General features: G+C 71.4%; 53 protein-coding genes and 2 pseudogenes (2 of these 55 running past the window's edge). 24 read left to right on the forward strand and 31 right to left on the reverse strand.

Annotation, left to right across the window (positions count from 1 at the left end):
• The 13 genes from M8J73_RS16270 to M8J73_RS16330 form a co-directional block, all read right to left on the reverse strand.
• Positions 1-495, reverse strand: the start of a protein-coding gene (locus M8J73_RS16270) for a thymidine phosphorylase (RefSeq protein ID WP_055538114.1). It extends 789 nt beyond the left edge of the window; only the first 495 of its 1,284 coding nucleotides appear in the window; the start codon lies at positions 493-495; the stop codon falls past the left edge of the window.
• Between the two features lie 101 nt (positions 496-596).
• Positions 597-989 carry a cytidine deaminase gene (locus M8J73_RS16275; RefSeq protein WP_055538112.1) on the reverse strand — a complete coding sequence of 131 codons (393 nt, stop codon included), beginning with the start codon at positions 987-989 and terminating at the stop codon, positions 597-599.
• Positions 986-2,260 (reverse strand): ABC transporter permease, encoded by a 1,275-nt coding sequence (locus M8J73_RS16280; protein WP_055538111.1) that lies wholly within the window; start codon positions 2,258-2,260, stop codon positions 986-988. The genes M8J73_RS16275 and M8J73_RS16280 overlap by 4 nt, the downstream gene beginning before the upstream one ends.
• The gene (locus M8J73_RS16285) at positions 2,257-3,381 is read right to left on the reverse strand and encodes an ABC transporter permease (RefSeq protein ID WP_055538110.1); all 1,125 of its coding nucleotides are present in this window, start codon (positions 3,379-3,381) and stop codon (positions 2,257-2,259) included. Before M8J73_RS16285 ends, M8J73_RS16280 begins: the two co-directional genes overlap by 4 nt.
• Positions 3,381-4,997: an ABC transporter ATP-binding protein gene (locus M8J73_RS16290; RefSeq protein WP_055538109.1), complete on the reverse strand. Its 1,617-nt coding sequence runs from the start codon at positions 4,995-4,997 to the stop codon at positions 3,381-3,383. Before M8J73_RS16290 ends, M8J73_RS16285 begins: the two co-directional genes overlap by 1 nt.
• Before the next feature lie 227 nt (positions 4,998-5,224).
• Complete coding sequence (locus M8J73_RS16295; protein ID WP_249828752.1) at positions 5,225-6,280, reverse strand: BMP family lipoprotein; 1,056 nt, start codon at positions 6,278-6,280, stop codon at positions 5,225-5,227.
• Positions 6,281-7,556: 1,276 nt separating this feature from the next.
• The gene (locus M8J73_RS16300; RefSeq protein ID WP_157873102.1) at positions 7,557-8,615 is read right to left on the reverse strand and encodes a BMP family lipoprotein; all 1,059 of its coding nucleotides are present in this window, start codon (positions 8,613-8,615) and stop codon (positions 7,557-7,559) included.
• Positions 8,616-8,984: 369 nt separating this feature from the next.
• On the reverse strand, positions 8,985-10,238 hold the full coding sequence (locus M8J73_RS16305; RefSeq protein ID WP_055538106.1) for an amidohydrolase: 1,254 nt from the start codon (positions 10,236-10,238) through the stop codon (positions 8,985-8,987).
• A gap of 775 nt (positions 10,239-11,013) precedes the next feature.
• A complete protein-coding gene (locus tag M8J73_RS16310) occupies positions 11,014-12,213 on the reverse strand; it encodes a low temperature requirement protein A (protein ID WP_055539805.1) in 1,200 nt (399 codons plus the stop codon).
• Positions 12,214-12,354: 141 nt separating this feature from the next.
• On the reverse strand, positions 12,355-13,518 hold the full coding sequence (locus tag M8J73_RS16315; RefSeq protein ID WP_055539806.1) for a hypothetical protein: 1,164 nt from the start codon (positions 13,516-13,518) through the stop codon (positions 12,355-12,357).
• Positions 13,519-13,658: 140 nt separating this feature from the next.
• Entirely contained in the window at positions 13,659-14,603 is a 945-nt protein-coding gene (locus M8J73_RS16320) for an N-acetylneuraminate synthase family protein (protein WP_055539807.1), read from the reverse strand.
• Positions 14,604-14,616: 13 nt separating this feature from the next.
• On the reverse strand, positions 14,617-16,044 hold the full coding sequence (locus M8J73_RS16325) for an N-acylneuraminate cytidylyltransferase (RefSeq protein ID WP_055539808.1): 1,428 nt from the start codon (positions 16,042-16,044) through the stop codon (positions 14,617-14,619).
• 35 nt (positions 16,045-16,079) lie between these two features.
• Positions 16,080-17,429, reverse strand: a complete 1,350-nt coding sequence (locus M8J73_RS16330; protein WP_055539809.1) for a DUF6716 putative glycosyltransferase — start codon at positions 17,427-17,429, stop codon at positions 16,080-16,082.
• 198 nt (positions 17,430-17,627) lie between these two features.
• Here M8J73_RS16330 and M8J73_RS16335 point away from each other — a divergent pair, with 198 nt between their 5' ends.
• From M8J73_RS16335 to M8J73_RS16350, 4 genes are all read left to right on the forward strand, one after another.
• Complete coding sequence (locus M8J73_RS16335) at positions 17,628-18,605, forward strand: glycosyltransferase family 2 protein (RefSeq protein ID WP_055539810.1); 978 nt, start codon at positions 17,628-17,630, stop codon at positions 18,603-18,605.
• A complete protein-coding gene (locus M8J73_RS16340; protein ID WP_055539811.1) occupies positions 18,602-19,936 on the forward strand; it encodes an alpha-2,8-polysialyltransferase family protein in 1,335 nt (444 codons plus the stop codon). Before M8J73_RS16335 ends, M8J73_RS16340 begins: the two co-directional genes overlap by 4 nt.
• A 7-nt stretch (positions 19,937-19,943) precedes the next feature.
• Positions 19,944-21,137 (forward strand): acyltransferase family protein, encoded by a 1,194-nt coding sequence (locus M8J73_RS16345; protein WP_055539812.1) that lies wholly within the window; start codon positions 19,944-19,946, stop codon positions 21,135-21,137.
• 166 nt (positions 21,138-21,303) lie between these two features.
• Positions 21,304-22,251: a class I SAM-dependent methyltransferase gene (locus tag M8J73_RS16350; protein ID WP_249828753.1), complete on the forward strand. Its 948-nt coding sequence runs from the start codon at positions 21,304-21,306 to the stop codon at positions 22,249-22,251.
• A 132-nt stretch (positions 22,252-22,383) separates the two neighbouring features.
• Here M8J73_RS16350 and M8J73_RS16355 read toward each other — a convergent pair whose 3' ends face one another.
• On the reverse strand, positions 22,384-23,079 hold the full coding sequence (locus M8J73_RS16355; protein ID WP_055540558.1) for a TetR/AcrR family transcriptional regulator C-terminal domain-containing protein: 696 nt from the start codon (positions 23,077-23,079) through the stop codon (positions 22,384-22,386).
• A gap of 71 nt (positions 23,080-23,150) precedes the next feature.
• Between M8J73_RS16355 and M8J73_RS16360 the strand changes: the two genes are divergently transcribed.
• The gene (locus M8J73_RS16360) at positions 23,151-24,656 is read left to right on the forward strand and encodes an FAD-dependent oxidoreductase (RefSeq protein ID WP_055540559.1); all 1,506 of its coding nucleotides are present in this window, start codon (positions 23,151-23,153) and stop codon (positions 24,654-24,656) included.
• 55 nt (positions 24,657-24,711) lie between these two features.
• Here the strand turns inward: M8J73_RS16360 and leuE are convergent, their stop codons facing one another.
• Together leuE and M8J73_RS16370 are read right to left on the reverse strand one after the other, a co-directional pair.
• The gene (gene leuE / locus M8J73_RS16365) at positions 24,712-25,365 is read right to left on the reverse strand and encodes a leucine efflux protein LeuE (protein WP_055540560.1); all 654 of its coding nucleotides are present in this window, start codon (positions 25,363-25,365) and stop codon (positions 24,712-24,714) included.
• 63 nt (positions 25,366-25,428) lie between these two features.
• Positions 25,429-27,009: an acyl-CoA mutase large subunit family protein gene (locus M8J73_RS16370; protein ID WP_055540561.1), complete on the reverse strand. Its 1,581-nt coding sequence runs from the start codon at positions 27,007-27,009 to the stop codon at positions 25,429-25,431.
• Positions 27,010-27,249: 240 nt separating this feature from the next.
• On the opposite strand from M8J73_RS16370, the gene M8J73_RS16375 reads away from it, so the two are divergent.
• Positions 27,250-28,146 carry a L,D-transpeptidase family protein gene (locus tag M8J73_RS16375; RefSeq protein WP_055540562.1) on the forward strand — a complete coding sequence of 299 codons (897 nt, stop codon included), beginning with the start codon at positions 27,250-27,252 and terminating at the stop codon, positions 28,144-28,146.
• A gap of 284 nt (positions 28,147-28,430) precedes the next feature.
• On the opposite strand, the gene M8J73_RS16380 is transcribed toward M8J73_RS16375, so the two are convergent.
• The 4 genes from M8J73_RS16380 to M8J73_RS16395 form a co-directional block, all read right to left on the reverse strand.
• Positions 28,431-29,666 (reverse strand): hypothetical protein, encoded by a 1,236-nt coding sequence (locus M8J73_RS16380; protein ID WP_055543016.1) that lies wholly within the window; start codon positions 29,664-29,666, stop codon positions 28,431-28,433.
• A complete protein-coding gene (locus tag M8J73_RS16385) occupies positions 29,666-30,352 on the reverse strand; it encodes an RNA polymerase sigma factor (RefSeq protein ID WP_055543015.1) in 687 nt (228 codons plus the stop codon). Before M8J73_RS16385 ends, M8J73_RS16380 begins: the two co-directional genes overlap by 1 nt.
• A gap of 374 nt (positions 30,353-30,726) precedes the next feature.
• The gene (locus M8J73_RS44815; protein ID WP_274757563.1) at positions 30,727-32,055 is read right to left on the reverse strand and encodes a putative sodium/potassium/calcium exchanger; all 1,329 of its coding nucleotides are present in this window, start codon (positions 32,053-32,055) and stop codon (positions 30,727-30,729) included.
• A complete protein-coding gene (locus tag M8J73_RS16395; RefSeq protein WP_107424122.1) occupies positions 32,052-32,669 on the reverse strand; it encodes an RNA polymerase sigma factor in 618 nt (205 codons plus the stop codon). The genes M8J73_RS44815 and M8J73_RS16395 overlap by 4 nt, the downstream gene beginning before the upstream one ends.
• A gap of 318 nt (positions 32,670-32,987) precedes the next feature.
• Here M8J73_RS16395 and M8J73_RS16400 point away from each other — a divergent pair, with 318 nt between their 5' ends.
• Positions 32,988-35,513, forward strand: a complete 2,526-nt coding sequence (locus M8J73_RS16400) for an FG-GAP-like repeat-containing protein (RefSeq protein ID WP_063799305.1) — start codon at positions 32,988-32,990, stop codon at positions 35,511-35,513.
• Between the two features lie 242 nt (positions 35,514-35,755).
• Here the strand turns inward: M8J73_RS16400 and M8J73_RS16405 are convergent, their stop codons facing one another.
• From M8J73_RS16405 to M8J73_RS16425, 5 genes are all read right to left on the reverse strand, one after another.
• Positions 35,756-36,193, reverse strand: coding sequence for a hypothetical protein (locus M8J73_RS16405; protein WP_249828754.1), 438 nt, complete (start codon positions 36,191-36,193; stop codon positions 35,756-35,758).
• Between the two features lie 177 nt (positions 36,194-36,370).
• On the reverse strand, positions 36,371-36,943 hold the full coding sequence (locus M8J73_RS16410; protein ID WP_249828755.1) for a hypothetical protein: 573 nt from the start codon (positions 36,941-36,943) through the stop codon (positions 36,371-36,373).
• A 127-nt stretch (positions 36,944-37,070) separates the two neighbouring features.
• A complete protein-coding gene (locus M8J73_RS16415; protein WP_249828756.1) occupies positions 37,071-37,616 on the reverse strand; it encodes a hypothetical protein in 546 nt (181 codons plus the stop codon).
• An 84-nt stretch (positions 37,617-37,700) separates the two neighbouring features.
• A complete protein-coding gene (locus M8J73_RS16420; RefSeq protein WP_079055316.1) occupies positions 37,701-38,534 on the reverse strand; it encodes a DUF4328 domain-containing protein in 834 nt (277 codons plus the stop codon).
• 215 nt (positions 38,535-38,749) lie between these two features.
• Complete coding sequence (locus M8J73_RS16425) at positions 38,750-40,351, reverse strand: beta-N-acetylhexosaminidase (protein WP_055538318.1); 1,602 nt, start codon at positions 40,349-40,351, stop codon at positions 38,750-38,752.
• A gap of 225 nt (positions 40,352-40,576) precedes the next feature.
• On the opposite strand from M8J73_RS16425, the gene M8J73_RS16430 reads away from it, so the two are divergent.
• From M8J73_RS16430 to M8J73_RS16450, 5 genes are all read left to right on the forward strand, one after another.
• Positions 40,577-41,191: a 2-oxo-4-hydroxy-4-carboxy-5-ureidoimidazoline decarboxylase gene (locus M8J73_RS16430; protein ID WP_055538319.1), complete on the forward strand. Its 615-nt coding sequence runs from the start codon at positions 40,577-40,579 to the stop codon at positions 41,189-41,191.
• Positions 41,192-41,453: 262 nt separating this feature from the next.
• Complete coding sequence (sdhC, locus tag M8J73_RS16435; protein WP_079049496.1) at positions 41,454-41,834, forward strand: succinate dehydrogenase, cytochrome b556 subunit; 381 nt, start codon at positions 41,454-41,456, stop codon at positions 41,832-41,834.
• Between the two features lie 5 nt (positions 41,835-41,839).
• Positions 41,840-42,331: a succinate dehydrogenase hydrophobic membrane anchor subunit gene (locus M8J73_RS16440; protein WP_055538321.1), complete on the forward strand. Its 492-nt coding sequence runs from the start codon at positions 41,840-41,842 to the stop codon at positions 42,329-42,331.
• A 23-nt stretch (positions 42,332-42,354) separates the two neighbouring features.
• Positions 42,355-44,109, forward strand: a complete 1,755-nt coding sequence (sdhA, locus tag M8J73_RS16445) for a succinate dehydrogenase flavoprotein subunit (RefSeq protein WP_055538322.1) — start codon at positions 42,355-42,357, stop codon at positions 44,107-44,109.
• The gene (locus M8J73_RS16450) at positions 44,109-44,870 is read left to right on the forward strand and encodes a succinate dehydrogenase iron-sulfur subunit (protein WP_055538323.1); all 762 of its coding nucleotides are present in this window, start codon (positions 44,109-44,111) and stop codon (positions 44,868-44,870) included. Before sdhA ends, M8J73_RS16450 begins: the two co-directional genes overlap by 1 nt.
• A 113-nt stretch (positions 44,871-44,983) precedes the next feature.
• On the opposite strand, the gene M8J73_RS16455 is transcribed toward M8J73_RS16450, so the two are convergent.
• From M8J73_RS16455 to M8J73_RS16470, 4 genes are all read right to left on the reverse strand, one after another.
• Positions 44,984-45,247 carry a TM2 domain-containing protein gene (locus M8J73_RS16455; protein WP_055538324.1) on the reverse strand — a complete coding sequence of 88 codons (264 nt, stop codon included), beginning with the start codon at positions 45,245-45,247 and terminating at the stop codon, positions 44,984-44,986.
• Positions 45,248-45,581: 334 nt separating this feature from the next.
• Positions 45,582-45,980, reverse strand: coding sequence for a DUF2752 domain-containing protein (locus M8J73_RS16460; protein ID WP_055538325.1), 399 nt, complete (start codon positions 45,978-45,980; stop codon positions 45,582-45,584).
• Positions 45,973-46,464 (reverse strand): TM2 domain-containing protein, encoded by a 492-nt coding sequence (locus tag M8J73_RS16465; RefSeq protein WP_055517341.1) that lies wholly within the window; start codon positions 46,462-46,464, stop codon positions 45,973-45,975. Before M8J73_RS16465 ends, M8J73_RS16460 begins: the two co-directional genes overlap by 8 nt.
• Before the next feature lie 100 nt (positions 46,465-46,564).
• On the reverse strand, positions 46,565-46,738 hold the full coding sequence (locus tag M8J73_RS16470) for a hypothetical protein (RefSeq protein WP_157873118.1): 174 nt from the start codon (positions 46,736-46,738) through the stop codon (positions 46,565-46,567).
• A gap of 191 nt (positions 46,739-46,929) precedes the next feature.
• On the opposite strand from M8J73_RS16470, the gene M8J73_RS16475 reads away from it, so the two are divergent.
• The 5 genes from M8J73_RS16475 to M8J73_RS16495 all read left to right on the forward strand — a co-directional run bounded on the left by M8J73_RS16475 (position 46,930) and on the right by M8J73_RS16495 (position 50,088).
• A complete protein-coding gene (locus tag M8J73_RS16475) occupies positions 46,930-47,316 on the forward strand; it encodes a type II toxin-antitoxin system RelE/ParE family toxin (protein ID WP_372503955.1) in 387 nt (128 codons plus the stop codon).
• Positions 47,313-47,630: a helix-turn-helix domain-containing protein gene (locus tag M8J73_RS16480; RefSeq protein ID WP_055538327.1), complete on the forward strand. Its 318-nt coding sequence runs from the start codon at positions 47,313-47,315 to the stop codon at positions 47,628-47,630. The genes M8J73_RS16475 and M8J73_RS16480 overlap by 4 nt, the downstream gene beginning before the upstream one ends.
• A gap of 206 nt (positions 47,631-47,836) precedes the next feature.
• Positions 47,837-48,022, forward strand: coding sequence for a hypothetical protein (locus M8J73_RS16485; RefSeq protein WP_240501192.1), 186 nt, complete (start codon positions 47,837-47,839; stop codon positions 48,020-48,022).
• A 55-nt stretch (positions 48,023-48,077) separates the two neighbouring features.
• The gene (locus M8J73_RS45265) at positions 48,078-49,211 is read left to right on the forward strand and encodes an FG-GAP and VCBS repeat-containing protein (protein WP_240501194.1); all 1,134 of its coding nucleotides are present in this window, start codon (positions 48,078-48,080) and stop codon (positions 49,209-49,211) included.
• A gap of 85 nt (positions 49,212-49,296) precedes the next feature.
• Positions 49,297-50,088 carry a LamG-like jellyroll fold domain-containing protein gene (locus tag M8J73_RS16495; protein WP_055538328.1) on the forward strand — a complete coding sequence of 264 codons (792 nt, stop codon included), beginning with the start codon at positions 49,297-49,299 and terminating at the stop codon, positions 50,086-50,088.
• Positions 50,089-50,139: 51 nt separating this feature from the next.
• Here the strand turns inward: M8J73_RS16495 and M8J73_RS45750 are convergent.
• Positions 50,140-50,265: pseudogene (locus M8J73_RS45750) on the reverse strand (Imm32 family immunity protein); the annotation flags it as partial.
• A gap of 23 nt (positions 50,266-50,288) precedes the next feature.
• Between M8J73_RS45750 and M8J73_RS16500 the strand changes: the two are divergent.
• The 6 genes and pseudogenes from M8J73_RS16500 to M8J73_RS16525 form a co-directional block, all read left to right on the forward strand.
• Positions 50,289-50,750, forward strand: a pseudogene (locus M8J73_RS16500) (DNRLRE domain-containing protein); the annotation flags it as partial.
• Between the two features lie 160 nt (positions 50,751-50,910).
• Entirely contained in the window at positions 50,911-51,321 is a 411-nt protein-coding gene (locus tag M8J73_RS16505) for a VOC family protein (protein WP_055538330.1), read from the forward strand.
• Positions 51,322-51,486: 165 nt separating this feature from the next.
• Positions 51,487-51,912, forward strand: coding sequence for a hypothetical protein (locus M8J73_RS16510; RefSeq protein WP_055543275.1), 426 nt, complete (start codon positions 51,487-51,489; stop codon positions 51,910-51,912).
• 5 nt (positions 51,913-51,917) lie between these two features.
• Positions 51,918-52,529, forward strand: coding sequence for a thiol-disulfide oxidoreductase DCC family protein (locus tag M8J73_RS16515; RefSeq protein ID WP_249828757.1), 612 nt, complete (start codon positions 51,918-51,920; stop codon positions 52,527-52,529).
• Positions 52,530-52,589: 60 nt separating this feature from the next.
• Complete coding sequence (locus M8J73_RS16520; protein WP_055539547.1) at positions 52,590-53,348, forward strand: TetR family transcriptional regulator; 759 nt, start codon at positions 52,590-52,592, stop codon at positions 53,346-53,348.
• A gap of 90 nt (positions 53,349-53,438) precedes the next feature.
• Positions 53,439-54,047 (forward strand): Uma2 family endonuclease, encoded by a 609-nt coding sequence (locus M8J73_RS16525; protein ID WP_055539546.1) that lies wholly within the window; start codon positions 53,439-53,441, stop codon positions 54,045-54,047.
• Here the strand turns inward: M8J73_RS16525 and M8J73_RS16530 are convergent.
• Positions 54,040-56,487 (reverse strand): MMPL family transporter, encoded by a 2,448-nt coding sequence (locus M8J73_RS16530; RefSeq protein WP_055539548.1) that lies wholly within the window; start codon positions 56,485-56,487, stop codon positions 54,040-54,042. The genes M8J73_RS16525 and M8J73_RS16530 overlap by 8 nt on opposite strands.
• 239 nt (positions 56,488-56,726) lie before the next feature.
• Here M8J73_RS16530 and M8J73_RS16535 point away from each other — a divergent pair, with 239 nt between their 5' ends.
• Positions 56,727-56,866, forward strand: the beginning of a protein-coding gene (locus M8J73_RS16535) for a response regulator transcription factor (protein ID WP_206187869.1). 529 nt of this gene lie beyond the right edge of the window; 140 of the gene's 669 nt are visible here — the first part of the coding sequence; it begins with the start codon at positions 56,727-56,729; the stop codon falls past the right edge of the window.

A 56,866-nucleotide genomic window follows, 5' to 3' on the forward strand; every position in this document is an offset into this window, starting at 1 on the left:
CTTCTTGTCGGCGGGGGCCAGGCCGTCGCCCGCCGCGCAGATCACCGCGCCCACGCCGTCCAGCACGGACAGCATCTCCTCGTTGGAGAGGAGGGCGCGCCAGCCGGGGATGGACTCCAGCTTGTCGAGGGTGCCGCCGGTGTGGCCGAGGCCGCGGCCGGAGAGCTGGGGGACGGCCGCGCCGCAGGCCGCGACCAGGGGCGCCAGCGGGAGGGTGATCTTGTCGCCGACGCCGCCGGTGGAGTGCTTGTCGGCGGTCGGCAGGGACAGTGACGAGAAGTCCATGCGCTCACCGGAGGCGATCATCGCGGCCGTCCAGCGGGCGATCTCGCGGCGGTTCATGCCGTTGAGCAGGATCGCCATGTTCAGGGCGGCCATCTGGTAGTCGGCGACCTCCCCGCGGGTGTACGCGTCGATGACCCAGTCGATCTGCTCGTCGCTCAGCTCACCGCGGTCCCGCTTGGTGCGGATCACGGAGATGGCGTCCATCGACAACACAGTCATGGCTTTCCTTTCGAAGGTTCCGAAAGCGACCCGGTGCGGATCGGAAAGGGAGCGGCCCCTCCGACCGGTCGTCAGGAGGGGCCGCACGGGAGTTACTTGGTGAGATGGTCCGGGCCGAAGGCCTGGGGCAGCATCTCCGAGAGGGGGAGGATCCCGCCGGGAGTCTCCAGCAGCAGATCCGGGCCGCCGAACTCGTACAGCAGTTGTCGGCAGCGGCCGCACGGGACGAGGACGTCGCCCTTGCCGTCCACGCAGGTGAAGTGCGTGAGGCGGCCGCCGCCGCTGTTCTGCAGCTCCGAGACGAGCCCGCACTCCGCGCACAGGCCGAGCCCGTAGGAGGCGTTCTCGACGTTGCAGCCCGAGACGATCCGGCCGTCGTCGACGAGGGCGGCCACACCGACCGGGTAGCCGGAGTACGGGGCGTACGCCCGGGACATTGCGTCCTGGGCCACCGTACGCAGCTTCTCCCAGTCGACGGCGGTCACTTGCCCTGTCCCTTCCGGTACGGCAGGCCGTCCGCCTTCGGCATCCGCAGCCGCTGTGCGGAGAGCGCGAGGACGATCAGGGTGATGACGTACGGGGTGGCGGCGACGACCTGGTTCGGGACCTCGTTGGTGGTGGCGTACCAGGCGTACACCAGGCCGCCGATGACGGCGGTGATCAGAGCCGGGACGTACTTCTTGCGGACCGCCAGCCAGATCGCTCCGATGAACAGCAGCAGCGCGCCGAGCAGCAGCAGGGCGTGGACGTTCTCCGAGCCGCCGCGCAGGTTGAGGCTGTCGGTGTAGCCGAACAGGCCGGCGCCGAGGGCGAGGCCGCCCGGCATCCAGTTGCCGAAGATCATCGCGGCGAGGCCGATGAAGCCGCGGCCGCTGGTCTGGCCCTCCAGGTAGAAGGGGTTGGCGACGATGGAGAGGAAGGCTCCGCCGAGGCCGGCCAGACCGCCGGAGATGATCACGGCGATGTACTTGTACTTGTAGACGTTGACGCCGAGGGACTCGGCGGCGATCGGGTTCTCACCGCAGGAGCGCAGCCGCAGACCGAAGGCGGTGCGCCACAGGATCCACCAGGTGGCGGGGATCAGCGCGACGGCGACGAGGGTCAGCCACGAGACGTTGGTGACCAGACCGCCGAGCAGGCCGGCGAGGTCCGAGATGAAGAACCAGCCCTTGGAGTTGAGTTCCGTCAGCGCGTCCGACAGTCCGGGGATGGTGAAGTCGCCGATGGACTCGACCGGCGGGGACTGCTTGGCGGAACCGCCCTGGTGGCCCTCGAAGGCCAGCGGGGCGAGGTAGCGGGTGGCGCCGAGGGCCAGGATGTTGATGGCCACACCGGAGACGATGTGGTTGACGTTGAAGGTGACGGTGACGAAGGCGTGCAGCAGACCGCCGATCGCTCCGCCGGCGATGCCGACCAGAACGCCGGTCCACGGGCCGTACTGGAAGCCGGCCCAGGCACCGAACCAGGTGCCGAGGATCATCATGCCCTCGAGGCCGATGTTGACCACGCCCGAGCGCTCGGCCCACAGACCGCCGAGACCGGCCAGGCCGATCGGGACGGCCAGCTCCAGCGCGGTGGACATCTGGCTGACGTTGGTGATGCCGTCCGCGCCGGTGATGATGCGGACGAGCGAGGTGAGTGCCAGGACGCCGGCGATGACCAGCAGCAGCACGGGCAGCGACATCTTCCGCCCGGTCCGGGCGGTGGGCTCCAGCGAGGGCTGGTTGAGGTCGGTCGCGGTGGTGCTCGTGGTCATCGGCCAGCCACCTCCTTCTTGACGTTGTTGTCCGCGCCGAGGACGTTCCCGGCGGCGAGCTCGGCGCCGACGCGGCGCTGCTGGCGGCGCAGGCCCCACTCACGGACGGTCTCGTAGGAGACGACGACCGAGAGCACGATCAGGCCCTGCATGATGACCGCGATCTCCTTGTCGTAGCCGTGGAAGTCCAGCTCCGGCGACGCCTTGTCGAGCCAGGCCCACAGCAGGGACGCGAAGGCGATGCCGACGGGGCTGTTGCGGCCCAGCAGGGCGATGCCGATGCCGAGGAAGCCGATGCCGGTGGGGAAGTTGAGGCTGTAGGTGTGGGTGTCGCCGAGCAGGATCGGCAGACCCGCGAGGCCGGCGACACCGCCGGAGATCAGCATCGCGGTGAGGATCATCCGCTTGGGGTCGACACCGCTGGCCGCGGCGGCCGTCTCCGAGGCGCCGGAGGCGCGCAGGTCGAAGCCGAAGCGGGTGCGGTTGATGACGATCCAGTAGCCGACGCCGAGGGCGACGGCGAGGAGGACCAGGCCGTAGATCTCGCCGGCGGCGCCCATGTCGATGCCGGGGACCCAGCCGGACTCGGCCATCTCGCCGGTGGTGTTGTTGTTGCCGACCTTGACGCCGAAGACGTTCGGCAGCCAGAGGTAGCCGATGATCGAGGTCGCGATCGCGTTCAGCATGATCGACGCGACGACCTCGCTGACCCCGCGGGTGACCTTGAGGACACCGACGATGCCGGCCCAGAAGGCACCGGTGCAGATCGCCGTGAGCATCAGCAGCGGGACCTGGAGGAACGCGGGCAGGTCCATGTGGGCGCCGACGATCGCGGCCATCATGGCGCCGAGCAGGTACTGGCCGTCGACACCGATGTTGAACAGGTTCATGCGGAAGCCGATGGCCACCGCGAGGGCCGCGATGTAGTACAGCGACGCCTGGTTGATGATCCGGACCTGGATGTCCGAGAACGACGCCTGCTCGAACATGATCGTGAACGGCTCGACCGGGTTCTTGCCGGACGCGAGCAGCACGATCGCGGTCAGCACGAAGGCGACGGCGAGCGCGAGGACCGGCCCGGCGACCGCGAGGAGCACCCGCTCCTTGTCGAACTTCTTCATCAGCGGGCCTCGCCTTCCGGAGACGCGGGGCCCTTGCCCGGTGTCTCGGGGGTCTCTTCGTGTTCGAGGTGGCCGGTGGCGGCACCGGTCATGGCGGAGCCGAGCTCCTCCGGGGTGATGGTGGCCGGGTCGGCGTCCGCGACCAGCTTGCCGTTGTAGATCACCCGGAGGGTGTCGGACAGGCCGATCAGCTCGTCGAGGTCGGCGGAGATCAGCAGCACGGCCAGACCCTCGCGGCGGGCCTCCCGGATCTGGTCCCAGATCTGGGCCTGCGCGCCGACGTCCACACCGCGGGTGGGGTGGGCGGCGATCAGGAAGCGCGGCTTGTGGCTCATCTCGCGTCCGACGATCAGCTTCTGCTGGTTGCCGCCGGACAGGGAGGCGGCGGTGACGTCGATGCCGGGGGTGCGGACGTCGTACTCGGCGACGATCCGGCGCGTGTCCTCCTGGGCGGCCTTCGGATCGAGCCAGACGCCCTTGGCGTTGGGCCGCTCGGTCACATGGCCGAGGATACGGTTCTCCCAGAGGGGGGCCTCCAGGAGCAGACCGTGCCGGTGGCGGTCCTCGGGGATGTAGCCGACGCCCTGCTCACGGCGCTTGCGGGTGGGCCACGCGGTGATCTCGTCGTCGGCCAGTGTGATGGTGCCGGAGTCGGCGGCCTTCAGGCCGATGAGCGCGTCGATCAGCTCGGTCTGGCCGTTTCCCTCGACGCCGGCGAGGCCGAGGACCTCGCCCGCGTGGATGGTGAAGCTGATGTCGTCCAGGAGGGCCTTGCCGCCGGGCGCCGCGAGACGCAGCTTGTCGACGCTCAGGACGGCGCGGTCGGTGACCGTGGACTCGGCGGTCTCCGGGGTGGGCAGCTCGCTGCCGACCATCAGCTCGGCGAGCTGGCGCGGGGTGGTCTCGGCGGGGACGGCCGTACCGACGGTCGTGCCGCGCCGGATGACGGTGATCTCGTCGGCGACGGACAGCACCTCACCCAGCTTGTGCGAGATGAAGATGACCGACAGGCCCTGCGCCTTGAGCTCGCGCAGGTTGGCGAAGAGCGCCTCGACCTCCTGCGGCACCAGCACGGCGGTGGGCTCGTCGAGGATCAGGGTGCGGGCGCCGCGGTAGAGGACCTTGAGGATCTCCACACGCTGACGCTCGGCGACGCCGAGTTCCTCCACGAGGACGTCGGGGCGGACCCCGAAGCCGTACCGGTCGGAGATCTCCTTGATCGTGCGGCGGGCCTTGGCGCCGATGCCGTAGAGCTTCTCGCTGCCGAGGACCACGTTCTCCAGAACGGTGAGGTTGTCGGCCAGCATGAAGTGCTGGTGCACCATGCCGATGCCGCGCGTGATGGCGTCGGCGGGGGACGAGAAGCTCACCTGGTCGCCGTCGACCGCGATGGTGCCCTCGTCCGGCTTCTGCATGCCGTAGAGGATCTTCATCAGGGTCGACTTGCCGGCGCCGTTCTCACCGACGAGGGCGTGGACGGTGCCCTTGCGGACGGTGAGGTGGATGTCGTGGTTGGCCACCACGCCGGGGAATCGCTTGGTGATCCCGGCGAGTTCGACGGCGGTCGCCTGACCGTTGACCGCCGCGTCGGCCGGAGGGCTGCTGGACGCGTTGATGGCGCACTCTCCTGGGAAAGGGGGTCGTCTACGCGCGTAGCGCCCCTACGGCATCGAAAGGGGCGACGCCCGAGACAACGGGGTACAGGGAGCCAGACTCCCCGTACCCCGTTGAGCGGACGTAACCCCGCGGTTACCAGCGACTCCGGGGAGGTGCGGGCCGGATGTACGGCTCCCGCCCTGCCGCACTCCCCCGGGGTCGCGTGTCTGCTCGAGGTTCTGCTGGCTCAGCTGGTCTTGACCTTGATCTCGCCGCTGATGATCTTCTCCTTGGCCGTGGCGATGGCCTCCTGGAGCTCGGTGTCGCTCTTGAACTTCGGGTTGGAGTCGGCGAGGCCGACCTCGCCGGTCTTCAGATCGCCCCTGACGATACCGGTCGCGGGCTTGCCGTCCTCGACCGACTTCGCCAGGTTGTACACCGCCTTGGCGACGTCCTTCGTCGCCGAGGTCAGGATGAAGTCCTTGTACTTCGCGAGGGCTTCCTGCTTGTACTGGTCGGAGTCGACGCCGATCGCCCAGATCTGGTCGACCTCGGCGGCCTCGATCACGCCCTGGCCGGACAGACCCGCCGCCGCGTAGATGACATCGGCCTTCTTCTCGATCTGGCCCTCGGCGGCCGTCTTGCCCTTGTCGGGGCTGGAGAAGCCGCCCTCCTCGGCCGTCTGGGTGAGGTACTGGGTGAGCACCTTGGCCTTGGGGTTGGTGTCCTTGACGCCCTGCTCGAAGCCGGCCTGGAACTTGTGGATCAGCGGGATGTCCACGCCGCCCACGAAGCCGACCACGTTCGTCTTGGTGCTCTTGGCGGCCGCGACGCCCGCGAGGTACGAGGCCTGCTCCTCGGAGAAGACCAGGTCGGCCACGTTCTTCAGCTGGACGGTGGAGTCGTCCACGATGCCGAAGGTGGTGTCCGGGTACTGCTCGGCGGCCTCCTTCACGGCGGTCGCGTACGCGTAGCCGACGCCGATGACCGGGTTGTAGCCCTGCTTGGCCAGGGAGACCAGGCGCTGCTCCTTGTCGGCGTCCGTCTCGCCCTCGGTGGGCTCGATGTCCTGGGTCTGGTACCCGAACTCCTTCTTCGCCTGCTCCAGGCCCGCGAACGCGGCGTCGTTGAAGGACTGGTCGCCCTTGCCGCCGACGTCGTACGCGATCGCGAGACCCTTGTCGCCGCCCTTCGAGTCGGAGGAGGACGAGGCCTCCGTCGAGGTGCCGCCACAGGCGGAGAGGGCGAGGGCGAGGGAGGCGGTCGCTGCGCCTGCGACCGCGATGCGGGAAACCCGGCGCATGTTCTGGTGCTCCTAGTCGTACAAGCGCCGGAGGGTACTGCTCAGTGGTGCTTCACAGCGTCGGCGCTGGCTTTCGCCGAGGGTAACGCGCGTAGACCCTGGCGGGAAAGCCCCGGTTGCCCTGTTGTTATGGGGCCGTGTCGCAAGGGGTGGTGGGGGTTGGCGGCGGGCGGTGGGGGGTGGTTTCGGGTGAGGGTGCGGGGGTGGGTTCGTTGTGGCTGGTGGGGCGGGTCCGTGCGGGTCGGAGGGGGCCGACGCGGGCGGTGGGGGGTGGCTTCGGTGGGGCGCGGGTGCGGGTTCGATGTGGCTGGTCGCGCAGTTCCCCGCGCCCCTGGCGGGGGTGCCCTGGCGGTGAGGGGAAGTGGGGCTTGCCTGGGTGTCGAGTGAGTGGCGGGGTGTGGTGCATTTTTCGCCGCCGGGGGGGGCTGACGGGAGGTCTGTCGCGACTCACCGCGCGGGGCCGTGCCGCAAAGGGGTGGGGGTTGGCGCGGGCGGTGGAGGGGGTTTCCGGTGGGGCGCGAGTGCGGGTTCGATGTGGCTGGTCGCGCAGTTCCCCGCGCCCCTGGCGGGGGTGCCCTGGGGCGGTGAGGGGAAGTGGGGCTTGCCTGGGTGTCGAGTGGGTGGATTCGGGGGTGTGGTGCATTTCTGGCCACCGGGGGGTGGGGGCCCGTCGCGGCTCACCGCGTGGGGCCGTGAACACCCGCGTTGAGGGCGCCGGGCGCAACATCTCTCCGGCCGCCAGGCGTCCCAGCGGGGCGCGGCGCGCGACGCCCGCCGGGCGTCCCGACAAGGGCGCGGCGCGCGACCGTCGGCGGGCCGGCGCGCGGTCGGGGCGAGCCCGGCCGCATCTCGCTGCGCCTCGCCGCACTACCGGTGGGCATCCCCGTGACGAGGCCCGTGGGCGTACCTGTGACGGGACCCGTGAGCATCCCCGCGACGAGACCCGTCAGCATCCCGTGACGGGACCCGCGGCCATCCCCGCGACGAGACCCGTCAACATCCCCGCAACGGGACCCGTGAGCATCCCGTGACGGGCCCCGCGGCCATCCCCGTGCCGGGACCCGTCAGCATCCCGTGACGGGCCCCGCAGCCATCCCCGCAACGAGACCCGTCAACATCCCGTGACGGGCCCCGCAGCCATCCCCGCGACGAGACCCGTCAGCATCCCGTGACGGGGCGCCGTGGGCTTTCTGTCCTGTGAAAACGAAGCGGGCGGGAGCCGTGTCGGCTCCCGCCCGGTTCTGGTTGCTCCGGTCCCCGAGGGCCGGAGTGGGGACTACTCGGTCTTGACCTTGATCTTGCCGCTGATGATCTCTTCCTTCGCCTTGGCGACGGCGGCGGAGAGGCCGGCGATCTTCGCGAACTCCGGGTTCGACTCGGCCAGGCCGACGCCGTTGACCTTCAGGTCGAACGTCTGGACGCCGGTGAGCGGCTTGCCGTCCTTGACGGACTTGGCGAGCGTGTAGACCGCGCCGCCGACGTCCTTGAGGGCCGAGGTGAGGATGGAGCCCTTGTAGGAGGCGAGGGCCTCCTGCTTGTACTGGTCGGAGTCGACACCGATCGCCCAGACCTTCGCCTTGGCGGCGGCCTCGATGACACCCTGGCCGGAGAGACCGGCGGCGGCGTAGAGGACGTCCGCGCCCTTCTCGATCTGGCCCTCGGCGGCGGCCTTGCCCTTGTCGGGGCTGGAGAAGCCACCCTCCTCGGCCGTCTGGGTCAGGTACTGCGAGATGACCTTGACCTTGCCACCGCTGGTGTCCTGGACACCCTGCTTGTAGCCGGCCTCGAACTTGTGGATGAGCGGGATGTCCACGCCGCCCACGAAGCCCACGGTGTTCGACTTGGTGGCCTTGGCGGCCGCGACACCGGCGAGGTAGGAGGCCTGCTCCTCGGCGAAGACGAGGGACGCCACGTTGTCGCCCTCGACGACCGAGTCGACGATGCCGAACGTGGTCTTCGGGAACTTCTTGGACGCGGCCTCCATGGCCGGGCCGTAGGCGAAGCCGACACCGACGACCGGGTTGTAGCCCTGCTTGGCGAGGGACTCCAGACGCTGCTGCTTGTCGGCGTCCGTCTCGCCCTCGGTGGGCTCGATGTCGGCTGTCTTGTAGCCGAACTCCTTCTCGGCCTTCTGCAGGCCCGCGTACGCCGCGTCGTTGAAGGACTGGTCGCCCTTGCCGCCGATGTCGTACGCGATCGCGAGGCCCTTGGTGCCCTTGCTCTCGCCGTCGCCGCCGTTGCCGCTCTCGCTGCTGGTCCCGCCACAGGCCGTGGCGGCGAGCGCCAGCGACGCGACCCCCACCGCGACGCGGGTCAGTTTGGAAATCCGACGCATCTTGAAGTTCCCCATCTTCTCCAAAGCCCCGCAGCCGGGTGCTCAGTTCGGCGCACATTAACGCGCGTAGACACTCCTGGGAACGGGGTTTCGACTGGCCGTTATCCATTCGTGCCGATGGCCGGTTACGTCCTCGTGAACCATGGGATCGAAAGGGACGCTTGGGGACAGAGCCCTTCGCACGTCTCTCGCGTTCCGTGTCTGCCGGGTGACTCAAGCGTGACGGTGCGCGCGCCGTACGGGGGCGTACGACACGCGCACCAGGCTGCCGTGAGGGCGGGGGCGCCGCAACCGGAGAGGGTGCGGATCGGGTACCGAGTCCGTGGAGGCCGTGCGCCGGGGTGCGGCGTGGGACGACCGCTCCGCCCCCTAGGAGGTCGCGGCGGTGTCGAGGACCTGCATCCGGGCGTCCAGGAGGGCGGCGGCGGTGAACAGCTCGACGCCCACGGTGATGGCCTGCTCGTCCGCGTCGAAGTCGCCCTGGTGGAGGTCGCGAACCGTGAGGTCGCCCGCGCGGCGGACACCCAGGCGGGCCATGGCGCCGGGGACGTGCTCCAGGTACCAGGAGAAGTCCTCGCCGCCGAGGCTCTGCTCGGTGTCCTCGACGGCCGTGGCACCGCGGCGGGCGACCATGGCGTCGTGGACCAGCTCGGTGACGACGGGGTCGTTGACGACCGGCGGGACACCCCGGACGTAGTTGATCTCGGACTTGGCGCGGTGCAGGGTCGCGACCTCGGCGATCGCCTCGTGCACCAGGTCGGGCGCCTGCCGCCAGGCGTTGATGTCGAGGCAGCGCACGGTGCCGGACAGCTCGGCGTGCTGCGGGATCACGTTCGGGGCATGGCCCGACTCGACGCGGCCCCAGGTCACGGACAGTCCGCTGCGGGCGTCGACCCGGCGGGCGACCAGCGCGGGCACGTCGGTGACGACGCGGGCGGCGGCCGTCACGAGGTCGGTGGTCAGATGGGGGCGCGCGGTGTGGCCGCCGGGGCCGTCGAGGGAGATCTCCAGGCGGTCGCAGGCCGACGTGATGGGGCCGTGGCGCAGACCGATGCGGCCGGCGTCGACCCTCGGGTCGCAGTGCACGGCGATGATCCGTCCGACGCCTTCGAGGCCGCCGCTCTTGATCACGTCGCCGGCGCCGCCGGGGAGGACCTCCTCGGCGGGCTGGAAGATCAGCCGGACGGGGCGCGGCAGCTGCCCCTTGCGGTGCAGGTCGGCGAGGACGAGCCCGGCGCCGAGCACGACGGTGGTGTGCACGTCGTGGCCGCAGGCGTGGGCGCGGTCCGGGACGGTGGAGCGGTACTCGCAGTCCACCTTGGTGTCCGGGATGGGCAGCGCGTCGATGTCGGCGCGCATCGCGAGGCGGGGCCGGCCGCCGTCCCAGTCGCCGATGTCACAGATGAGTCCGGTTCCGCTGTCGAGCACGCGCGGTCGGAGCCCTGCCTTCTCCAGGCGGGCCTTGATCGCGGCGGTCGTGCGGAACTCCTGGTTTCCGAGCTCGGGATGCCGGTGCAAGTCGCGGCGGAACGCGACGAGTTCGGCACGCAGGGCTTCGGGCAGGGTGCCGGGGAGGGCGGCTTCGGCTTCCCCGGGCAGATCGGCCTCGGACTCTCGGGACATCAGTTGGTTCACCCTCTGAAGGGTAGGGCGATCGAGCGACCTTCTAACCCTCGATCAACAAAAAATCAGCCCGTAAGGGGAAGATTTCTGGCCGCACGACGCATACGTATGGGCAGGGATGGGTATACCCGTCAGCCTTTCGTGGCGGGCAGACCTCATGGACGGGACGCGATCGACGCGGCGCCGACGGCGCGACCCACCGGGATGACCGGGGCGTCCCTCCGGGAACGCCGGGGGTTGCCCGCGAATCCCATCGTCCAAACGTCCGGGGGTATCCGAACGATTCCCACGTTCCACGGATACCACGTTCCGGGCACCGTGATGTGCCGAAACTGGCGCCGTCGGGTGACTGTACGACTACCGCGGGCGAGACTCACCAGGTGCGGGGTGGGGCTGTGAGGTGAGGATTCAGGTGCCGATGGTGACCAGGGTCACCAAGGGGCGCGGGGGCGGACGGGGGTGGTGCGGTGACGCTGCGGGGCGGGTGGACACCCGACTGTGAGGGTCGGCCACGCCCCTTGCGTCGCGGCTGAGGCCGACTGGAGTCGCACGGGAGGTGGAGGGAGGTGGAGGGAGACGGACGGTCGGCTGGGGGCCGGGTTGTCCGATAGTCGCCCATGGACGGGTCCCTGGAGGGCGGGGCGGGCCGGCGCAGAGCGACGTACTTACGTGCTCCCAGGTAGATCCGGAACGCCGCGTGGACGGCGAAGCCGGGGGTGGTCACGCCACCGGGGCCTCCGGCCCGGCACCCCCCGCCCGAGGAGGGCCTCGACGACTACGGCCTCGCCTCCCTCGCCCCCGTCGTCCTTCCGTGGAGCAGGAGCAGGCCCGTGAGGGTGGCCGCCAGCACCGCCAGGGCGGCCAGGGCCGGGATCAGGGTCACCGCCGGGCCCACCGCCAGGCAGACCGTGCCGCCGATGAGGAGGGACGGGGAGTGGCGGCCCGTCGTGCGGAGCAGGATCGCGGCCGAGCCGAGGAGGAAGAGGCCCGCCCCGCCGGCGAGGGCCCACGCCGGCATGCCGTGCAACGGCTCGGTCAGGCCGTAGTGGCCGGTGTCGGCGACCTGGTGGAGGGTCGTCTTCATGCCGAGGGCGGTGATCACCACGCCCGCCACCAGGGGCAGGTGGAGGAAGGTGTAGACGTCGCGGGCCAGGAGCGTGCGGGCGTCGCCGGTCAGTTCGGCGAGGCGGTGTTCCGGGGGCTCGCTCACCCCGTGGAAGTACAGGTGCCACAACGCGGCCGCGACCAGGAGGCCGAGGGAGGCCGCGACGAGCACGGGGACCGTCACGTCGTAGCCGGTCACGCCCACGCCGATCGCGACGATCGACTCGCCGAGCGCGATGATGACGATCAGGCCGTGGCGTTCGGAGAAGTGCGCCGGGGAGGCCACTCTCCAGCCCGACTTGCCCGTGATGAAGATGCCCGCGTAGTCGATCGCGACGGCGGACAGCCAGACCAGGATCCGCGGCACGCCCTCGAAGGCCGCGCCCAGCAGCAGCAGCGCGAACGGCGGCAGGACCGACAGCAGGGCCGTACGGCGCAGGGTGGCGCGCAGGGCCTTGTCGTCCGGGTCGGAGAGCCAGTACGTCGTCAGGTGCAGGACGCGGACCGCGCCGTAGCAGAGCACGAAGAGCAGGGGGGCGGGGAGGCCGCCCGGGTCGTCGCGGTAGACCTCGGGGACCGTCAGGGAGACGATCAGGACGACGGCCATCACCGCCACCAGGACCGCGAACAGGCCGCCGGAGTCGGCCCGTACGACGTTGCCGAGCCAGGCGAAGCAGCACCAGCACCACCACAGGAGGGCGAGGACGACCATGCCGCCCAGCAGGCGCAGGGCGGTGGGGTGGTCCGCCATCAGGGCGGTGACCTGGGTGATCGCGTAGACGAAGACCAGGTCGAAGAAGAGTTCGGCGGGGGTGACCTTGTGGTCGTCCGCCGTCGGTGTCAGCCGGGCGCGTTCGCCGTGTGTCGTCACTGGTTCCCCACTCCCCCATGGGGGGCGGCACTTCGCCCGCGCCCCGTCCACGCGGCACGATAACCGGGGAAGCCCGCGCTCCGGATGTTGCTGCGCCCGCGCGGTGCGGCGGCTGCTCGCGGCGGGGTCGCGGGGCCGCGTCTAGGCCGGCGCCACGGACGACAAGCGGTGGACGTCTCTCGCCGTGCCCGTGACTCCGGAGAGGAAGCCCTGGGCGCGGGGGGAGGCGGTCTCGGTCAGCCAGCTGGGGTCGATGTCGCAGACGGCGACGCGTACGTCCGTGCCCGCCAGTGCCAGCGGCAGGGTGTGGACCACGGTCGACGGGAAGCTGAGGATGGTGCGGCCGATGGGGCCGCGGCGGGCGATCAGTTCGAGCGGGAGGTCGGGGCGGACGATCTCCAGGCCCGTCTCGGCCGCGAGGGCGTGGAGCTTGTCGGAGCTTTCGCGGCGGTGGGCGAAGTAGCGGGTCGCGCCGTGGGCCTTGGCGAGGGAACGGACGGCTTCGAGGTAGCGGTCGCCGTCCACCACGCCGGTCTCCACCAGGGACGTGCCGACGAGGTCCGCGCCCTTGGTGATGCGGGGCGGGCCGAAGCGGGCCCGGGTCCAGGCGAAGACGTTGGCGGTGACGGTGACACCGTCGGGGGTCTCGTCGATCGGCATGGAGGAGAAGACCTCGACGCTCCGGCCGGCGGTCGGGGTCAGCCGTCTGCGGGCCTTCGCGGAGACCGGGGCGAAGACCAGGTCACGGGGGCCGGGACGGCCGCCCTTGCGGTGCCAGCGGACCAGGCGTTCGCCGCGGGCCAGCTGGGAGACGAACTCCATGGTGGCGGTGCCGTCGTCGACCACGACGACGTCCGGTGCCCTGGTGATCGTCAGGAGGAGCTGGACGTAGCGGGAGAAGGGGTCGCCCAGGACGACGCGGCGCGCGGCGCGCAGCAGCGGGGCGAGCCCGGCGACGGTGCGGAACGGGGCCGCCGTGCCGCCGCGGGCCTCCTCCCAGCGCACCTCGTGGCCCTCGTCCCGCGCCAGCTCCGCCATGCGGCGCAGCTGGCCCCGGGTCATGGGGTCGTTGGGCGACAGGACGACCAGGCTGAGTCCCGTGCCGGACGCCCCGGGCGACGGTCGCACGCCGTAGGAGGCGGCGAGGCCGGAGGGTGCCCCCGGCCCGGAGGCCGGCCCCGCGCCGGGGGCCTGTCGCGTGCCGAGGGCGTGGGCGTGGGCCCACTCCAGCACGTTCAGGAGCTGTACCGGGCTCTCGACGAAGGCGAGAGTGTGGGGGCCGGCGGTTCCGGCGCGGGGGCTCATCGACGTACGACCGTCGCTTCCGTGAGTACGGATCTTCCGGAGGGCAGGGGTGGGTTTCACTCACCCGCGTGTGCGGGGTGCCGCTGCGCCCACCCGTGCCGCCCCAGCGGCACGACTGCCCGCAGCCACGGCAGGCGGGCTCAGACGCCGACCGGCTCGCCCGCCGCCGCCGCGATCTCCGCCTCGGCGACGACGCCGGAGACACGGCGCAGCTTCTTCATGGGGCCGAGCTCGGAGTCGTAGACCTTCTTGACGCCGTCGCCGAGGGAGGCCTCGATGGTGCGGATGTCGCGGACCAGGCGGGTGAGGCCCTGGGGCTCGACGGAGGCGGCCTGGTCGGAGCCCCACATCGCGCGGTCGAGGGTGATGTGGCGCTCGACGAAGGTGGCGCCGAGGGCGACCGCGGCGAGCGTGGTCTGCAGGCCCGTCTCGTGGCCGGAGTAGCCGATCGGGACGTTCGGGTACTCGGCCTGGAGGGTGTTGATGACGCGGAGGTTCAGCTCCTCGGCCTTCGCCGGGTACGTCGAGGTGGCGTGGCAGAGCAGGATGTTGTCCGAGCCGAGGACCTCGACCGCGTGGCGGATCTGCTTCGGGGTGGACATACCGGTGGAGAGGATGACCGTGCGGCCGGTGGCGCGGAGCGCGCGCAGCAGCTCGTCGTCGGTCAGGGAGGCGGAGGCCACCTTGTGGGCGGGGACGTCGAACTTCTCCAGGAAGGCGACGGCCTCGGTGTCCCACGGGGAGGCGAACCAGGCGATGCCCTTCTCCTTGCAGTACGCGTCGATCTGGCGGTACTCGTCCTCACCGAACTCCACACGGTGGCGGTAGTCGATGTAGGTCATGCGGCCCCAGGGGGTGTCGCGCTCGATGTCCCACTGGTCGCGGGGGGTGCAGATCTCGGGGGTGCGCTTCTGGAACTTGACGGCGTCACAGCCGGCCTCGGCGGCGACGTCGATCAGCTTGAACGCGTTCTCCAGCTCGCCGTTGTGGTTGATGCCGATCTCGCCGCAGATGTAGACGGGCTGGCCGGGGCCGGCGATGCGCTCGGTACCGAAGGTGCGGAGGCGGGAGTTGGTCGCAGACATGGTGGAACGTTCCTTACTTGTCGAGGGAGTCGAGAGAGTCGAGAGAGGGACCGAGGATCCAGCCGGCGATCTCTCGGATCGCGCCTTCACCACCGGGGACGGTGGTGACCGCGCGTGCGGCGCCGCGCACGACGTCGTGGGCGCTGCCGACCGCCACGGGCCAGCCCACGAGGGCGAAGCACGGGAGGTCGTTGACGTCGTTGCCGACGTAGAGCACGCGCTCGGGCGCGATGCCCTGTTCCTCGCACCACTGCTTCAGGGCGAGGTCCTTCCGGTCGATGCCGTGGAGCACCGGGATCTGCAGCTTCCGGGCCCGGGCGGCCACGACCGGGTTCTGTTCCGTGGACAGGATCAGCATCTTCAGGCCGCTCCTGCGGAGGGCCGCGATGCCGAGTCCGTCGCCGCGGTGCACGGAGACGAACTCCCGTCCGTCGGAGTCGATCAGCACCCGGTCATCGGTCTGGGTGCCGTCGAAGTCGAGGACTACGGCGTCGATGTCGTCGTAGGTGGGGAGGGCGCCGGGCCGGTTCGCGTCGAAGAGGGGCGCGAGGGCCTGGGCGCGGGCGAGATCGTGCGGGTCGTCGATCTCCAGGACCCGGGCGGGGTCGGTGCGGACGAGTTCCGTACGGCCGAAGAAGCGGTGCTGGTGCTTGCGGAGTCCGGCGGCGTCCATGGCGTACGCGGCACCGGTCTCCAGCAGGTCCTGGGGGCGGTCCTGGCGGCGGGGGCGGAACGACTTGTCGTGGTTGACGCCGTAGCCTCCGGCGGTCGGGCCGGGGTCGGCGGGGCCGTCGCCCGCCGGGGCCCCGCCGAGCCCGGTGGCGGCGTGGGCGGCGTCGGCTCCGTTCCGCGTGGCGCCGGCGAGCGTCGTGGGCGCGCCGTGCGCCATCGCGCCGCGCACCACCGCGCCGCCGCCCGCCGCGGCGCCCACGCGGTTCGCCTCGTCGCCGTCGGCGAACTCGTCCGCCGTGTCCCGCCAGATGAACCCGTGGAACGGGGCCACGGTGAGGGCCGTGTCGGCACCGTGTTCCACCACGGCGCGGGCCACGCCGTCGATGTCCTCGCGGAGGATGAACGGGCTGGTGCACTGGACGAGGAGGACCACGTCGACGGCGGCGCCGTGGAGCGCCTCGTGGGCGTCGAGGGCGTGCAGGACGGCGGCCTCGGAGGTGGCGGTGTCGCCGGCGATGGCGGCGGGCCGCAGGACGACCTCGGCGCCGGACTCGCGGGCGGCGGCGGCGATGGCGTGGTCGTCGGTGGAGACGACGACGTCGGTCACCAGCCGGGCGGCCTTGCACTCGCGCACCGCGCGGGCCACCAGCGGCACACCGCCGACGGGGGCGAGGTTCTTCGCGGGGACGCCCTTGGAGCCGCCGCGGGCGGGGATGACGGCGAGGACGCGGCGGACGGAGGCCGCTCGGTCCGCTTCCGGGTGGGACATCAGTGGAGCTCCTTGCGAGGGCGACGGGTTGCGGCTCACAGCTCCCCCATCCGCCGGATGACGGGTGCCACGCGCTGCACCCCGTGCCGGTAGGCGCCGCGCGCCGCCCGGCGCACGATCTGCCGTACGGGCCCTGCCTGCCGGTCGGCGGCGGGCGCCCCCGGCAGCGGGCTGCCGTCGGGGCCGAGGTGGTGGCGGGCGAGGATGCCGGGCAGATAGCCGGGCGCGGTGACGGGGGTGTAGTACGGCGTGAGGGGCGGGAGTTCGGCGGCGATCAGCTTGGCGAGGCGGTCGCGGGCGGCGTCGAAGGCGGTGGCGTAGGAGCCTGTCCCGGTGACGGTGCCCGCGGCGGCGACGCCCTGCCGGGCCACCCACTCGGGGTCGGGCGCCGGCTCGTGCCCGGCGTCCAGCTGGTCCCAGGAGGCCAGGCATCCGGAGCCCACGAAGTGGTGGTTGCCGAGCGCCTCCCGGATCCCGAGGTCGGTGAGGACCACGGTGGGGATCCGGCGGTGCAGCGACTCCAGGGCGGCCGTGGAGCTGACGGTGACGAGCAGGTCGGTGGTGTCGAGGACCTCGCCCATGTGCCCGTAGACCAGGCGGAAGTTGGACGGCAGATCGGTCTTCTGCGCCAGCTTCTGGTAGGGCAGCTCCTCAATGTGCGTGGTGTGCTCGCCCGGCTTGGAGCGCAGCTTCAGCAGGACCTGGCGGTCCGGGTGCAGCCGGGCGTGCTGGATGAGCCGGTTCAGCAGGTACGTACGGTCCTTGCGGTTGTCCGGGACGGACGGCTGGACGGCGAAGACGACCGTGTAGGGCCGGCCCTCCTGCTCTTCGGCGCCCTTGTACGGGGTGCCGCCGAGGAAGGGCAGCGCGACCTCGGTGACCGAGCCGGCGTCGGCGCCGACCCCCTCGTACACGGCGCGAAAACGCTCCGCGTCCTGGCGGGAGTTGGCGAGGACGAGGTCCGCGCCGTGTCGCAGCAGCAGACCGTCGGCGAGCTTCTCGTAGACGACGCCGACATAGCCGGTGACGACCACGGGCCGTCTGCTCCGGGCGCCCCAGGCGTGCCGCAGTCCGTGCAGCATCGCCTGGACGCCGCCGCCCACGAGGGCGAGCACGAGGACGTCGTACGACTCGGCCGCCTCCGGCGTGCCCAGGGCGCGCAGGAACTCGACGCCCGTCACCTCGCGCAGGGAGTCGGGGCGGACCCCGACCTCCTGGAGCTGGCGGGCGGTGGGGGTGGCACGGCCGCGCAGGAGGAAACCGTCCAGGCGGATGTCCGCGCCCTCGGGGGCGAGGCGGCTCGCGGTGAGCGCACCCCATTTCCACCGGGTGTCGGAATCGGCGAGAACGGCGACTCGCAGGCTGTTCGTAGCACTTGCTGGCACGTCGAAGACGCTAGGAAGGGATTCCGTTGATCGGCCCAACCCGAATGCAACAAAGGGTTAACAGCGCGTCGACGAATGGCGAATCGGGCCGTGGAACACCGGGAAATGCGCCTGGTTCACGGTACCGCCACGCGTCGTTCACCTGACATCAAGCGGGTGGTCAAGACGAATGCCGGAGGGCCGCCTAACGTCACAGGGGTGGTCAAGCTCTCCGTCATCGTGCCGTTCTTCAACGTGCAGCAATACGCGCCCGACACCCTGAAGAGCCTCAGAGCCAACGCGCGTGAGGACTTCGAATTCATTCTCGTCGACGACTGCTCGCGCGACGAGACACCGGACATCCTCGCGCGCGCGGAGCGCGAGCTGCCGGGCGCCGTGTATGTCAGACACGAGCAGAACGGAGGACTGGCGACCGCGCGCAACACGGGCATCGACAAGGCCCGTGGCGAGTACCTGACGTTCCTCGACGGGGACGACTGGCTCGCCCCCGGCTACTACCCGCAACTCGTCTCCGCGATCGAGGAGTTGGGGTGCGACTTCGTCCGCACGGACCATGTCCAGTGCACCGCGCGGGCCCGTTCGGTCCACCGGGTGCCCAACGGGCGGCGGGGCGTGGTGATGAACCCGCGTGACGCGATCCTGCCGGCGGACCGCTCCACCTCCGTCGACTACGCGTACGCGTGGGCCGGCGTCTACCACCGCCGACTGGTCGAGCGGGGGCTGCTGCACTTCACCCACGGGCTGCGTACGGCGGAGGACCGGCCCTGGATCTGGAAGCTGCACCGGGAGGCGGAATCCTTTGCGACGGTGGGGCTGCTGGGCGTGTTCTACCGGCGCGGAGTCGCCTCCTCGCTGACCCAGATCGGTGACGTACGCCAGCTCGATTTCATTCGCGCATTCGACCAGGTCATCGCGGAAACAGCGCAGGACCGGGACGCGGACAAACTCCTCCCCAAGGCCGTGCGCACATATTGCGCGATTATCTCCCACCATTTGGGATCCATCGAAAGGTTCGAGCCGGCGGTGGCACGGAAACTCAAGTCGATGAGCGCGGTCGCGTTGCGCCGAATGCCGCAGGACGTGCTGGACGAGGCGCTCGACTCCATGGACATCCAGCGCGCCTCGCGGCTGCGCCGACTGCGCCGCCGTCCCGCCGCGACGGGGGTCGCCGCGTGACCACGCAGATCTTCATGGCGTCCACGCTGTACGGCACGGCCACCCTGGCCGCCGCCCTGGACACCGAGTGCTTCCGCCCGGCCGACCGGCGCATCCTGCTGATCTCCAACAACGCGGCGACGCCGGAGACGGCCCCCGCCCTGGACGAGATGCCCGGCTTCGAACGGCTGCGCACCCGCTTCGACGACGTCATCTCCTGGAACGAGACCATCTCCCCGTTCCACCCGGGCGGCTGGTCCCCCCGCATGGACGACGTGCCCCTGTGGGAACGGCATCTGCGGCTGCTGTGGGGCCTCGGCGACGACGACGTCGAGCTGGCGGTGGAGTCCATCCAGGTCCATCCGGCGCTCGGCTTCACCCAGATCTTCACCGGCGCGCCCGTCACCGTGTACGCCGACGGCCTGATGAGCTACGGCCCCACCCGCAACAAGATCGACCCGCTGGTCGGCACCCGGATCGACCGGCTCCTCCACCTGGACCTGGTGCCGGGTCTGGAGCCGCTGCTGCTCACCGAGTTCGGCGTCCCGGCGGAGATCGTGCCGACGGACGCCTTCGTGAAGGTCCTCGCCGAACTGGTCGACACCGGGGACACACTGCCCACCGTCGAGGAACCGGCGCTGCTGCTCGGCCAGTACCTCTCCGCGCTCGGCATCCTCACCGCCGAGGAGGAGGAGGACCTCCATGTACGGATGCTGAAGGGCGCGGTGGCGCTCGGGCACACGCGGGTGGTGTTCAAGCCGCACCCCAGCGCCCCGGCGCGCTGGTCGCGCGGGCTGGAGAAGGAGGCCGAGCGGCTCGGCGCCGATCTCACGGTGCTCGACACGCCGGTCCTCGCCGAGGTGCTCTACCAGCGGATGCGTCCGGCGCTGGTGGTCGGCTGCTTCTCCACCGCCCTGCTCACCGCCTCCGCGCTGTACGAGCTGCCCGTGGCCCGCGTGGGCACCGGGACCCTGCTGGAGCGGCTCGCGCCGTACGAGAACAGCAACCGGGTGCCGGTCACCGTCGTGGACGCGCTGCTGCCGGACCTGGGCGACCGGGCGGCGGTGGAGGCGCGGAAGCCGGGGATGAGCGTGGCCGACCTCAACCGGCTGGTGCGCGCGGTGGGGTACGCCATGCAGTCCAAGATCTACCCGTCGCTGCGCACGGAGGCCGAGTCGTATCTGGCGAGGCATCTGAGCACGCACACCCTGCGGTACTTCAAGCGCCGCCGGCTCACCTCGCTGGGACTGCCCGGCGGTATCCCGGTCCAGCTCGCGTTCATCCCGCGCAACGCGACCGTGCGAAGAGTCGCGCGCCGGGCCAGGTCCCTCAAGCGAGCGACCCTGGGGTGAGCGCGGCGTGACCGCGAAGAGCACGACGCTTCCGACGCTCTCACCGGAAGCGGGCACCACCCCGAGCACCACCCCGAGCGCGACCCCACGCACCACCCCCGCCGCGGCCCCGGGGTCCTCCGCCGCACGTGGCGGGGCCCGCCCCTCACCCCGGCTGTACGCCCTCGACGGGCTGCGGCTCCTCGCCGCCCTCTCGGTCGCGGCCTACCACTACGGAGGCCGCGACGGGGAGATCGGGAAGGCGTGGGGGGCCTCGCCCGCCGTGCAGTTCCCGACCGCGCACAGCTGGTTCGCGTACGGCTGGGCGGGCGTCCAGGCCTTCTTCGTGATCAGCGGGTTCGTCATCTGCGCGAGCGGCTGGGGCCGTTCGGTGCAGTCGTTCCTCGCGTCCCGCGCGGCCCGGCTGCTGCCGGCGTACTGGGCGGCGGTCGTTCTCGTCACGGCCGTCCTGGCCCTGCCGGGAATCGCGTTCGCACGGGTGTCGGCCAGCGAGTTCCTGGTCAATCTGACCATGCTCCAGATGCCGCTGGGCGCGGACCGCGTCCTCGGGGTGTGCTGGACGCTGTGGGCGGAGGTCCGCTTCTACGTCCTGTTCGCGCTGTGCGTCGTCCTGCCCGGGGTCACCCGCAGGCGCGTCATCTGGTTCTGCGGCGGCTGGACGCTGGCCGCGACCCTGGCCGAGGCATCTGGGGAACCGTTCCTGCAACTGGTGCTGATGCCGGAGTACGCGTCGCTGTTCATCGGCGGTATCGGCCTCTATCTGGTGCACCGGGACCGCCGGGACACCGCCGCCTGGCTGATCGTGGGGTTCAGTCTGCTGCTGAGCCAGTACCACACGGTCCGGGACATGTGGCACGCGCCGAACGACGCGTTCTTCTCCTACCGGCCCCAGCCGGCCATCGTCCTCGCCGTCGTCGTGGGCTTCGTGGCCGTCGGCGCGGTCGCGCTGGGCTTCCTCGACCGGGTGAACTGGCGCTGGCTGACCACGGCCGGCGCGCTGACATACCCCTTCTATCTGGTCCACGAGCACCTCGGCTGGCCGGTGGTGCGGGCACTGCACCAGGGTCTGGGGTTGCCGTCCTCCCTGACGCTGGCGCTGACCGTGGCGCTGATGCTGCTGCTCGCGTGGCTGCTGCACCACGGGGTCGAACGGCCGCTGCAACCGCGGCTGCGCGCGTCACTTCAGGGACGCCGTCGTTGAACCCGAAATTGTCCCAGTGTTCACCCAGGTCAGAGGTTCGAAACGGGCTCCGCGGAGAGGCTCCGCAGCATCCTTGACCGGGTCGGGGGCTTCTCGTAGGTTCCTGGCCCGTTCGCCTGTTCGCCTCGTCGACGCAAGAGAGTCTTCCGTCCTCATGACCTCTGACATGACCACTGAACAAGGCACGATCCGGCCACCCCGTGAACTCGACGACGTACCCGGCTGGTTCCCGGTGCTCGACCAGCTCCTCTTCAACTGGTTCCTCGACCGGCAGGAGGCCGCCGGTGAGCGGGGCGACCTCCTTGAGGTCGGCGTCTACATGGGCAAGAGCGCCATCTTCCTCGGCCGGCACCTCCAGGAGGGCGAGTCCTACACGGTCTGCGACCTCTTCGAGAGCGACGCCCCCGACGACGCCAACGCTGCGGAGGCCACCAAGTCGTACCGCAACACCCTGACCCGGCGGGCCTTCGAGGCGAACTACCTCGCCTTCCACGACGAACTGCCCCGCGTCCTGCAAGGCCCCAGCTCGATCATCCCCGGTGAGGTGAAGCCACGCTCGTGCCGTTTCGTGCACATCGACGCGTCCCACCTCTACGAGCACGTCCAGGGCGACATCACCGCCGCCCGCGACATCCTGCTCCCCGGTGGCGTCGTCGTGCTCGACGACTTCCGCTCCGAGCACACGCCCGGTGTGTCGATCGCCGCGTGGGAGGCCGTGCTCAACCGGGGCCTCAACCCCGTGTGTCTGAGCACCCAGAAGCTCTACGGCACCTGGGGCGATCCCGAGCCGCTCCAGGAGGCCCTGCTGGAGATGGTCGCCGGGCGCGACGACTGCCATCTCAGCAATCAGCGGGCCGCCGGGCACCGGGTGATCCGCCTCAAGTCGAAGGGCATGAAGGCGCCGGACTTTCCCAAGTCCCGGCACTGGGTGGAGCCGGGGCCGACGCCGACCGGGTCGACCGGCTCGGCCGGGTCGCCGGTGGCCGCCGTGCGGTCGCGGCCTCGGTCCCGGCCGCCGCTGAGCGGAGCCCGTCGGCTGGCCGTTGACCTGCTGCCGCCGGTGGTGACCAGGGCGATCCGGAAGGCGCGGGCGGGGAGGAGGCCGGGGAGGTAGGGGCGGTTCTTCCACGGGCGCCCTCTCCGGTGGGTGGATCTTCTGTGGGGGGCGGTTGCGTGCGTGGGTGAACTGCGGGTCGAGTGTGGCTGGTGGCGCAGTTCCCCGCACCCCTTTGGGGGCTGCGCCCCCTCAGGGCCGGCCTGGCCCGGCCTGCCGCTCCCCCCGTGTCCTCATCGTCGCCCCGATGCCTGTCAGGACCGCCTCCAGGCCCTCCTCGAAGCCTTGTTCGTGGTCCCGGAAGATCTCCCAGCCCGCCTCCGCCGCCAGAGGGAACGCCTCCAGGCGCTCGGCGCGGGCCGTGAGGTCGTAGCCCTCCGTGCCGACGGCCGGATCCGGGCCCATGGCCTGTTCCTCGATCACGTAGCCGATCGTGTAGCTGTACGCCGTCAGCCAGGCCCGCGCGGCTCCCGCCGGGGTGAAGCCCGCCGCCGTGAGCATCCGCAGGTGCGCCTCCATGGGCTCCGCGTACGACAGGTCGGTGAAGCGGGTCCCGCTGTACACCTTCGCGCCGTCGCGGTAGCGCAGCAGATGCTCCCTCATCCCCCGCATCCGCGCCCGTAGCCCCTCCTGCCAGTCGGCGCCCTCTGCCCCGGCCGGCGGCAGTCGCGCCCAGTCCGCCGCCATCCGGCGGACCATCTCGGTCGCCATCTCGTCGAGCAGGTCCTGCTTGTTCTTGAAGTGCCAGTACAGCGCGGGTGCCTGGACGTCGAGTTCCTTGGCGATCACCCGGAGGCTCAGCCCTTCCAGACCGACCTCGTTCAGCAACCGCAGGGCCGTCTCGGCGACCTGCTTCTTGTCCAGCTTCGGGGATTTCCTGGAAACCACGTTGACAGCTTAACGGCGTTAAGCGCATGCTGTCGCCCGTCGGGACTTAACAGCGTTAAGGAGATCCTCGGATGAGCACGGACACGCACTCCACGGACGTCCTGATCGTCGGCGCGGGCCCCACCGGTCTCGCCCTTGCCGTCGACCTCACCCGGCGCGGCGTCCGCGCCCTGCTCGTGGAGCGAGCCGGTGCCCTGTTCCCCGGGTCGCGCGGCAAGGGCATGCAGCCGCGCACGCTGGAGGTCATGGACGACCTCGGCGTGCTGGACGCGATCCACGCCGCCGGCGGCCCCGCGCCCGTCGGCATGATCTGGAGCCTCGGGCGCCGGCAGGGCGAGCACCGGATGTTCGACGAGGTGGAGGCGACCGAGACCGAGCCCTATGCGGGACCCTGGCTGATCCCGCAGTGGCGTACCCAGGAGGTCCTGCTGGCCCGGCTGCGGGAACTGGGCGGTGACGTGGTGTTCGACCGTGAGCTGGTGGGGCTGGTCCAGGACACCGACGGCGTCACGGCGTCCTTCGCCCGGGGCCCGGGGGTCCGCGCCCGCTATGCCGTCGCCGCCGACGGGGGACGGTCCACCGTCCGCCGCCTCCTCGGCATCGGTATGACCGGCGAGACCGTCGACCCGGGCCCGACCCTGGTGGCGGACGTGCGCATCCCGGCCCTGGACCGCGACCACTGGCATGTGTTCCCGCCTGCGGCCGAACCGGAGGACGCTCCCGGCACGGTGCCTGCCGGGGCGGCGCGACCCGCCCGGTCCGACTCCCTGACCGGCGGCTTCCTGGCGATCTGCCCGCTCCCCGGCACCGACGACTTCCAACTGGTCGCCAACTTCCCCGACGCCGAGACCGCGGTGGACCTCTCCGCCGACGGCATCCGCAAGGTGGTCGCCGCCCGCTCGCACCTCGCGCCCGGGGAGGTGACCGAGGTGCGCTGGGCGTCGGACTTCCGGCCCCGGGCCGCGCTCGCCGACCGCTTCCGCGCGGGCCGCGTGTTCCTCGCCGGGGACGCGGCGCACGTCCACTCGCCCGCCGGGGGTCAGGGCCTCAACACCAGCGTGCAGGACGCCTACAACCTGGGATGGAAGCTGGGCGCGGTGCTGCGCGACGGCGCGGACGTGACGCTGCTGGACACCTACGAGGAGGAGCGGCGCCCGGTGGCGGAGGGCGTGCTGGGTCTGTCCACGCGGGTCCACCGGGGCGAGGAGCGCCGGGGCCGCGCCACCCGCCAGCTCGACCTCGGCTACCGGGGCTCCTCCCTCAGCGTCGACACCCGCGAGAACCTGCCGCCGGACGGCCTCCGCGCCGGGGACCGCGCGCCCGACGGATGGCGCGGCGGCGTACGTCTCTTCGACGCCTTCCGCGGGCCGCACTGGACGCTGCTCACGGTCGACACCGAGGCCCCGGACCTCCCGGAGCCGCGGGATGTGCGCCAGGTCCGCATACCTGCCCACGAGGCGTACGGCACCGGCGTCTTCCTGGTCCGCCCCGACGGCTACGTCGGCTGGGCGGGCGGGACGGCGAGCGACCTGCGCCGCTACGCGACCCGCGTGGGCCTCGCCCAGAGCGCGCCGTGACCTGCCGGACGTCGGACGCCGTGACCTGCAAGGCGCCGCTCGAAGTGCTGACCTGCTAGGCGCCGCTCGCCAGCGACAGCTTGACGGCGAAGCCGAGGAACAGCGCGCCCGCCGCCGAGGTCGCCCCGGCCGACAGCCGCTTGCGGCGGCGGAACGCGGCGGCCAGCCTGGTCCCGCCGAATATCAGCGCGGTCAGATACAGCACGCTCGCGAGCTGGGCGAAGGCGCCGAGCACCACGAAGGAGAGGGCGGGGTAGGCGTACGCCGGGTCCACGAACTGCACGAAGAAGGCGACGAAGAAGAGGATCGCCTTGGGGTTGAGCAGGCTGATGACCAGCGCCCGCCGGAACGGCCGCTCTCCTTCCACGGCCTCCCCGCCCGCCGTCTCGGCCACCGTCTGCCGGCGGCTGCGCCACATGCCCCACGCGGCCCGCAGCATGCCGACCGCGAGCCACGTCAGATAGCCGGCGCCCGCGTACTTCACGATCCCGAACAGCACGGCGTTGGCCTGGAGCAGCGAGGCCACTCCCGCCGCCGACAGGGTCATGAGCACGGCGTCCCCGCACCACACGCCCGCCGCGGCCCGGTACCCCGTCCGTATCCCCCGCCGGGCGGCGACGGACAGCACGTACAGGGAGTTGGGGCCGGGCAGCAGGACGATCAGGACGAGGCCCGCCAGATAGGTGGGAAGGTCGACGACTCCGAACATGGGCCGCATTCTGGCACGGGGGTACGACAATCCGCCCCGGAGTCCGGACGGCGAACGCCTCCGTCAGAAGGCGTCCGACGGCACGTACGTGCCCCACACGTCGCGGAGCGCGTTGCAGACCTCGCCCACCGTGGCGCGGGCCTTCAGCGCCTCCCGCATCGGGTAGAGGACGTTGTCGGTGCCCTCGGCGGCCTTCTTCAGGTCGGCGAGTGCGCTGTCGACGGCCGTCTGGTCCCGCTCGGCGCGCAGCTTCGCGAGGCGCTGCGCCTGCTGGGCCTCGATGGCGGGGTCGACGCGCAGCGGCTCGTAGGGCTCCTCCTCGTCGAGCTGGAAGCGGTTGACGCCGACGACGACGCGTTCACCGGAGTCGGTCTCCTGGGCGATCCGGTAGGCGCTGCGCTCGATCTCGTTCTTCTGGAAGCCGTGCTCGATCGCGGAGACCGCGCCACCGAGGTCCTCGACCTTCCGCATCAGCTCGACCGCGGCGGCCTCGACGTCGTCGGTCATCTTCTCGATGACGTAGGAACCCGCGAAGGGGTCGACGGTGGCGGTCACGTCCGTCTCGTAGGCGAGGACCTGCTGGGTGCGCAGGGCCAGGCGTGCCGACTTGTCGGTGGGCAGCGCGATGGCCTCGTCGAAGGAGTTGGTGTGCAGCGACTGCGTGCCGCCCAGCACCGCGGCCAGGCCCTGGACCGCCACCCGTACGAGGTTCACCTCGGGCTGCTGGGCGGTCAGCTGGACGCCCGCGGTCTGCGTGTGGAAGCGCAGCATCAGCGACTTGGGGTTCTTCGCCCCGAACTCGTCCTTCATCACCCGCGCCCAGATCCGGCGCGCGGCACGGAACTTGGCGACCTCCTCCAGGATCGTCGTCCGGGCGACGAAGAAGAACGACAGCCGGGGCGCGAAGTCGTCGACGTCCATGCCGGCCGCGACCGCCGTCCGCACGTACTCGATGCCGTCGGCGAGGGTGAACGCGATCTCCTGCGCGGGCGAGGCACCGGCCTCTGCCATGTGGTAGCCGGAGATCGAGATGGTGTTCCACTTCGGGATCTCGGCCTTGCAGTACTTGAAGATGTCCGCGATCAGCCGCAGCGAGGGCTTGGGCGGGAAGATGTACGTGCCGCGGGCGATGTACTCCTTCAGCACGTCGTTCTGGATCGTGCCGGTCAGCTGGTCGGCGCTGACGCCCTGCTCCTCGGCGACGAGTTGGTACAGCAGGAGCAGCAGCGAGGCGGGGGCGTTGATCGTCATCGACGTGGAGACCTTGTCCAGCGGGATCCCGCCGAACAGGACGCGCATGTCGTCGATCGAGTCGATCGCCACACCCACCTTGCCGACCTCGCCGTGCGCGATCGGCGCGTCGGAGTCGTGGCCCATCTGGGTCGGCAGGTCGAACGCGACGGACAGCCCCATCGTGCCGTTGGCGATGAGCTGCTTGTAGCGGGCGTTGGACTCCACCGCCGTGCCGAAACCGGCGTACTGCCGCATCGTCCACGGCCGCCCCGTGTACATGGACGGGTACACACCACGGGTGAAGGGGTACTTCCCGGGGGCACCCAGCTTGTCCGCCGGATCCCAGCCGTCGAGGGCGTCCGGTCCGTACACCGGCTCGATGGGCAGTCCGGACTCCGACTCGCGCGCCATGGTGTGTGCCTCCGCGTTGCTTGTTACTCGGTAGTTACTCGCTAGTACAGACGACCCTCGCGACGGACTGTAGCGGCGGCCGTGCTCCCGGTGGAGGGGCACTTGCTGGGACCTTGCTCACAACCATGCCCCGTTGTTCGCGACGGGTCACGCCCGGGCAACCTTTCGGCAGACCCGGCCGGGAGGACGGCCGGGCCCGCGCGCCCACGAGACCGCGGCCATGAGACGTCGGGGAGCCGGATGCGTACCAGGGACATGCGGAGATCTGCGGCCGCGCTCGCGGTGATCGTGGTGGTCGGCGGCTGTACCGGCCCGGTGGTGCGGGTGGAAGGCGACCAGCGGCAGCCGGTCCGCGTCGACGGGACGGCCACGCCGGGCGGCGGCCGGGACGACGGCGACACGGCGGGCGGCGACAGCGACGAGAAGGGCGGCGGGCCGGGGTCCGGCGGCGGGGCCGCCGCGACGACCGCGCCACCCAAGGACGACCCCACCCCCGCGGCCCCGGCGAAGGTCCTGTGGTCCCGTGGCGACGAGGGGTTCGAGGTGCGCGAACTCCAGGCCCGCCTCCGGCAGGTCGCGTGGCTGCACGTCGGGCCGACCGGGACGTACGACGAGCTGACCGTCCAGGCCGTGAAGGGCTTCCAGGGCAAGCGGGGGCTGCCGCGGACAGGGCGGACGGACACCGTCACCTGGGCGCGGCTGATGGGGATGACACGGGAGCCCGGCAAGTGGGAGCTGTACGCGTTCGGGGGCCAGCCGGCGGCGGAGCCGGACCCGCGCTGCCTGACGGGCCGGGTGCTGTGCATCAGCAAGACGAGCCGCACCCTGCGCTGGATGGTGAACGGCACCACGCTGACGACGGTCGAGGTGCGGTTCGGCTCGCAGTACACGCCCACCCGCGAAGGCGTCTTCAGCGTCTACTTCAAGTCCCGCGACCACTGGTCGACCCTGTACGACACGGCGATGCCGTACGCGATGTTCTTCAGCGGCGGCCAGGCCGTCCACTACTCGTCCGACTTCGCGGCCCGCGGCTACTACGGCGCCTCGCACGGCTGCGTCAACGTCCGCGACGAGGCGGCGATCGCGCGGCTGTTCGCCCAGGTCAGGAATGGCGACAAGGTGGTCGTCTACTGGTGAGGGGCCGGTTGAGAGTTGAGAAGTGACGTGCGTCACAGGGCGCATAGCGGGAGGGCGCCGGAAGCGTCACTAGGAGTACGGGGGTGTCCACGGGGGATTGGGGCGCGGGCGGGACCGGGGGAACGTGTCCCGCCCGCGCCTAGGTGCACGAGCCGTAGGTACGGGGGGAACCCCGGCTCTGTGCGACGGCCGATGACCAGTCGGCTCACTCATTACTGCGACGGGGCCGCCGAAAGTGTTACCCGTTACGGGAAGGAATTTCTGAACGGACAGGAAACCGCAGGTCAGACGCGGTGAGAGGGTGCGTCGGCCGGGCTCGTGCGCAGGTCGACGGCGATCGTCGCGGCCGCGCCGCCCTGGCCCCGGTGCTGGTTGCCGCCCTGGCCGGAGCCATGACCGCCTCCCTTGCCACCCTTGCCGTGGCCGCCGCCCTTGCCGCCGTGGTTCTTGCCGTTGTCCCGGCCGTAGCCCTGGCCCTTGCCCTTGCCGCCGCCCCGGCCATGGCTCTTGCCGTTGCCGTTGCCGTGCCCGTTGCCCCGGCCGCGGTCGGGGTCGTCGTCCTCGTCGCGGTCGACCCCCGAGCGGTCCCTCGACCCGGTGCCGGAGGAACCGGCGGAACCCGACGCACCACCGGTGCCCCGGCCCTTGCCGTGGCGGTCGCCGAAGTTCCTGCCGCCGCCCGCGAGGACGCCGTCGCAGTACTTCTTCACCTGGCCGCCACCCTTGCCGCCGGACGCGTCCTCCAGGCTGCGCCGCCGGTCGTCGTCCAGGTCCTTGCCGTTGCGGACGTCGCGGCACGCGGAGAGGACGCTGTTCCACCACTCCGGGGTGAGGCCGCCCTGGTTCCGCCCGCGGTCGTCCGAGGTGTCGCCGTCGCTCCGGCCACCGGAATCGCCGCTGCCGGGGGTGTTTCCGCCGGTGCCGTCACCGCGCGGCGTGGGTTCGCCCTGTCCCCCGCCGCCGGTGTCGCCCCCGGGCACGGACTCGGGCGGCGACGGCGACGTCAGCGGCCGGTCCGGCGACTCGGCGGGGGAAGAGACGGAGGCGGGGGGTTCCGGTTCCTCGTTCCCGATGGAGCCCACCAGGACCCCGCTGCCGGCCGCCAGGACGGCCCCGCCGAACATCCCGCCTGCCAGCGACGCGACCAGCCCGAACCGCACGGGCCGGCCCCAGCGGGCCCGCCGGCCGTCCGGGACAGGCCGCCCGAGACGGACGAGCCCGGCGTCGGCGACCGGCGCCGAGGTGTGGGTACGGCTGCCCCCCGCGGGCGCGGCGGCCTCGTCCCGCTGCCCGGCGCGGGCAGTCCTGGCGGTGCGGAAGGCCGCCAACGCGGCTTCCTCACCCGGAAGTTCGGAGCCCGGCGCGGGCTTGGGGGCGGCTTCGGCGGCCAGTGCGCCGAGCGTCTCGGCGAGCCGGTCGGCGCGGGAGCGGGTGTCGGGGTCGACGGCGTCGAGCGGCTCGCCACGCAGCAGCCGCTCCGCCACATCGCGGTTCAGCCACTTGTACTGCTCGTCGGCCATCACATGTCCTTCTGCGTCCGCGAACGCATATGCGTCACACCGGCGGACGTAGCCGCGCGGGTACGCGGTTCTCTTGGTGGGGGCACCGCGTCCAGCGAGTCGCCGGATTCCGGATCGGTCTCGGCGGCCCTCTCCGGATTCTCCCCGATCAGTTCCGCGAGCCGTTTCAGACCCCGGTGCGCGGCCGTCCGAACGGCTCCCGCGCGCTTGCCGAGCGTGTCGGCGGCCGTCTTGGCGTCGAGGCCGACCACGACACGCAGCACCACGGCCTCGGCCTGGTCCTGGGGCAGCTGGGCTATGAGGGACAGGGTGCGGCCGGTGGCGAGTGCCTCCATCGCCTCACCCGCCGTGTCGGACTCGGCCGCCCGGCCGGTCAGCTCGGTCTCGTCGCCGCCTATCGCGGGGCGGCGGCCACGCATGCGTATGTGGTCCAGGGCACGGTTGCGGGCGATCCGGGCGGCCCAGCCCCGGAACCGGTCGGCGTCGCCGGTGAACCGCTCCAGATCGCGGGCTATCTGGAGCCACGCCTCGGAGGTGACGTCCTCCGCGTCCGGATCACCGACGAGCGTCCGTACGTACCCGAGCAGCCGTGGATGCACGGCGCGGTACACAGTCCGGAACGCGGCCTCGTCCCCGTCCTGTGCCGCAAGTACCGCGGCGGTCAGCTCCGCGTCGTCCCCCAGCACCGCGCCCCTCTTGCGCCTGAGCCGGCGCCGCTCTCGCGGCCCGGGTTCTCTCCGTCGTGGTTCCGATCAATGGTTGCGGTCTCAACCTCACCGGCGGTCAGAGCTGTGGTCGTCCTCCGCGATCCGGCGCGAATGGCACGTTACGGCCTGAAACCGCTGCCCGTCCATGTCCGTAGAACATGCAACTAACTCGTGATCCGGCGGGGTGTGACACAAATCGGGGGCGCGGCGCTGTAGGTAGTACGGGCCGCCGCGCGGCCCGTGCCGCGCGACGGTCGGGGCCTCTCCTGTGGGGGGTGGCGGCCCCGGCCGTTGCCATCGGCGGAGTCGGCCGGGTGTCTTGCGAGTACGGGGGTCTCGCGAGCACGCCGGCCTTACTTCGTTTCCGGGGCCTTGTCCGCCCCGTCGGCCCGGCCGGGCGCGTCCGCGTCCTTCGGCTCGCCCTCGCGGCCACCCTGATCCGCCTGACTCCCGGGGTCCGTCTGTTCCTCCTGGTCCGCCCGGCCCCGCCGGTCCGTCTCGTCCGAGGTGCCCGGCGCGGTCGGCTTCCCCGCCCCGTCCGGTTTCCCCGTGGCGGCCCCGGCCGGTACGCCCGCGTCGTCGGACTTCCGTCCGGCCTCGACCCCCGTGGACCGCTCGGTCCCGTCCCGCTTCCCTGCGGAGTCCCCGGCCCGCTGCTTCCGGTCCTCGGCGTCGTCGGCGTCGCCGAGCCGGGCGGCGCAGTAGGCGGCGACCTTCTCCGTGCCGCCGGCCGCGTCGGCCAGCCGCCGCCAGGCGGTGGCGTCCAGGGCCCTGCCCCGCCCCTCGGCCTTCTGCTCGTACGCCCGGCAGTGGGCGTCGGTGTCCCGCGCGCTCGCGGGCCGGTCGCCGGTCGAGGAGCCGGCGCCCGGCGTTCCGGAGGGGCCGGGTATGGCGGGGGCGCTGTGCGAGGTCCCGGTACGGCCGTCCGCCTCCCCGCGCCGCGGTCCGGCGCCGTCGTCGCGGGTGGCGGAGCCGATCGCCGCGAAGGCGACACCGCCGAGGGTGAGGCTGGACAGCAGCACGGCCAGGGTGGTGCGAACGGAGAGCTGCACCCGGCGCCGCGGGTTGGGGCGCCAGTCGTCGCGCCGCCGGGTCCGCGCGGTCCGCGCCCCCTGCTCCCGCGCCGCCCGGAACGCCGCCACGGCCCGCGCCTCCCCCGCGCTGTCCACCTCGGCCCGGCCCCTCACGGCCACGGCGAGCAGGAGATCGACGAAGGAAGCGTCGCCTGCGGGCAGGCCGACATCGGAGAGGCGGGCCCGGGTGAACCCGGCATGGGTGTTGTCGGAGGAGAGGCCGGGGTCGAGGCGACCGGCGCCGGTGCGGCCGACATCGGTGCCGTCGGTTTCGGTGCCGTCGGAGGAGAGGCCGGGGTCGAGGCGACCGGGGTCGAGGCGGCCCGTATCGGTGCGGCCGGAATCGGTGCGGCCGGAGGAGAGGCCAGGTTCCGGGCGGCCGGAGGAGAGGCCGGTATCGGTGCCGTCGTCGGAGGAGGGGTCGGTGGGCCCCTCGGGGGTGGGCGCCTGGGCGTCGTTCAGGGCGGGGCGGCCGTCCTGGCCTGCCTCGCCGTGTCGTCGTTCGCCCATGTCCGACTCCGCCCTGCCCGACGGCATCGCGCGTCCTTCGCTGTCGCCGTGCCGCCCGTCGCTGCCGTGGCCGCGGCGGCTGGCGCCGCTGCCGTTCATCTCGACTCCCCCAGCGTCCTGGCGCCGTCTTCCGTCACACCCTCCGCGCGGAGCAGCTGGGCCAGCCGCTTCAGCCCCCGGTGCGTGGCGGTGCGCACCGCGCCGGGGCGTTTGCCGAGGACACGGGCCGCGGCGGGGCCGTCGAGGCCGACGACCACCCGCAGCAGCACGGCCTCCGCCTGGTCACGGGGCAGCCGGGCGACGAGCGCGAGGGCCTGCGCGGTGGAGAGCGACTCCAGCGCCTGGTCATGGGTGTCATGGACGCCGGGCAGCTCCAGCAGGTCGTTCTCCAGGGCGGTCCCCCGGGGCCTTACCTTCAGGCGCCGCAGATGGTCGAGGGCGCGGTGCCGGGCGATGGTCGCGGTCCAGCCGCGGAACCCGGCTCCGTCGCCCTTGAACCGCCCGAGGTCCCGCGCGATCTCCAGCCAGGCGTCCGAGGCGACGTCCTCCGCGTCGTCCCCGACGATGCCGCGCAGGTACCCGAGCAGCCCCGGCTGCACCAGCCGGTACGCCACCGCGAACGCGGCCTCGTCGCCCTCCTGTGCCCGCGCGACGGCCACGCCCAGTTCCCCGTCGAACGCCTGCACGCGGCGAGGTTCGCCTCCCTGGCCCAAGAGCTGTCCTAGTCAGTACGACATCGCGGTCCCGGGCCCCGCCCCGATCCCCCTCGGGATCGTCACCGGGCCCCACGGTCATCTGCGTCGCGCCCCGCGGAAGTGTCACAGAGTCCCGGACGGACCCGCCGGAGATCACCCATAAGGGGGACGCGTGGCCGTTCGCATGACTTGGATCACACGCGTGCCGCCCGATGGTGATGTTCGCGGCGGCTTGTGCTCTGAATAGAAGGCCACCCTTGTGTCGGGTGGTGTCTTCGCGATGTTCGTGTAGGGGTGGGGCATTTGATTCGCCGTAGGAGCCATGCGTACCGGCCGATGAGTGCGAAGCGAAGGGCATGGCTGACGCTCGGCGCCGCCGTCGCGGGCGGCGCGAGCGTGGTGTCGTACGCAGTCGTCGGCCCCCAGGACGGGACGGCCGGCACGATCAGCGCGTCCGCCGCCGGGGCCCAACGCCCCGCCGAGGTGCACGACGTGGCGCTCACGTCCGCCGCCGACGGGCGCCCGGCCCTGGCCCGCACCCGCACCTCTCCCTTCTCCCTCCTCGGCGTCTCCTGGACCGATGCCGAGGCCCGGCTGGACGGCACGGCCCAGGTGCGCACCCGTGACGCCGCGACCGGCCGGTGGAGCGCCTGGCGCGCCCTGCGCCCCTCCGCCGCCCTGCCCGGCGGCACCCGCGGCGCCTCCGAGCCGCTGTGGGTCGGCCCCAGTGACGGCGTCGAGGCCCGGGTCGTCACGGCCGGCGGATCACGGGCGCGGCTCCCGGAGGGGCTGCAGGTCGACCTCGTCGACCCGGGGACGACGGACGGCGCGGCCCGGCACACCGCCGCGACGGCCGGTACGCGGGACACGGCGGGCGCCACCGGCATGCGCAACGCGGCGTTCGTCACCGACGATCCGCCGGTCGCCGTCACCTCCACCGCCACCCGGCCCCCGATCGTCAGCCGGGCCCGGTGGGGCGCGAACGAGGCGACGGTCACCGGGGCGCCGCAGTACAACGACAAGGTCAGCGCGGTGTTCGTGCACCACACGGGCGGCAGCGACGCCTACAGCTGCGCCGAGTCCCCGGCGCTGATCCGCGCGCTCATGGCGTACGACACCGAGACGGCCGGTCTCGGCGACCTCCGGTACAACTTCGTCGTCGACAAGTGCGGCCGGATCCACGAGGGCCGCAAGGGCGGCGCCGACCTGCCCGTACGTGGCGCGCACACCCCGGGCTTCGACCGCGCCTCGACGGGCGTCGCGGTCCTCGGCGACTACGACGGCGCCACGCCGACCCGGGCCGCCGTGGAGTCCGTGGCCCGGCTCGCGGCCTGGAAGCTCGGCCAGTACGGCGGCGACCCGAACGGCACGGTCACGCTGACCGCGTCCGAGGACAGCGGCACGTACGGGCAGGACGAGCCGGCCGAACTGCCGGTGATCTCCGGAGGCAAGGACGCGGCGTCGACCGCCTCCCCCGGCGCGAACCTGTACGCCGAGCTCCCCGAGATCCGCCGCTATGCCGCCTCCCCCGCCCGCAACTCCGCGATCCCGACCGCCGACTACACGGGCGACGGAGTCAGCGACCTCGTCGCCGCGACCCCGGGGACCGGCAGCGGTGTGCTCACCCTCGTGCCGGGCGGGACCGGCGGCCCGGTCTCCTCCGCCAGGCTCCGCCTGGACCAGGCGAGCGCGGGCGTCCCCGGCGCCGCCGAGTCCGGCGACCAGTGGGGCTCGGCCACCGCGTGGGGCGACATCAACGGCGACGGGTACGCGGACCTGGCGATCGGCGCGCCCGGCGAGGACGACACCACCGGGCACGCGGACCGCGGCGCGGTGACGATCCTCTACGGGCCCTCCTTCACCTCCGACGCCGACACGATGGCCCTCGGCGACGACTACGAGCCGAAGGGCGCGCGGTTCGGCGCGACCGTCGCGGTCGGTGACTTCAACGCCGACGGCAGGGCGGACGTGTTCACCGCCGCCACCGGCACGGGCGGCAACTGGGCGGCCCGGTTCAACGACGGCCACGAGGTCGCCGGTGATCTCACCACGGCGACGGGCCCGTTGGCGTACGCGGACGCCGCGAGCGGCGACTTCAACCGTGACGGGTACGCCGACGTGGCCCTCAACTACCGGGACGCGTCCGGGATCGGCAAGGTGACCTGGTTCAAGGGCTCCCGGTCGCTGGGGCTCACCAAGGTGGCGACGCTGACGGTGAAGGGCGGCCGTGCCGTCGCCACGGGCGACGTCGACGGCAACGGCTACGACGACATCGTGGTGGGCCAGCCGTACACGGGTGAGTCGGGCGGCGACGCGGGCGGCCAGATCACCATGGTCGCCGGCTCGGCCACGGGCCCCACCACGACCGGCGTGCGGACCGTCCACCAGGGCACGGCGAACGTGGAGGGCGCGTCGGAGACGTCCGACGCGTTCGGGGCGTCGGTGTCCGTCGGGGACGTGGACGCGGACGGCTACGCGGACGTCCTCACCGGCGCGCCCAACGAGGACATCACCCGTGCCGGGACGAACCGGGCGAACGCGGGCTCGGTGTGGCTGCTGAAGGGCACGGCCTCGGGGCCGACCGGCACCGGCTCCCTCGCCCTCTCCCAGGACTCGCCCGACGTCGCCGGTTCCACGGAGAAGGACGACAAGCTGGGCTCCGCCGTCTCCCTGACGGACGTCACGGGCGACGGACACGCCGACCTGCTCATCGGGGCGGAGGGCGAGGACGCGGGCACCGGCACGATCCTGTACGTGCCGTCACCGGGAGGCACACCGACGACGACGAGGTCGACGTACTACGGCATGACGCAACTGGGCACGGCCGCGGGGGCACGACTCGGGCAGAGCCTGACGCCGTGACGGGTGGCTGGGGCGCCTAATTGCTCGGGACGGGGGGTTCGTTGGCGGGTGCGGGTGGTGTGTGGTTTCTCGCGCAGTTCCCCGCGCCCCGGAAGGGAACGGGCCTGCGGCCCGCCCTTCATGAAAAGCACGGGGCGCAGCCCCGGTCGCTTTTCAGGGGCGCGGGGAACTGCGCGACCAGCCCCCACCCACCCGCACCCGCCGAACAACCAGCGCGCCCCCGAGCTATTGGGCGCCCGGCCTCACACGCATCGCATCGCGTCACGGCACAGCAACCGCAGCGACCCCTCCCCCTCGTAGCAGCGGCGGGCCTCCTCGAAGGGGTCCCAGTAGCTGCCGTCCCACGTGCGGACCCAGTGGCCGCCCGCCTCCTCGACCCACTCACCGCCGGCCCACCGCACGACGACCTCGCCGCCGTACGCGCCGAACCCCCGCAGGACGCCCTGGACGGCGGCGTAGGGCGCGCCCTCCTGCCGTATCTCCTCGATCATCCGGTCCACTCGCCACAGGCTCTGCGCCGAGTAGTCGAGACGCACCCGCGCCCCTTCCCGCATGACCGCCACCGCGTCGGCCGCCCATCGGAGCGGCTTGGCCGCGCTCGGCGGACGTCGCGCGGGCCCGGCGCTCTCACCGAACGACCTGACCGACCTGACCGAACCGAATGTCTGCTGTGCGCTCACACCCGTACAAGCGCTCGTCCCACGCCTCGCGTCACACGATTCGGGCCCCTTCGGCGACACCGGCGCAGGACCCCCACACCCGCCCCCAGGACACCCACAGAACCCGCTCGGAAAGCCCGGTTTACGGGCTGTGCGGCCGTGCCCCCGCCCCCCGGCCCCCTCTGCGGTTCGGCACCCTCAGCCGCGTACCCCGCGCGCCCGCCGCGACACGACCGCGCGCAGGACGCGCCGTCCCTCCGTGGAGACGTCGAGCGCCTGCCGGACCGCTCCCGCGCCGTGCCCGGCGATCAGCTCCAGGACGGCGACCTGGCGCCGGAGTTCGGCGGCGACGAGATGTGACGCGCCGTCGGTGCGTCCCTCCCGGCACGCGTCAACGGCCTCCGCTCCCCCGCGGTCCAGCGGATCGAGCAGTTGATGGATGCGGAGCGCGGCGACGGAGCACACCTCCGCCCACTCGCGCAGCCCCGCGCCGGACCGTTCGTCGGGCACCGCGTCGAGCATCCGACGGGCGAGCCCGAAGACGTCCTCACCCTCGTCGGCGCCGTCGGGTGCGGTGCCGGCCTCCAGTTCACCGCGTATCTTCGCTATGCGTTCGCCCCAGCCGTCCCCGTCGTCCACCAGTCCCGCCCACAGCGGGCGCAGGACCTCGTCGTCCCCGCCGAGAAGCGGTACGCAACGGTCCAAACAAGCCAGTCCGCTTGCTGCCAGACCGCGTTCGTCGGCCTGGGCGATCAGCTCCACCAGGCTCATCACGCCTCCCTCGATCCTGCTCGTCCTCGCTCGACAGGGCTCCGCATCCCAGAACTTCCCGGCGTTCCCCCAATGCCCGTTAACGGAGCCCACACTTCCCCTTACTGCGTGCAACGGCCCGGGAGTGTCACAGCGGGACGACCCCGAGTCGGTCGAGCAACCGGAAGAGGATATTTTCAGCCAGAGGGTCCACCGGTCCAGGCTCCGAGGCCAGTACGTCGGCCAGGGCCTCCTCCGCGGCGACCCGTCCCGCCTCCGCCGCCCAGGCCACGGCCCGCTCGGCGGCGTCACGCGGTTCGAGGAAGTAGTCGTCGACGGTGAGCCCTTGGCCGCCGTCCCCGAGGTAGTCGGCCATGGCGGTCCGCGCCAGACAGGTCGTCCATGCCCCGCTCTCCGGCGCGGCGGCCTCCACCACGACGCAGTCGCTGTCCATGACGTAGCCGAACAGCGCGGGCGAACCCGTCTCCCGCGCCAGCCTGTTCATGTTCCCGACGTCACCGTCACCGCCGTCGCCCGCCGCACCGTCGCCGTCGATGCCTCTCGGGCAGGCCCAGACCTGCCACCCGTCGGCCGCCGCGGTGCGCAGTGTCATCCCCCGCGCCCCGGCGAGCGCGTCCAGCTCGGCGAGCGGCCGCTCGCTGCGGGCCACGACGTAGTAACCCCAATACCCCATGTCGGGAATACACCACAGCCGCACGGCGGTCCGCCCCCGGAATCGGGCAATCCGCACAATGACCCGAAGCCGGCCTCGCGTCGGTCAGGCCGTCGCCGGCTCCGGCTCCGGTGCGCCCGGTCCGCTGCGGGCCTTGTCGTCCTGCATGCGGGTGAGCGTGAGGACGAAGAGGATGGCGAGTCCGGCGGTCAGGATCTCGAAGCCGTCGGCGAACAGCACCATCTGCGTGGCCGAGTGGAGCTCGTCCGCCGTCTCGGCCCGCGCGTAGGCCCGGGTGCCGGCCTGGCTGACGCCGTTGCCGATCAGCCAGAACGTCCACCAGGCATTGACGAGCCCATGCGACCGGGGCTTCGCCCAGGGACTGCTCGCGTCCCACGCGTCGATCGCGATCCGGCGCGGGAACCAGAGGTTCACGACGGGCACGAACCACCCGCCGATCGCCCAGCCCCGCTTCTTGCTGTGGCCGAACGGCTCGAACACCTCGGCGTTGACGCGCACCCGGTGGAACCAGACGAGGAACACGACCACGGTGGCGAGGAAGGCGACCGACTGGGCCGAACCGGTCATGGCGTACAGCCGGTCGGCCCGGTCCGCGTCGGCCTCGATCGCCGACCCGTACGCGCCGTCCGCCATCCGGCCGAGGACGTCGAGCATCGTGACGTCCGCCCACACGGCGACCAGGTCCGTGAGGGCGACCACGCCGAGCAGGATCGCCACGGCCCGCCCGAGGCCCACCGGCGACCGCAGCGAGGACGCCGGTGCCCCCGGACCGAACGGCGGGGCACCGCCGGCCTGCGGGAGCGGCGGTGCCAGCGGCAGGCTCGGGCCCACGTCCGGGTGCAGGTCCTCGGCCTCGCAGGCCCGGCAGAGTTCTCCGCCCGGTGCCGCGTCGAACTGCCGACAGCGTGTACAGGTCATGCCAAAGCCCCCCGTGCGACCGCGCCCCCGGGACGCGGAAGAAAGCGAATGCGGTGAAGGAGCCGAGCGCGGTCCTCCCCAGACCCTCACGCTCGGCGATCAGAACACGCGGAACATACGGTTCACCGGCCCCGCCCGTCCACCCCTTTCCCACCCCGGTGCGCCCAGCTCCCGCACCGGCGCGGCCCGCCCGCTCGGCTCCCGCCCCGGTGCGCTCAGCTCACCTTTGCCGCCAGCGCCCGGAACTGGGCCCACGACAGCGTCGGCTTCGCCGGGTCCCACAGCTTCTGCGACAGCGCCCGCAGCGGCATGCGCACCCCGGCCGCCACCTGGGCCTCGGTCTGCCGGTTCGCGAGGTCGCACCAGACCGCGAAGACACCACCGAGGATCTGCTTGTCGTACTGCGCGGGCACGGCGGTCGTGCCGCGCAGCACCCGCGGGGTCCACGACTCGTAGATGCGCTGCCCGGTCGGGTAGAAGAACTGGTTGGGCTCACCGAGCACGTAGTAGAGGTACTCGTCGTTGTAGTTGACGACCTGCCGCCCGGCGCTGAGGTACTCGACCGGCGGCCGTGCTCCGATCTCCTTGCCCGTCCAGTAGGCGACCTGGATCCGCTTCTCCGCCTGGACGCGGCCGCCGCGGAAGAACCCGTCGTTCCACGCCCGCACCGTCCGGTCGTGGCCGCGCATCACCGCGGCCCGGTCGTTGAGCCAGCCGGTCGCCAGGTCGGCGACGGTGGCGCCCGCGCCGTACTTCGCCCGCGCGGCCGCCGCCAGCTGGGGGTAGGACGCCTCCGGGTTCGACGCGAAGAGCGCCCGGTACTCGTCGCCGCCGAGGTGCCAGCGCGCACCGGGGAACAGGCCGGCGTACTCGTTCAGGAGTTCGTCGACGATCTTCGCGGCGGCCGGCTTGGAGATGTCGACGGCCCCGCGCGCGGCCACACCCTGTGCGTTGACCAGTTGCAACCCCGGGTTCCCGGCGATCACGGCGCCCAGGTGGCCGGGCGAGTCGATCTCGGGGACGACCTCGATGTGGCGGCTCTCGGCGAGCGCCACGATCTTCCGCACCTGCGCCTTGGTGAGGTGCTGGCGCGACACCACCTCGGGATGGGTGGAGGACTCGATCCGGAAGCCCTGGTCGTCGGAGAAGTGCAGGCCGAGCTGGTTGTACTTGAGGTCGCCCAGCTCCCGGACGCGGTCCTCGATCCAGCCGGCCGTGAAGTGCTTGCGCGCGATGTCGAGCATGAACCCGCGCTGCGGCTTGGCGGGCTGGTCGTTGATGACGCCCTCCGGCGCCGTACCGCCGCCGCGCACCGTCTGCTTCAGGGTGCGGGTGCCGTAGAAGACCCCGGCCTCGGCCGGCGCCGCGATCCGCACCCGCCGGTCCTTCACCGTCAGGGTGTACGCCTCCGAGGCGGACTTCCCCGACCCGGTGAGCGCCAGCTCCACATCGCCCTCGCGGGGCTCGGCGTCGCCGGCGTAGGTCAGGCCCAGCTCCCCGGCGGTCAGCCGTCCCTCGTCGGCGAGCGCCCCGCTCCGCACCACGACCCGGCCGCCGCCGGAAGGGCGCCAGCCCGGCCCGCGGGCGGCCTGGTGCTGCCGTACCGCCGGAATGGTGCGCGGCTTCTGCGACAGGGCGTACGAGCGCGAGGGCGAGGGAGAGGGGGACGGCGTGGGGGAGCCCTTCGCGGCACTCACGGACGACGGTTCGTGCGAGGGCCCCGAACCGCCCGCCGTCCGGGTGTCACCGCCCGGCCACACGGTCACCGCCACGGCGACGGCGCCACCCGCCAGGACGACCCCGGAACCCAGGAGCAACCCTTTCGTCGTGATCGCCGTCCTCCTGCGGGGAGCCCGGCGCCGGCCACCGCTCACGACGCGCTCCCGTCCCCGGTCCGCATCCGCCACATCTCGCACACCTCTCTGCCGTCCTCTCCCCCGAGCCTCCCCCTCGAACCTACGACGTCCGACCACCCCACCAGTCCACCACAGAGTCCGAAACTTGCCCGACCGGGTGAATTTCGGGCATCGAACGGACAGCCCATGACCCACCTCGATAACGTGGTGGCACATCTCGCTCAGCCTGCTCTGCCGGCTCCTACGCACCGCCGAGGAACCACGCTGCCTCCGCACCGTCTCCCCCACCTCCCCGGCCGGGTCACCCTTCCGGAGCAGGCGCACACCCCGAGTCCCACGGCCGTGGAGTGGTTCAACCACGCCCCCGAGGACACCCTGCGCCAGTCCCTCCTCGGCTGTCTGCGCAGCCTCCGCTGGGCCCACCGGCTCACCGACCACCGCCCGTACCCGGACCTGGACGCCCTGCTGGCCGCCTCCGACGAGGCCGCGTACGACCTCACGGCGACCGACCTCGCCGAGGCGCTGGCCGGCGAGACCCTCCCCTCCCTGCCCTCGGACACGTACGACGTGGCGCACACGGCCCTGAGCGCCGCCCACGCCGCCTACGAGGCCCGCTTCGGCCATGTGTTCGTCATCTGCCTGAACGGCGCCCCTCCGATGGAGCGCCTGGACCGCACGCTGGAGGGCATCCGCTCACGTCTGGCCCACGACCCGGAGGAGGAACGGGTCGTCGTGGCGGAGGAACTCCGGCGCCTCGCCGCGGAACGGCTGATCGGCTTCCTCCGGGGAGCGCCCCGCTGACCTCGTACGGCCCGGCCGCACGGGCGAAACCGGCCACGACGGACCCCCACCGGGCGGCGGCCGAGCGACCCGCACCCCGGATGCCGCCCGATACTCACCCTTACGTGCAGCCTTCGATGCCAGTTTGATCACACCGCCATACCCGGCTTAAGCGCCGCACGCACACGTCGCTACGATGGCCAGGGCCGGTGGACCGTACCCGGCCGGGTCAGACCGACAGACAAGCCGGCCGGCCCCAATCCCGCTCCCGGAGGGTTCTTCCGTGCCGGCTGGAACGCTGTACCGCGGCCGGGAAGGAATGTGGTCCTGGGTGGCTCATCGAGTCACCGGCGTCCTCATCTTCTTCTTCCTGTTCGTACACGTGCTGGACACCGCTCTCGTCCGTGTCTCCCCCGAGGCCTACGACAAGGTCGTGGCCACGTACAAGACGCCGATCGTCGCGCTGCTGGAGTACGGCCTCGTCGCCGCCATCCTCTTCCACGCGCTCAACGGCCTTCGGGTGATCGCCGTCGACTTCTGGTCGAACGGCCCGCGTCACCAGAAGAAGATGCTGTGGATCGTCCTCGGCGTCTGGGCCGTGCTGATGATCGGGGCCCTGTACCCCGTCCTCGGTCACGCCGTCCGTGAACTGTGGGGGAGCTGACAGCCATGTCCACCACTGAGACCACCGCCTCCGGCATCGGCCCCGTCGAGGGCTCGGGCACCCTGTCGGGCTACAGCCCGGAGAACCCGGCGCCGCTCATCGAGCCGCCCCGCAAGCGCACCAAGAAGACCCCGAAGTCGACCCGCGGCAACTTCGAGATGGCCGCGTGGCTGTTCATGCGGCTGTCCGGCATCGTCCTGGTCGTCCTGGTCATCGGCCACCTGCTGATCCAGCTCGTCCTTGACGGCGGCGTCTCCAAGATCGGCTTCGCGTTCGTCGCGGGCCGCTGGGCGTCCCCGTTCTGGCAGGTCTGGGACCTGCTCATGCTGTGGCTGGCGATGCTGCACGGCGCCAACGGCCTGCGCACGGTCATCAACGACTACGCCGAGCGTGCGAACACGCGGCTGTGGCTGAAGGGCCTGCTGTACACCGCCACGGTGTTCACCATCCTGCTGGGCACGCTGGTGATCTTCACCTTCGACCCGAACATCCGCTAGGCACGGGGCTGAGGCAACCGATCATGAAGATCCACAAGTACGACACCGTCATCGTCGGCGCCGGCGGCGCCGGTATGCGCGCCGCGATCGAGTCGACGAAGCGCAGCCGCACCGCCGTGCTGACCAAGCTGTACCCGACCCGCTCCCACACGGGCGCCGCGCAGGGCGGCATGGCCGCCGCGCTCGCCAACGTGGAGGAGGACAACTGGGAGTGGCACACCTTCGACACGGTCAAGGGCGGTGACTACCTGGTCGACCAGGACGCCGCCGAGATCCTGGCGAAGGAGGCCATCGACTCCGTCCTCGACCTGGAGAAGATGGGCCTGCCGTTCAACCGGACGCCCAACGGGACGATCGACCAGCGCCGCTTCGGCGGTCACAGCCGCAACCACGGCGAGGCCCCGGTGCGCCGGTCCTGCTACGCGGCCGACCGCACCGGCCACATGATCCTCCAGACGCTGTACCAGAACTGCGTCAAACACGGCGTGGAGTTCTTCAACGAGTTCTACGTCCTCGACCAGCTGATCACCGAGGTCGACGGCGTCAAGAAGTCCGCCGGTGTCGTGGCCTACGAGCTGGCGACCGGCGAGATCCACGTCTTCCAGGCGAAGTCCGTGATCTACGCGTCCGGCGGCTGCGGCAAGTTCTTCAAGGTGACGTCCAACGCGCACACCCTCACCGGTGACGGCCAGGCGGCCGTCTACCGCCGGGGTCTGCCGCTGGAGGACATGGAGTTCTTCCAGTTCCACCCGACCGGCATCTGGCGCATGGGCATCCTGCTGACGGAGGGCGCCCGCGGTGAGGGCGGCATCCTCCGCAACAAGGACGGCGAGCGCTTCATGGAGAAGTACGCGCCGGTCATGAAGGACCTCGCGTCCCGTGACGTCGTCTCCCGCTCCATCTACACGGAGATCCGCGAGGGCCGCGGCTGCGGTCCCGAGGGCGACCACGTCTACCTGGACCTGACGCACCTCCCGCCGGAGCAGCTGGACGCCAAGCTCCCGGACATCACCGAGTTCGCGCGGACCTACCTCGGCATCGAGCCCTACACGGACCCGATCCCGATCCAGCCGACCGCGCACTACGCCATGGGCGGTATCCCCACCAACGTCGAGGGTGAGGTCCTGGCGGACAACACCACCGTCGTGCCGGGTCTGTACGCCGCCGGTGAGGTCGCCTGTGTCTCCGTGCACGGCGCCAACCGCCTCGGCACGAACTCGCTGCTCGACATCAACGTGTTCGGGCGCCGGGCGGGCATCGCGGCCGCCGAGTACGCGCAGAAGGCCGACTTCGTCGAGCTGCCGGAGGACCCGCAGTCCCTGGTCGTCGAGCAGATCGAGCGGCTGCGCTCCTCCACGGGCAACGAGCGCGTGGCGGAACTCCGCCGTGAGCTGCAGGAGACCATGGACGCGAACGTCATGGTGTTCCGCACCGAGCAGACGATCAAGACGGCCGTCGAGAAGATCGCCGAGCTGCGCGAGCGCTACAAGAACGTGGCGATCCAGGACAAGGGCAAGCGGTTCAACACCGACCTGCTGGAGGCCATCGAGCTGGGCAACCTGCTCGACCTGGCCGAGGTCATGGCCGTCTCCGCGCTCGCCCGCAAGGAGTCCCGCGGCGGTCACTACCGCGAGGACTACCCGAACCGCGACGACGTCAACTTCATGCGTCACACCATGGCGTACCGCGAGGTCGGCGACGACGGCTCCGAGACCGTCCGCCTCGACTACAAGCCGGTCGTCCAGACCCGCTACCAGCCGATGGAGCGTAAGTACTGATGGCTACCCCTGTTCTGGACAAGGTCGAGGCCGACTCCGCCGCGTCCCCGTACATCACCGTCACCTTCCGGGTCCGCCGCTTCAACCCCGAGGTCTCGGCCGAGGCGGTGTGGGAAGACTTCCAGCTGGAGATCGACCCCAAGGAGCGTGTCCTCGACGGTCTGCACAAGATCAAGTGGGACCTGGACGGAACGCTGACCTTCCGCCGCTCCTGCGCGCACGGCATCTGCGGTTCGGACGCCATGCGGATCAACGGCAAGAACCGTCTGGCGTGCAAGACGCTGATCAAGGACATCAACCCCGAGAAGCCGATCACGGTCGAGCCCATCAAGGGCCTCACGGTCCTCAAGGACCTGGTCGTGGACATGGAGCCGTTCTTCCAGGCGTACCGGGACGTGATGCCCTTCCTGATCACGAAGGACACCAACGAGCCCACGCGTGAGCGGCTTCAGACGGCGGAGGACCGCGAGCGGTTCGACGACACGACGAAGTGCATCCTGTGCGCCGCCTGCACGTCCTCGTGCCCGGTGTTCTGGAACGACGGCCAGTACTTCGGTCCGGCCGCGATCGTCAACGCCCACCGCTTCATCTTCGACTCGCGTGACGAGGCCGGCGAGCAGCGGCTGGAGATCCTCAACGACAAGGACGGCGTGTGGCGTTGCCGCACGACCTTCAACTGCACGGACGCCTGCCCGCGCGGTATCGAGGTCACCAAGGCGATCCAGGAGGTGAAGCGGGCGCTGATCACGCGCCGCTTCTAGGACTCCGCGGCCGTTCCCGGCCGTACGACGCTGAGGGCCCCGCTCCGGGATCGGAGCGGGGCCCTCAGCGTTCTCGCCGTACCTCACCGGGCCCCGAGGGCCCGGGTGGGGTGTCAGCCGCGCAGGACGCGGCCCTGCGAGTCGGTGCGGTCGTTGCTCGTGAGGAACAGGATGCCGTCGATCAGGGACCAGAAGCCCAGACCACCACAGGTGAGCAGCTGGGCGACACCCACGCCCACGGAACCGACGTAGAAGCGGCCGATGCCGAGCGTGCCGAGGAACAGCTGCAGAATGCCGGCGACGATCTTCGACTTGTCGGAGTAGGGACGGCCCTGCGGGTCGAAGCCGAAGGGAGCGTCAGGGGTGGGGACGGTCATGGAAGTAACTCCTGGATGTACTGACTGAAAGGCCGAAGCGGATTGCTCCGGGGGGAAGTCCAGGAGGGAAGGCGCGGCAAAAACCGGCAGCAATCGGGCACGGCGAACGCCGACCGACGATCGAGCACGACGTAATCCCCCGTCATCCCCCCTGTCGCCGTTGCAGCGTAGTGAGGCGCGTGCGACGGATGGGAGGGGAAACAGGCGATCGTTCCGATTCCGTGATCCGGTTCCAGCCAAGTTGCGACAACTGCGCGACGTAAAGCGGGCGTAAGGGATTTACGGCGGGCCGGGACGGGAAGAAGCAATGGTTCGGCGTAGATGTGCCGACCGTTCAGTGGAGATTGCGGACGACCGTCCAGATCACCGCGATGCCCAGGATCAAGGCCTGGGTGCGGGGCTTCAGTTCGGGGCGCCAGCGGCGTCCGCGCAGCCCCTCGACGAACCAGCGGCCGAGCAGGACGAGCGCGAAGGGCGCGGCGAGCAGCAGCACCCGGTTGTCGTGCCAGGCGGCGGTGAACTGGCCGTGCATCAGGTCGTACACCATGCGGGTGCCGCCGCAGGCGGGGCAGAGCAGCCCCGTGACATAGCGGAACGGGCACTGGGGCAGCAGATGGCCGGGCTCGTGCGGGTTGGTGCCGTACACATAGGCGGCGCCCGCCAGCCCGGCGGCGGCCACCACGAGGGGGGCCGCCGCCGGGTGTCGCAGGACGGCGGGGCCGCGCTCAGCCACGCAGGACCCGCCCGTTGGAGTCCGTGGTGTTGCTGCTCGTCAGCAGGATGATGCCGTCGACCAGCGCCCAGATGCCGAAGCCGCCGCAGGTGAACAGCTGGCCGAGACCGAGGCCGACGTGGCCGATGTAGAAGCGGCCGACGCCGAACGAGCCGAGGAACAGCGACAGGATGCCGGCGACGATCTTCGACTTGTCGGAGTACGGGCGGCCGTACGGGTCGTACCCGTACGGGGCGTTGGGGTCGCCCGTGTACGCGCCGCCGACCGGGGGCGCCTGGTAGCCGTAGCCCGGCTGGGCGCCCTGCTGGGGGTAGCCGTAGCCCGGAGCGGCGCCCGGCTGCTGGTACGCGTCCTGCGGGTAGCCGCCCTGCGGAGCGCCGTAGGGGTTGGCGCCCGGCGCCTGGCCAGGAGCCTGGTTCGGGTACCCGTAGCCGGGCTGGGGCGGCTGCGGGGGCTGAGCGGGCTGCTGGGGCTGCTCGGTCACGGTACTGACTCCTGCGTGTTGGTTGCTTGAGCGGCTGAAATATGGGCTGTCCGTCATATTGCAGGAGAGGAGGCCCCGGAGAGAAGTTGTTACCTCGCGGTCACAGTTGGCTGAGGATCGTCGGGTCCGTGATCTCCGCGTTCCGGGCGAGCGGCATTGGCTTGCCGAGGATGACGGCGAGCATGCGGTCCCCCTCCTGGAGAAGACAGTCGCTCGACGGGGGTCGGTTCCCGTCCTCGCCGGGGAGGCCGATTTCCGCGCGATCGACAGGCACTGGCCGTGGGGTGACACGAGCGTGTGACCGACCCCCGGACGAACGGGTTCGAGGCGCGCGGCTTCTGAGAGGGAGCGGGGCCTACTGGAGAACGGTCACTCCATCGAGTGATCTGCACCGGACTGTCACCCTCGGATGGCATCTAGTACACCAGGGTACTAGTATGTACACGTACTACATGGTGATCGTTGATGGCCTGGCATCTTGAAATGACCGGAGAGGTGCGCGATTGGCTGCACGCACTGCGCAAGGGCGACCGCACCACGGCACGCCTGGTGGGCCAAGCGATCCAGGCTCTCGTGGAGGAGGGCCCGGATCTCGGACGCCCTCTGGTGGACCGGATCAAGGGCTCAGCCCTGCATCACCTCAAAGAGCTGAGACCCGGTTCGTCCGGTGACACAGAGATCAGGATCCTCTTCGCCTTCGATCCCGGGCGCAGCGCGGTGCTCTTGGTGGCCGGTGACAAGGCGGGGCGATGGACGGCGTGGTACCGCCGCTCGATCCCCCTGGCCGAGGAACGCTATACCGAGTGGCTGGACCACCTGGCCCGGCGACGTCACGAGGAGACAGAGCGATGACCAGCTTTCACTCATGGGACGAGGTCAAGGAAGAGGTCTTCGACACCGAGGACTTGGACGAGATCACGGCGGGTGCCCGGCGCATGGTCGCCGAAGCACGTGCCCACCGGCTGGCCGAGATGCGCAGACAACTCGGCCTCACCCAGCGCGAGGTGGCCGACCGTATGCACGTACGACAGGAACGGGTGTCCGCCATCGAACGCGGCAGGACCGAGTCAGCCGAGGTGGGAACAGTCGCGGCTTACGTGGAGGCCTTGGGCGGGGAGTTGGAGATCGTCGCGAATTTCAACGGAACCCGGGTGGTCGTGGCGTAGCCCGGCACACCATGTTCCCCACGGTTCCCGTACAACCCTTGTATCTCGAAGCGTGTCTCTTCTGTACGCGCAGCGCCGTGAGTATGACGATGACTCAGCTATACCGCGAGTCAATGTCGTTGGTACCACCCCCGGCTCTGGCCTCTCCGGCGTACCAGACCAGCGCGGGCCGGCCGACGAGCCCCCGCGCGCACCGCAGGAGACGCATGTTCACACGCAGGAACACCCGCCTGGTTCTCGCGACGGCCGCCGCCGTGTCGCTGACCGGCGGACTGCTCGCCCTCTCTACGGGCAGCGCGAGCGCCGCCCCCGCCAAGCACTCCGACGACTTCAACGGCGACGGGTACCGGGACTACGCGACCACGGACTGGGGCTCGTTCACGGTGACCTAGGACAGCGACCGGTCCCGGTACCAAGACCAGGACGTTCACGCAGAACAGCCCTGGTGTGCCGGGCAAGTCCGGTGAAGCGGGCGGCTACGGCGACGGCTTCGGCGAGGATCTCGCCGCCGCCGACCTCAACCGAGACGGCTACGCGGATCTGGCGGTCGCCGACCGCAGCGAGAAGGTGAGCGGGAAGGTCAGCGCGGGCGCGGTCACCATCATGTGGGGCGGCAAGTCCGGTCTCGGCACCAAGGCGACAAGGCTCCCCCTCAAGGCCAAGTCCCACCGCAGCTTCGGCAACGAGCTGGAGACCGGTGACTTCGACGGTGACGGCAAGGCGGACCTGGCGGTCGCCGACGGCCTCGACACCATCTACATCTACCGGGGTGGCTTCACCCAGTCCGGCAGAACCGGCAAGGTCACGAAGCACACCCGCTCGGACCACACCCGCACCTTCGAACCGACCGGGCTGGTCGCGGGGAAGGTCACCAAGGACAGGGCCACCGATCTGTATGCCCTCGGCCAGGGCTACCGCAAGAACAAGATGACCCAGGACGCCTGGTTGCTGCGCGGCGGCAGGACGGTCAGGTGGAGCGGCAAGCTGGTCGCGATCAACAACAAGGAGCCGGACTACGACCCGACCGGCGTGATCGCGGACTTCGACAAGGACGGCTACGGGGATCTGGCGGTCGGCGACACCTCGTACAACAAGGGTGCGGGCTCGGTGGTCGTCGTGCGCGGCGGAAAGTCCGGACCGGCCACCAAGTACCGCCTCACCCAGGCCACTTCCGGCATCGCCACGGCCGCGTCGAACGGGGACGGCTTCGGGTACGGCCTCTCCGCGGGCGACACGAACCGTGACGGCTACCCGGACCTCGCGGTCGGAGTCTCCGGGGAGAAGGTCGGCTCCACGAAGGACGCGGGCGGTGTCCACATCCTGCGCGGCGGCAGGAAGGGCCTGACCGGCGCGGGCTCCCAGTGGTACAGCCGGGCCACGGCGGGAGTACCGGGCACCCCTGAACGGTACGAGATGTTCGGCTCCGCCATCCGCCTGCGCGACCTCGACGGCGACGGAGACAAGGACCTCCTCGCCGGAAGCGTGAACGGCCGGACGAGCCTGCTCTTCCGGGCGAGCGCGTCCGGGATCACGACCGAGACCGTGACGGAGCTGAGCCTGGAGCCGACGTTCCCGGAGTAGCCGTCTGCCGTGTGGAGGGGTGCCGTCTGGCTGGATCGCGTCCAACTCGTGTGACGGATGGGGCTGTTGATCACACACTGCTCCCATGAACTCCCTGAGGAAAGCCGCCGCCGCGTTGTCGGCCGTGGCCGCGATGCTGATCGCGACACCCCCCACTGCCTCGGCGACCTCCGCCCCGCACGACGTGTACGGCGGGACCTTCGTGAAGGAGAACTTCAACCGGCTCCCCCTCGGCCCCGTCACCGGCGGGCGGGGCTGGACCGCCGACACCGCGAACGGTTCGCTGACCGTCGAGCGCGCCGCCGACGGGCGCGGCCGGGAACTCCGGATCCGCACCGAGGGCAACGGCCGTGCCTTCATGGTCTTCCCCGACCTCGCCCCGCCCGGCAACAGCCTCTGGGCGCGGATACGGCTGCGGGTCGACCGCTTCCCGACGGCACCCCAGTGGGCCCACTGGACCCTCGCGGAGGCGTCCGGCTCCGACTCCCCCACCCTGGTCCGGCCGCTCGGCGGCCAGTTCGCCCCCACCGACAACGGCAACTTCTACGGCGTCGGCTCCGACCTCGGCCCCACCGGCGACTGGACAAACTGGCGCACGTCCGCGCCGGCCGCCGACGGGGCGTGGACCTGCGCGGAGTTCCACCTCGACGCCACGGACAACCGGGTCACCGTGTACCTCAACGGTGTCGAGCAGCCCGACCTGACCGTCTCGACGAAGCAGCACGGCGGCACGGCGGACGACTTCGTCTTCCCGACGTTCGACAAGCTGAAGCTGGGCTGGCAGCTGTACCAGGCCAACCCCAGCCCGTCGTCGTACGACGTACGGATGGACGACATCGCGCTGAGCACGCGGCGGGTGGGGGGTTGCGGGTCGTGAGCCGTGGCCCGCGTCACTCGACGCGGGCCACGACCAGGGCGACCGGGACTCCGCCGGATAGAAGTGCTCGGGGAAGTACTCGATGTGCAGGTGCTCCCCTGGCCCACCCTCCTGGCACAGGCCCCGCATGTTCTCCGCGAGGACCGACATGAACTCCTCCGAGCCCGTGAGGGTCAGGGGCTGCCGGTTTTCGTCGACGCGACGAGCTGTGGGCTCTCACCGGCTACCACGGCGCCACCATCGACCAGGCGATCCGCTTGTCGGCGTCCGCCTGGACCGAGCGCGACATCGTCACCGTCCTGGACATCACCGGCGACGGTGTGACGGACATGGTGTACCGCACGGACGTCCACTCCCAGCTCATGCTCCGCAAGGGCAAGGCGGCAAGCGGCGGCGGCACCGACCTGGACTCCCTGTCGTCCGGCGCCGACTCCTCCGGCGGCACCGACCTCGAGTACGGTTCCGCGGGCTGGTCCAGTGCCAACATCCCGCTGCTCATCGGCACGCCGGACGCGAACGGCGACGGGATTCCGGACGTCTGGACCGTTCGCTCCGACGGCTCGGTCCGGTTCTACGCGGGCGGCAAGACCGTCCTGCCGGGTTCGGGAACGGAGATCGTCGCCCCCGTGAGCTACTGGAAGACCCGCATCGCCATCGGCTGACCCCAGCCCGGCAGGGGCCGACCGCGAACGTCTGCGGTCGGCCCCTCGCCGTTCTCCCCCGCCCCGCCTCTCACCGCCCGCTTCGCCCGTTCCGTCGACCCTCCCGCGCCGCCCGCCGTCGCTCCCGCGGTTCCGTCGGCCCGCGTCTTAACCTGACGGTATGTCAGATGATGAGTCGTACGAACTGCTCGGCTTCGACAACATCCTCCTGCCCGTCGGCGACCTCGACGAGGCCGTCGCCTTCTACGGGCGGGCCGGTTTCGATGTCGCCTTCCACCTCGACGAGGCCGGGATCGCTCTGCTGAAGGTGGGCAAGGAGACCCCCGGGCTGCTGCTCCGGCTGGAGGACGAGCTGCGGCACCGGCCGCCGGGGTGGGCCGCCGCCCGGGTGTGGCTGGAGGTGCGGGACGCCCGGTCCGCCGCCCGCGCCCTCACGGCGGCGGGCGTCCAGCCGATCGACCCGCCGTTCTCCGTCGCCACCGGCTGGACCGTGGAGTTCGCCGACCCGTGGGGGAACGTCATCGGCCTCACGGACTACACCAAGCGGCCCGAACTGGCCCGCACCTCCTGACCCCTTCCCGGCTCCACTCTTGCCTTCGGCGCCTCCCCCGCCCCTACCTTCGGGCACCTCCCCCACCCCTCCGAATCCCCGCTTGAACATGTTCAAAAACAGGTCTACTGTCTCACCGACAGCACGTTTTGAACGTGTTCAAGCAAGCCGGAAGGGGTGGGGGGAATGGACCTCACGGTCGTCGCGTACGTCATCTATCTGCTGGTCAGCGTGGGTCTGACGGTCTGGGTGGCGAGGACGCTGAGCAGGAACGGGCGGATCTTCCTCGGAGACGTGCTCCACGGGAACGAGAAGCTCGCCGACGCGGTGAACCACCTGCTGGTCGTCGGCTTCTACCTCGTGAACCTGGGGTTCGTGGCCCTCTACCTGAACGCGGACGGCGCCATCGACAGCCCCCGCGAGGTGTTCGAGGCGGTGTCGGCGAAGCTGGGCGTGGTGCTGCTGGTGCTGGGGGCGCTGCACCTGGGCAACGTGTTCGTGCTCAACAAGTTCCGGCGGCGGGGCGCCATGGAGCGGGAGCAGGTGCCGCCGGTCGCGCCGCAGGGCTGGACCACGCACGGGGCGCCCTCGGTCCCGCCGGCCGGGGCGTGACCCCGATGACGGCGATCGAGGCCACCGTGGACCGGGGCGCCGAGCGCGTCCCGGTCCGCGGGCTCACCGTGCTCTACGACGCCCGGTGCACCCTCTGCGTCTTCGTGAGGGAGTGGCTGGGCCGGCAGCGGCAGCTGGTGCCGCTCTACTTCGTCGCGGCGGGGTCCGACGAGGCCCGGCGGCGCTTCCCCGCACTCGACCACGGGGCGACCCTCGCGGAGATCACCGTCGTCGGGGACTCCGGGCAGGTGTACCGGGGCTCCGCCGCCTGGATCGTCTGCCTGTGGGCGCTGCGCGAGCACCGGCCGCTGGCCCACCGGCTGAGCACCCCCGCCGGAGCACGGCTCGCCCGCGGCGCGGTGCTCGCCGCCGCGAAGTGGCGGGGCGTCGAGCAGGGAAGCGGTACGCGCGCGGCGGGGACCCGGCCGCAGTGGGGCGGCGGCATCTACTCCAGCGCGGACGGCTGGACGTACGACCCCCGGCGCGGGTGGACGTACACCGCGCCCGCCGCCCCGGCGGGGGTCGCGCCCGGCGCCGCCTCCCCAGCCGCCGCCCCCGAGGGCCCCTCCTCCGCCTTCCCCGACGGCTGCGACAGCGGTACCTGCCCGACTGGTTAGGCTCTGCCCGTGCCCGCAGTGAACGACGAACCCAGCGCAGAGCCCGGCCCCGAGCCCCCCGTGGCGGAGCCACCGGCCGCCGACGACGACGGGGCACCCGGCGGCGCCCGGGGCGGCTCCGCCAAGTCCGAGCAGACCCGCGCGCTCATCCTGGAGACCGCGCTGCGGCTCTTCCAGGAGCGCGGGTACGACAAGACGACGATGCGGGCGATCGCCAAGGAGGCCGGGGTCTCCGTCGGCAACGCGTACTACTACTTCGCCGGCAAGGAGCACCTGATCCAGGGGTTCTACGACCGGATCGGCGCGGAGCACCGCGCGGCAGTGCGGCCGGTGCTGGAGCGGGAGACGGATCTGCAGGCGCGGATCGCCGGGGTCCTGACGGCCTGGCTGGACGTGGCGGAGCCGTACCACGAGTTCGCGGCGCAGTTCTTCAAGAACGCGGCCGACCCGGACAGCCCGCTCAGCCCGTTCTCCCCGGAGTCGGCAGGGGCGCGCGAGGAGTCCATCGCGGTCCACCGCGAGGTCCTCGCCGGTGCGAAGACGAAGGTCCCGGAGGAACTCCGCGAGGTCCTGCCCGAGTTGATGTGGCTGTCGCAGATGGGTCTCGTCCTCTATTGGGTCTTCGACCGCACGGAGGGCCGCGAACGCAGCTACCGCCTCGCGGAGCGCGGGGCCCGACTGACGACCAGAGGAGTCTCCCTGGCCCGCTTCCGGGTCCTGCGCCCCCTCGTCCACGAGGTCCACGAACTGTTCACGGACTTCCTCCCCGGCATGACGAAGGTCCTGCCGGACCCGGGGGGCAACAGGAAACCCGGGTGATCGCTTTCGGATGAATGAGGTCGAACGGGACCTCTGGCCTCGCTCCTGCCTACGATGATGGCCTCGACCCCAGCCCACAGGAGGCACGCGATGTCCGCAGCATCCGTCGAGCGGCCCCACGGCAACCGTCCGCTGATCGCGGAGGCGAACCGGATCGTGGACCGGCTCCCGGGGTACCGCGTCGAGATCATCGGAGGCACGATCGTTGTGACGCCGCCCCCCAACGTCGGCCACGCCCGTGCGTTGTCCAGGTTGCGGACCCCCTTCATCGCCGCGGGCCTGGACGGCGGTGAAACCGAGGTACTCGAGGGTGTGGGGGTCTGGCTGCCGAACGGAGCCGAAGACTATGCGATCCCTGATCTCGCGGTCGTCGACGCCGACATCGACGACCACCTCATCGAGAACAACTGCTACGACCCGATCGCATTCCGTCTCGTCCTGGAGGTCACCTCCAGCAACTACGAGAACGACCTTCGTGGCAAGGTCGGCGCCTACGCCCAAGCGAAGATCCCGGTGTACGTCATCATCAACCGCCAGCACCAGCGCGTGCACGTGCTCACCGAGCCGACCGGGGGCGAGTACCAGACCCACCGTATCCACGCCCCCGGCGAAACCGTCACGCTGCCCAGGTCGATCGGCGCCGAAGTCACCTTGGACGTCGACCTGATCCTCAAGGCCGGGCAGACGAAGGTCAGCTGACCGCGTCCACCTCCCCCTCCGGCACCCCCGCCAGCTCCACGTCGTACACCAGCGGGCCCTCCCCGACGTCCACCTGTCGTGCGCGGGACGTGTGCGCCGCGGAGGTCGCCGCCAGGAGGTACGTGCCGGGGCCCGGGACCGCGACGATGTACGAGCCGTCCGCCAGGGACGTCACCCGGTCCAGTCGGCGTCCGCCCCGGGTCAGCAGGGTCACGTCGGCGTCGCCCACCGGCTCACCGTCCGCCGTGCGGATGAAGCCGTGGATCACCGAGGCGGGCCCGCCTGCCGACATAGGCGTCGGCGTCGGCGTCGGTTCGACGGCCGTCGGCTCCTCCTTCGGCTCCACCGCCAGATGCGGCAACCGCTTCTCCAGCCCCGCCGGCAGCCACCAGTTCGCCTTCCCCAGCAGATGCATCGCGGCCGGTACGAGCGCCGTCCGCAGGATGAACGCGTCCAGGGCGACGGCCGCCGCGAGGCCGATGCCGGCCATCGCGGCCTCCAGCTCGCCGCTGAGCACGAACGCGCTGAAGACGCAGATCATGATGAGGGCCGCGCAGTTGATGACCCGGCTGGTCTCGGCGAGGCCGACCCGCACGGCGCGGGCGTTGTCCTTGGTGTGGACCCACTCCTCGTGCATCCGGCTCACCAGGAACACCTGGTAGTCCATGGAGAGCCCGAAGAGCAGGGAGAGCATGATGACCGGCAGGAACGCGGCGATCGGGCCCTCCTTGCCGACGCCGAGCAGTTCCGTGCCCCAGCCCCACTGGAAGATCGCCACCAGGACGCCGAAGGACGCGGCCGCCGCGACGAGGTTCATCAGCGCCGCCGTCAGCGGCACCACCAGGGAGCGGAACGCCACCATCAGCAGCAGGAAGCCCAGCGCGATGATCGTCGCGATGAAGTAGGGCAGCCGGTCGCCCGTGACCGACGCGAAGTCCTTCGACACCGCCGTCACCCCGCCCACATGGGCCTCCGTCCCGGACGCCGGGATCACGTCGTCCCGCAGCCGGTCGATGAGCCGGTCGGTCCGCTCGTCCTGGGGCGAGGTCGTCGGGACCACCTGGATCACGGTGACACCGTTCGCGGGCGGAACGGCGGCCGCCTGGGCCACACCCGGTGTGGACTCGATGCGCGAGACGAGACCCTTCGCGTCCGTGCCCTCCACGACCACCTGGAGGGGCCCGTTGAAGCCGGGGCCGAAGCCCTCCGCCAGGAGGTCGTAGGCCTGCCGGGTGGTCGTCGTGTCCCGGTGGTTGCCCTGGTCGGAGGTGCCGAGCCGGATCGACAGGACCGGCACCGCGAGGACCACCATCACGACGAGGGCGAGCACCGCGGTCGAACGGGGGCGCCGCTCGACGTACGCCGACCAGCGGGCGGCGAGACCACTGGTCACCTCCGGCTCGGGCCCGGCGGCCGCGAGCCGGCGCCGCTGGCGGCGGCTGAGGACGCGCGGGCCCAGCAGCCCGAGCAGGGCCGGCAGCAGGGTGATCGCCGCGAGCACGCTCAGCACCACGGTCAGCGAGGTCGCGATGACGACGCCGTCCAGGAAGCGGAGGTTCATCACCAGCATGCCCGCGAGGGCGATGCACACGGTGCCGCCCGCGAACAGCACCGCCCGGCCGGAGGTGTTGAGGGCGGCCACGGCCGCCTCCTCCGGTTTCATGCCGCGCAGGATGCCGCGCCGGTGCCGGGTGACGATGAACAAGGCGTAGTCGATTCCGACGCCGAGCCCGATGAGCGAGCCGAGCAGCGGGGCCACGTCCGGGATGTTCGTGGTGTGGCTGAGCAGGGCCGTGGCCATCATGCCGGTGCCGACGCCCGCGATCGCCACGACGATCGGCAGCAGCATCGCGAAGAGCGAGCCGAAGGCCAGGAAGAGGACGACGGCCGCCGCGAGGATGCCGACCGCCTCGGACGTGCCCTGGGTGGCCTCCTGCGCCCGGGCGATCGCCTGACCGCCCAGTTCCACCTGGAGTCCGTCCCGTTCGGCGTCCCGCGCGGTCTCGATGACGTCGTCGATCAGCGCCTTCGGTACGGAGTTCGCCTGCTCGGTGAAGGTCACCTGGGCGTAGGCGATCGTCCCGTCCCGGCTGACTCCCGCGCCGCCGCCCGCGGCGCCGCCCTCGCCGTAGGGGCCGGTGACCTCGCCGACGCCGTCCATGCGTCCGATCCGTTCGAGCGCGGGCTCGATCCGGGCCCGTACGGACGCGTCCCTGACCGACCCCTGGTCGACCTTCCACACCACCGTGTCGACGTCGCCCGCGCGTTCCGGGAAGGCTTTGTCCATCAGGTCGTACGCGCGCTTGGAGTCCGTGTCCGGGAGCGAGAAGACGTTCGCGTAGTCGGTGCCCGCGGCCGAGCCGGCGAAGCCGACGCCGAACACCGTCCCCACCCACAACAACAGGACCACCAGTCGGTGCCGATAGCACCACCGTGCCAGTGTCGCCACGATTCAACTCTCCTTCAGCGGCGGTCGATGGGTCCCCCCGGTCCTTCGAACACCCTCGACGGCCGGGCCGCCCGCGCGACATGGCCCGCCCATGACTCTCAAGGAACTCCAAAGAGGAAGCCGCCCCGCTGCGCAACAACCGTGCGGATACTGAGGACATGACCCGACACGAGGGAGTCGACGAGGCCGTGGGCCACGCCGGGGCCGGGCAGCACGGGACGACGGCCACCGTGCTCGTCGTCGAGGACGAGCCGAGCATCGCGGACGTCCTCGCCATCGCCCTGCGCTACCACCGCTTCGAGGTGATGACGGCCGGCACGGTCCGCGAGGCGCTCGCGCTCGCCGAGCGCACCCGGCCCGACGCGGCCCT

The sequence above is a fragment of the Streptomyces neyagawaensis genome, assembly GCF_023516595.1.
GTDB classification, from domain to species: Bacteria; Actinomycetota; Actinomycetes; order Streptomycetales; family Streptomycetaceae; genus Streptomyces; species Streptomyces neyagawaensis.

What these genes read in the sequence shown, in the direction of transcription:
- M8J73_RS16280 (WP_055538111.1), bottom strand. Translation starts at nt 2,260, where the DNA reads ATGACCACGAGCACCACCGCGACCGACCTCAACCAGCCCTCGCTGGAG.
- M8J73_RS16285 (WP_055538110.1), bottom strand. Translation starts at nt 3,381, where the DNA reads ATGAAGAAGTTCGACAAGGAGCGGGTGCTCCTCGCGGTCGCCGGGCCG.
- M8J73_RS16295 (WP_249828752.1), bottom strand. Translation starts at nt 6,280, where the DNA reads ATGCGCCGGGTTTCCCGCATCGCGGTCGCAGGCGCAGCGACCGCCTCC.
- M8J73_RS16300 (WP_157873102.1), bottom strand. Translation starts at nt 8,615, where the DNA reads ATGCGTCGGATTTCCAAACTGACCCGCGTCGCGGTGGGGGTCGCGTCG.
- M8J73_RS16305 (WP_055538106.1), bottom strand. Translation starts at nt 10,238, where the DNA reads ATGTCCCGAGAGTCCGAGGCCGATCTGCCCGGGGAAGCCGAAGCCGCC.
- M8J73_RS16315 (WP_055539806.1), bottom strand. Translation starts at nt 13,518, where the DNA reads ATGAGCCCCCGCGCCGGAACCGCCGGCCCCCACACTCTCGCCTTCGTC.
- M8J73_RS16320 (WP_055539807.1), bottom strand. Translation starts at nt 14,603, where the DNA reads ATGTCTGCGACCAACTCCCGCCTCCGCACCTTCGGTACCGAGCGCATC.
- M8J73_RS16325 (WP_055539808.1), bottom strand. Translation starts at nt 16,044, where the DNA reads ATGTCCCACCCGGAAGCGGACCGAGCGGCCTCCGTCCGCCGCGTCCTC.
- M8J73_RS16350 (WP_249828753.1), top strand. Translation starts at nt 21,304, where the DNA reads ATGACCACTGAACAAGGCACGATCCGGCCACCCCGTGAACTCGACGAC.
- M8J73_RS16360 (WP_055540559.1), top strand. Translation starts at nt 23,151, where the DNA reads ATGAGCACGGACACGCACTCCACGGACGTCCTGATCGTCGGCGCGGGC.
- leuE (WP_055540560.1), bottom strand. Translation starts at nt 25,365, where the DNA reads ATGTTCGGAGTCGTCGACCTTCCCACCTATCTGGCGGGCCTCGTCCTG.
- M8J73_RS16370 (WP_055540561.1), bottom strand. Translation starts at nt 27,009, where the DNA reads ATGGCGCGCGAGTCGGAGTCCGGACTGCCCATCGAGCCGGTGTACGGA.
- M8J73_RS16375 (WP_055540562.1), top strand. Translation starts at nt 27,250, where the DNA reads ATGCGTACCAGGGACATGCGGAGATCTGCGGCCGCGCTCGCGGTGATC.
- M8J73_RS16380 (WP_055543016.1), bottom strand. Translation starts at nt 29,666, where the DNA reads ATGGCCGACGAGCAGTACAAGTGGCTGAACCGCGATGTGGCGGAGCGG.
- M8J73_RS44815 (WP_274757563.1), bottom strand. Translation starts at nt 32,055, where the DNA reads ATGAACGGCAGCGGCGCCAGCCGCCGCGGCCACGGCAGCGACGGGCGG.
- M8J73_RS16400 (WP_063799305.1), top strand. Translation starts at nt 32,988, where the DNA reads ATGAGTGCGAAGCGAAGGGCATGGCTGACGCTCGGCGCCGCCGTCGCG.
- M8J73_RS16410 (WP_249828755.1), bottom strand. Translation starts at nt 36,943, where the DNA reads ATGAGCCTGGTGGAGCTGATCGCCCAGGCCGACGAACGCGGTCTGGCA.
- M8J73_RS16415 (WP_249828756.1), bottom strand. Translation starts at nt 37,616, where the DNA reads ATGGGGTATTGGGGTTACTACGTCGTGGCCCGCAGCGAGCGGCCGCTC.
- M8J73_RS16420 (WP_079055316.1), bottom strand. Translation starts at nt 38,534, where the DNA reads ATGACCTGTACACGCTGTCGGCAGTTCGACGCGGCACCGGGCGGAGAA.
- M8J73_RS16430 (WP_055538319.1), top strand. Translation starts at nt 40,577, where the DNA reads ATGACCCACCTCGATAACGTGGTGGCACATCTCGCTCAGCCTGCTCTG.
- M8J73_RS16440 (WP_055538321.1), top strand. Translation starts at nt 41,840, where the DNA reads ATGTCCACCACTGAGACCACCGCCTCCGGCATCGGCCCCGTCGAGGGC.
- sdhA (WP_055538322.1), top strand. Translation starts at nt 42,355, where the DNA reads ATGAAGATCCACAAGTACGACACCGTCATCGTCGGCGCCGGCGGCGCC.
- M8J73_RS16450 (WP_055538323.1), top strand. Translation starts at nt 44,109, where the DNA reads ATGGCTACCCCTGTTCTGGACAAGGTCGAGGCCGACTCCGCCGCGTCC.
- M8J73_RS16455 (WP_055538324.1), bottom strand. Translation starts at nt 45,247, where the DNA reads ATGACCGTCCCCACCCCTGACGCTCCCTTCGGCTTCGACCCGCAGGGC.
- M8J73_RS16475 (WP_372503955.1), top strand. Translation starts at nt 46,930, where the DNA reads ATGGCCTGGCATCTTGAAATGACCGGAGAGGTGCGCGATTGGCTGCAC.
- M8J73_RS16480 (WP_055538327.1), top strand. Translation starts at nt 47,313, where the DNA reads ATGACCAGCTTTCACTCATGGGACGAGGTCAAGGAAGAGGTCTTCGAC.
- M8J73_RS16485 (WP_240501192.1), top strand. Translation starts at nt 47,837, where the DNA reads ATGTTCACACGCAGGAACACCCGCCTGGTTCTCGCGACGGCCGCCGCC.
- M8J73_RS16495 (WP_055538328.1), top strand. Translation starts at nt 49,297, where the DNA reads ATGAACTCCCTGAGGAAAGCCGCCGCCGCGTTGTCGGCCGTGGCCGCG.
- M8J73_RS16505 (WP_055538330.1), top strand. Translation starts at nt 50,911, where the DNA reads ATGTCAGATGATGAGTCGTACGAACTGCTCGGCTTCGACAACATCCTC.
- M8J73_RS16510 (WP_055543275.1), top strand. Translation starts at nt 51,487, where the DNA reads ATGGACCTCACGGTCGTCGCGTACGTCATCTATCTGCTGGTCAGCGTG.
- M8J73_RS16515 (WP_249828757.1), top strand. Translation starts at nt 51,918, where the DNA reads ATGACGGCGATCGAGGCCACCGTGGACCGGGGCGCCGAGCGCGTCCCG.
- M8J73_RS16525 (WP_055539546.1), top strand. Translation starts at nt 53,439, where the DNA reads ATGTCCGCAGCATCCGTCGAGCGGCCCCACGGCAACCGTCCGCTGATC.